Origin of the sequence: Collimonas sp. (assembly GCF_035566375.1) — a bacterium.
In the GTDB taxonomy this organism is placed as follows: Bacteria; Pseudomonadota; Gammaproteobacteria; order Burkholderiales; family Burkholderiaceae_D; genus Collimonas.
Genome location: NZ_DATMRK010000047.1, coordinates 57672 through 114333 on the forward strand (window position 1 = coordinate 57672; position 56662 = coordinate 114333).

Below are 56662 nucleotides of genomic sequence, written 5' to 3' on the forward strand. Positions count from 1 at the left end.
CCCCGCGCAATTCCCCCCAAACAGGCCAGCGGCATGTCGGCGAAACCGGCGCAAGGACAGCCGAATGCCGCTTATGGCCTTGATTGATTGCCGCTTGCCGGGGAAGCGGCCAGCCTAGAGATGATAGCTTTTCAGCCAGGCCTTGATGTTTTTGACATCTTCAAACGCCAGCAAATCGTTCTTGAGCGCAGCGATATGCTGCTGCATGCCCTTGATATCGCTTTTCAGGCGGCGCATCGCCAGCGCGGGCGACAACGCTTCCTGCGGCGCGAAATTGAAGCGTCTGCGGAAATCCGCCTCCAGTCCGGCAATCTCGGCGCGCAACTCGGCCGACTGCTCCGTCAGCACCTTGCTGTAGTGCTGCAGGCGCTGTTCCGACAAGGAATTGATACGGCTCTGGTCGATCTGCTCGATTTCCAGCTGCAGCTCCAGCAAGCCGAGCAGGTCTTGCTTGTCATAGGCGATATTCACCCTTTGCATCAGCGTCGTCTTGCGAGCCCGCTCCACAGGATCCTGCTCGCGGTCGGGATGCAGGGCGCTGGCCAGCTTGCGATAGACTTCGCGCACCGACTGACTGGCGTTTTGCAATTCTTCCTGCTGCTTGGCTTCCCTGGCCGCGGCCTTGGCCGATTTCCTGCCTTTGCCGGCGCGTTGGCGATCGCGGTCGACCGCCGCATCTTCGTCGGCATCCGCCTGCTGCGCGGAGTCTGCAGAGTCGTCCCGCTGCCCGTCCGCTGCATCGGCACCGCCGTGCATGCGATAGATCCGTTTCAAATCCGCGGCATCGCTATCGCCGACGATGGCGGCGCTGACCGAACAGATGATGTGGCTGATTTTCTCCTGATCGTGCCGGCTCAAGCCCTTTGCCGAATAAGCGTCGTCGAGCAGGCGCACCAGCTGCGCCACCAGTCCGTGGTAGCTGCGTATCAGAGGCTGGTACTGGCTGACATAGTGCTGCTGGTGCAGCGCGATCATTTCCTGCCAGGCCGCCAGCAGTTGGCGCTCGGCCTCCAGTTTCTTGATCAGCGCATTGAAGATTTTCTGGCCTGGCGACAGGCTGGCCTGTCCATGTTGTTCGACGATGTTGAGCGCCTTGGTTTCTGTTTTTTTCATCGCTTGCTTTACTGCGTGTCGGTGTGTGATTTTTCAGATGAAAAATGTGGCGTAGCGCGTGATTATAAGTTGCTGCCGGCGGCGCGCAGCAGAAAGCGGCCAAGGGGCGTATGATCTTGTCTCAGCAATAAGCATTCATCCGTATTCGACTGTGCCCCGCAGCACTCTTTTACAAATTTCCATGCCCTGTCCCACCACGCGGCGACTCCGCCGATAAACAATCATATGGCCATCCATTCCGCCTCCGCCCATTCGAGCGACCAGGTTTTGCCCTTCCGTGAGTCATTGCTTGCCATGCTAGGCATCGCCTTCGTGGTGATGCTGGTGGCGCTCGATTCGACCGTGGTCGGGACCGCGCTGCCGACCATCGTCGCGGAACTGAAAGGTTTCGAGCTTTACGCCTGGGTCGCCACTTCCTACCTGCTGACCTCGGTGATCACGGTGCCGATTTTCGGCCGCCTGGGCGATTTCTACGGCCGCAAACCCTTTGTGCTGGTCTCCATCATCCTGTTCACCGCCGCCTCCATCCTGTGCGGCATGTCCGGCAGCATGCTGTGGCTGGTGATCGCCCGCGGCCTGCAAGGCATAGGCGGCGGCATGCTGGTCGGCACTGCGTTTGCCTGCATCCCCGACCTGTTCCCGGGTGCCCACGTGCGCCTGCGCTGGCAAGTCATGATGAGCACCGCGTTCGGCATCGCCACCGCCGTCGGGCCATCGCTGGGCGGCTTCCTGACCCAGTACTGGGGCTGGCGCTGGGTGTTCTATGTCAACCTGCCGGTCGGCGTACTGTCGCTCTTCTTCGTGTATAAATACCTGCCGCATCTGCGCCACACCCACTCGGAGGCCAAGATCCGTCTCGACTGGCCGGGGGCTCTGCTGATCACCGCTTCGCTGGGCTGCCTGCAGCTGTTTGTGGAAATGCTGCCGCAGCACGGCTTGTCGCTTGGCATGCTGGGCTTGCTGGCGGCCAGCGTCGTCAGCTTTGTGGCGCTGTGGAAATGGGAACATCACACGCCGCAACCTATCCTGCCCTTCGATCTGCTGCTTGACCGCAAACTGTCGACTCTGTTCCTGTTGTCTGTGCTGAGCGGCTTCTCCATGTTTTCGCTGATGTTCTATGCGCCGCTGCTGTACCAGGGCGGCTTCGGCCTGTCGCCGCAGGAAGCCGGGCTGCTGATCACGCCGCTGGTGGCCTGCATCATGGTAGGCAGCATTGCCAACGGCCGCATCATCCCGCACCTTAAGAATCCCAACATCATGCTGTATCTCGGTTTCACCCTGCTGGCGCTGTCTTGCCTGGGCGTGGTGATTTCCAACCGCTGGACCTCGCACAGCGTAATCGTCGGCTTCATGCTGTGCGGCGGCCTGGGACTGGGTTTCATCCTGCCCAACCTGACCATCTTCATCCAGCAGGAAGCCGGCCGCGAACACCTCGGCATCGCTACCGCGTTGATGCAATCCTTGCGCATGATCGGCAGCATGCTGGGCACCGCCATCATCGGCACCCTGATCAATCGCATGTATGCCGGCAGCGTGCGGCAAGCGCTGGCGGAACAGAAAGCCGGCGACTGGTTCGCCAGTTTCGCCGACCCGCAAATCCTCATCAGCCATGAGACCCAGACTACCGTGCTGGCGCAGCTGGCCAGCGCCGGCCATCAGGGCCAGCTGTTGCTGGAAGCGGCGCGCGAGGCATTGATCGGTGCTATCCACATGGGCGTCGGACTGGCCGTGGTAGTCACCGGCATTGCCCTCTGGCTGGTGAGCAAGGTGCCGCCAATTACCTTGCACATCAAGCCCGCGGCAAGCGCAGTCGCCGAGTAGCGGATCAGCGCGGATCGGGACGGCAGCAAGCCCGCCCGGTCTGCGCATCTGATTTGACGCTGCCTCACAAAGCGTTACATATCACACCATCTGGAAGCACCTGTATCAATCCGGCGATGGCATCCTGAAGTCCTGGTCACTCACTTCACTCAGGACAATCATCATGAAAAAGCTCATTGCCTCACTGGTGCTTGGCACCATCCTCAGCACCTTGCTGAGCGGTTGTATCGTGGCGCCGATCGGCCCCGGCTATTACCACCCGCACTACTACCATCCATACGACCGCTATTAAGTAAGTAACAGTAAGCGGGCTTATGCAGGCAGGATTCGAGTTTCAGCTCGAATACTTCAGCTCGAATACATAGCCATACAAAAATAAACACGGGGCTTTTATGAAACTGATCCACAAACTCGTTCTTTCCATGCTGCTGGCGCCAGCGGTGCTGCCGCTTGCCGCGCAAGCCGACGAACCCGGTCATCACGGCGCCTATCTGCATGCGCTGGCGGATCTGCGCGTGGCGCGCTGGCTGATCGACCATCGTCCGGGCGACAACTGGGTCATGGGCCGCAGCGAGCAGATCGCCTTGGCCGAGATCGATGCCGCCAGCCGCGAGATCACCCAGCTCGGCCTGGACGTCGGCAAGGATGTCTATCGCGAGGAGCGGCCGGACGCCCGTCCGGATCGCCGCGGCCGCCTGCATGATGCGGTGGAGGCGCTGGAGCGCGCCCGCAATGACGTCAGCCAGCGTGAAGACGATCCGCGCGTGTTCGGACTGCAGCAGCACGCCATGCAACGCGTCGAGGCGGCCAAGCACGCTACCGAAGATGCAATACGCGACGCTGGTTATTGAGCATTGAAATTTTGAAATAAAAAAAGGGCAAGCCTCGCGCTTGCCCCTTTTCTTTTTACCGGCTGGACTACAGCTCGTACATATCCTTCTCGCCGTTCATCACCTGCTCGATCAGCTTGCGATTCATGGTCGGCGCCAACAGCTCGATGAAAGTATACACATAGCTGCGCAGATAAGCCCCCTGCTTGACCGCTGCCCGCGAGATATTGGTGCCAAACAGATGCCCAACCGAAATCGAGCGCAAACCGACATCGCGTTCCGCATCGAACGCCATGCCGGCAATAATCCCCACCCCCATGCCCAGCTCGACATAGGTCTTGATGACATCGGCGTCGATCGCCTCCAGCAACACATCCGGCTTCAGGTTACGCAGGGAAAATGCATGATCGATCTTGGTCCGGCCAGTGAACGCACTATCGTAGGTAATCAAGGGAAACGCAGCAATTTCTTCCAAAGTGATCGCCTTCGATTGCAGCAAGGGATGATCCGGCGGCACCACCACCACGTGCTCCCATTGATAACAAGGCAGAGTCACCAGCCCATCGGCATTGACGATGGCTTCGGTAGCCAAAGCCAGATCGGCCTGGTCGTTACGCACCATATCGGCGACCTGCTTAGGATTACCTTGCAATAAAGACAAGCGAACCTTGGGAAACTTCTGGGTAAAAGCCTGAACCACCTTAGGCAGTGCATAACGCGCCTGGGTATGCGTAGTGGCAATTGTGAAGCTGCCGCTGTCGTGCGCAGCGTATTCGTTGCCGATACGCTTGAGACCGTCGATTTCCTGCATGATCAGCTCGACCGACTTCAATACCGCTCGCCCAGGCTCTGTCAGTCCGCGGATCCGCTTGCCATGACGTGTAAAAATATCAACACCAAGCTCTTCCTCCAACTCGATGATCGCCTTGGAGACGCCCGGCTGCGACGTATACAATGCCTTGGCGGCCTCGGTCAGGTTGTAGTTCTGGCGCACCGCCTCGCGGACAAAACGGAACTGATGGAGATTCATGGATTTTCCTTGGGTTTTCTTTATAAGAATCTGTTCAGCACTACCGGGAAATTATCAAAACAATAAATCCCGCTGTATTATCAAATTACTAAAAAACAAAGACATATTGCAGCCTCTTGCCTAATCACTAGCAAGCGTATTTGCCGTATTTACATATATCAAATACGCATATAAGCAAATAAATAGTCTGTAGTTGGAGATAGATGTGAAGTTTATTACGATTCGAGGTGTTTCGTACGAGGTGATATGACTGTTTCTTATGTAGTGAGCGGTTTTGCCGTCGGATTATTAGTGGGATTGACTGGTGTCGGCGGCGGCTCGCTGATGACGCCGTTATTGACCCTGCTGTTCGGCATCCATCCCAGCGTTGCGGTTGGGACCGACCTGGCGTTTGCGTCAGTGACCAAGGTCGCCGGTACCGTCGCTCACCGCTCGCGCGGCACCGTGCGTTGGGATATCGTCAAATTGCTGTCGCTGGGCGCCCTGCCGGCCGCCATCGCCACCGCCTTGATCCTCAAATACCTGGGCGGCGTCAGCGCCGAAATCGGCCAGGTGATTCGCTATTCGATCGCCGTTTCGGTATTGCTGACGGTGATCGCCCTGCTGTTTAAAGGTAAACTCCAGCATTGGTTGAACGCCCATCCGGAAAAACATTTGCATGGCCGGCAACTGACCATAGCGACCATCTTTGCCGGACTGGTGCTGGGCGCCCTGGTCACCATATCGTCGATCGGCGCCGGCGCGGTTGGCGCCACTATCCTGGTGCTGCTGTATCCCCGCCTGTCGCCGGCGGAAGTTGCCGGCACCGACATCGCCTACGCCGTGCCGCTGACGGCGATTGCCGCTCTTGGTCACTGGTGGCTGGGCTCGATCGACTGGAATCTGCTGGGCGCGTTGCTGCTGGGCTCGGTGCCCGGCATCACCATCGGTTCGCTGGCGGCGCGTGCGGTTCCGGAAAAATTTTTACGCGCTCTGCTGGCGCTGACTCTGACCAGCGTTGCCGTAAAGCTGATTTATTAAGAGGTCGCACGGTAGCGGCCCGATACCTGTTTTGAAGCAAGGCGTGGCGAGCGAGTTGAGCAATCCAGAGTGACTCTGGCCACAACCCATAAGGAAGACGAAGATGTATCGCTACGATCAATACGATCACCAGATAGTCAAGGAACGGGTCGCACAATACCGCGATCAGGTAAGACGCCGCCTGTCGGATGAACTGACGGAAGAAGAATTCCTGCCGTTGCGCTTGCAAAACGGCTTGTACATGCAACGTCATGCCTACATGCTGCGCGTCGCCGTGCCTTACGGCATGCTGTCGTCGGCGCAGGTGCGCATGTTCGGCCACATCGCCCGCAAGTATGACCGCGGCTACGGCCACCTGACGACGCGCCAGAACATCCAGTTCAACTGGATCAACCTGGAACAGTCGCCGGACATCCTGGCTGAGCTGGCAACGGTCGAAATGCATGCGATCCAGACTTCCGGCAATTGCATCCGCAACACCACCTCGGACGAGCTGGCCGGGGTTGCCGCCGACGAAGTGATCGATCCGCGTCCCTATGCCGAAATCATCCGTGAATGGAGCACCTTCCATCCCGAGTTCGCCTTCCTGCCGCGCAAGTTCAAGATCGCCATCAGCGGCGCCGAACAAGATCGCGCCGCCACCGCCGTGCACGATATCGGCCTGCATGTGGTGAAAAATGCCGAAGGCGAAATCGGATTCCGCTTCCTGGTCGGCGGCGGCATGGGCCGCACCCCTATCATCGGCAGCGTGATCCGCGAATTCCTGCCGTGGCAGCATGCATTGACCTATCTCGAAGCGGTCCTGCGCGTCTACAACCAACACGGCCGCCGCGACAACAAGTACAAGGCGCGCATCAAGATCCTGGTGAAAGCGCTGGGCGCTGAAGAATTTGCACGGCAGGTGGAAGCCGAGTGGCTTGATATCAAGGACGGTCCGGCTACGCTGACGGTGGAAGAATTGCAACGGATAGCCCAGTATTTCACGCCGCCGCCATACGAAACACTGGCCGCCACCGACGCTGGATTCGAAGTGCAGAAAGCCGACAACAAGGCTTTCGCCAACTGGCTCAAACGCAACGTCAAGGCGCACAAGGTGAGCGGCTATGCTGCGGTCATCCTGTCGGTGAAAAAGACCGGCGTGCCGCCGGGCGACATTACTGCCGCCCAACTCGATTTCGTGGCCGACCTGGCCGATCAGTACAGCTTCGGCGAAGTGCGTGTGACACACGAACAAAACCTGGTGCTGGCCGACGTCAAGATCAGCGAGTTGTTTGCAGTGTGGCAAGCGGTCAAGGCGCAAGGATTGGCGACGCCGAATATCGGCCTGCTGACCGACATCATCTGCTGCCCTGGCGGCGATTTCTGCTCGCTAGCCAACGCCAAGTCGATCCCGATCGCGCAAGCCATCGCTGAAAAATTCGACAACCTCGATTTCCAGCACGATATCGGCGAGATCGAATTGAATATCTCGGGCTGCATCAACGCCTGCGGTCATCATCACGTCGGCAATATCGGCATCCTCGGCGTCGACAAGGACGGTTCGGAGTGGTACCAGGTTTCGATCGGCGGCTCACAAGGCAACAACACCAGCATCGGCAAGATCATCGGGCCGTCGTTCTCGTCGCAGCAGATGCCGGTTGTCATCGAGCGCCTGCTGCATGTCTATGTGCAGCAACGCCACGAAGAAGAATTGTTCATCGATACCGTGCAGCGTCTAGGCGTTGCGCCGTTCAAGGAATACGTTTACGCCAGCCCGATCCCGACGGGTCACACCCATGGAGAGGATGCCTGTGTCTAACATCATCAAGAATCGTACCGTCGTCACCGACGAATGGAGCGTACTGCGCCTGAACGAAGGCGAAAGCGCGGACAGCGTCAGCATCCCCGCCGGCCAAGTGATCGTGCCGTTCAGCGTCTGGCAAGCCCAGCGCGCGCAATTGCAAGACCGTGCAGAAATAGGCGTATGGCTGAGCAGCGATGCGCAGGCGGATGTAGTTAAGGACGATCTGGCGCATTTCGCACTGATCGCGGTGGACTTTCCTAAATTCACCGACGGCCGCGGTTATTCGATCGCCTACAACCTGCGCAGCCGTTTGGGCTACAAGGGCGAATTGCGCGCCATCGGCGACGTCTTGCGCGACCAGTTGTTTTACATGCAGCGGGTCGGCTTCGACGCCTTTGCGGTGCGTGCCGACAAGGATATCAACGACGCCCTCAAAGGCCTGACCGATTTCTCGGAAAAATACCAGACCTCGTGGGATGAGAAAACACCGCTGTTCCGTCGTGTACAACGTCAAGCCGTCACCCAGGATTAATCATGAGCAGCCCGACCTTATCTCTGCCAGATCTGATTACCGCCACCAAGGCGACACTGGAAAAAATCGCCGCCGAATATACGCCGGCGGTATTCGCTTCCAGCCTGGCGGCCGAAGACATGGTGCTGACCGACCTGATCCTGCGCAATAAATTGCAGGACCGGATTGCCATCTTCACGCTGGAAACCGGACGCTTGCATGCCGAAACGCTGGGCATGCTGGATCGCATCAAGGAAACCTACGGCTACGATGTCACGCCGTATCGGCCGCAGCCCGAGGCAGTGGCTGCCTATGTCGAACAAAACGGCTTGAATGCGTTTTACGACAGCATCGAGATGCGTAAGGAATGCTGCCGTATCCGCAAGATCGAACCGTTGAATCGCGCTCTCGCCGGCAACAAAGCGTGGATCACCGGCCAGCGCCGGGCGCAGTCGCAGACACGTGCTGAATTGCATGTGCAGGAACAGGATGAAGCGCATGGCATGGCCAAATTCAATCCGCTGGCCGACTGGTCGGAGGACGATGTCTGGCAATACATCCGTGGCAACAATGTGCCGTATAACCCGTTGCATGACAAAGGTTATCCATCGATTGGCTGCGAGCCATGCACGCGCGCCATCCAGCCGGGTGAAGACGTACGCGCTGGCCGTTGGTGGTGGGAAAATCCAGATTCGAAAGAATGCGGCTTGCATGTGGTCGACGGTAAATTGATCCGCATCAAAGCCATCGCGGCGGAACCGCAGCCGAACGCTTGAATCATTGCATCGTAAGATAAAAGATTAGAAAAAGAGCCGATATGAACACAGCTGTTGAAAAATTTTTCCTGGATAAGGCCGCCAACCGTCATCTGGACTGGCTGGAATCGGAAGCGATCCACATCATGCGCGAAGTGGCTGCCGAATGCAGCAACCCGGCGCTGCTGTTCTCCGGCGGCAAGGATTCCGTGGTGCTGCTGCGCATTGCAGAAAAAGCTTTCCGCCCGGGCAAATTCCCTTTCCCGCTGGTGCATATCGATACCGGCCATAATTTCGAAGAAGTCATCACTTTCCGCGATAAGCGCGTGGCTGAATTGGGCGAACGCCTGATCGTCGGTTCGGTCGAGGATTCGATCAAGCGCGGCACGGTGCGGCTGCGCAATCCGCAGACCGATTCGCGCAATGCCGCGCAGGCGGTGACCCTGCTGGAAACCATCGCAGAACACAAATTCGACGCCTGCATCGGCGGCGCCCGTCGCGACGAAGAAAAAGCACGCGCCAAGGAACGTATCTTTTCGTTCCGCGACGAGTTCGGCCAATGGAATCCGAAAGCACAGCGCCCGGAACTCTGGGACCTGTACAACACGCGCGTTCATCCAGGTGAAAACATGCGGGTATTCCCGATTTCCAACTGGACTGAGCTGGATGTCTGGCAATACATCGCCCGTGAAAAACTGGAACTGCCGCCGATTTATTTCGCCCATCAACGCCAGGTGATCCCGCGCAACGGCCTGCTGGTGCCGCTGACCGACCTGACGCCAGCGAAAGAAGGCGAAACCGTGGAACTGCGCGAAGTGCGCTTCCGCACCGTCGGCGATATTTCCTGCACCTGCCCGGTGGCGTCTGATGCGGCGACCGTCGAAGCCATCATCGCCGAAACTGCTGTGACCCAGATCACCGAGCGCGGCGCGACCCGGATGGATGACCAGACCTCGGAAGCATCGATGGAAAAACGCAAAAAAGAAGGATATTTCTAATGAACGCCGTTGTGAATACAGTTGTTGATACAGTTGCCGCCGGCAATGTGCCGCTGGAGCGCGGCCTGGAACGAGGCTTACTACGCTTCATTACCGCCGGTTCGGTAGACGACGGCAAAAGCACGCTGATCGGCCGCCTGCTGTTTGACAGCAAGGGCATTTTTGCCGATCAGCTGGACGCCATCTCGCGCGCCAAACACAAGCGCACGGTGGGCGACACCATCGACCTGTCGCTGCTGACCGATGGCCTGGAAGCCGAACGCGAGCAAGGCATCACGATCGATGTCGCGTACCGCTATTTCGCCACGCCGAAACGCAAATTCATCATCGCCGACACTCCGGGCCACGAGCAATACACACGGAATATGGTGACCGGCGCCTCGACCGCGGATGCAGTCATCATCCTGATCGACGTCTCCAAAGTGAAGCTCGGTGACGACGGCAGCGTTGAGCTGCTGACCCAGACCAAGCGCCATTCGACGATTGCCCACCTGCTGCAAATCGAACACGTGATCGTCGCCGTCAACAAAATGGACCTGGTGAATTACGATCAGACTGTGTACGACCGCATCGTCACCGCCTACCAGCAATTTGCCAAGCAACTGGGCTTGCGCGACGTCCATCCTATCCCGCTGTCGGCACTGGCTGGCGACAACGTAGTGGTGGCGGGCGACAACATGCCGTGGAATAAGGGCCCGACCCTGATCGAGCTGCTGGAATCGCTCAGCGTCTACGACGAATCGCATGACGAACCCTTCCGTTTCCCGGTGCAATTGGTAGCGCGCCACAACGGCCACGAAGCGAATGATTTCCGTGGCTACATGGGCCGCATCGAAGCCGGTAAAGTCCACAAGGGCGACAAGCTGACGGTGCAGCCTAGCGGCCAGAGTGCTACCGTCAAGGACATCCTGGTGCTCGAAGGCTCGTTGCCGTCGGCTGTGGTCGGGCAATCGGTCACTTTGCTGCTGGACGAACATCTGGATATCTCGCGCGGCGATATGCTGACTTCGGTTGAACGCGCTCCGGCTTTGCTGAAAACTGTCAGCGCCGATCTTTGCTGGCTGTCGGAAGACGCGCTCGACCCGCGTCGCAAATACTGGATGAAACACAGTACCAAACAAGTCGCCGCACGCGTCACCAAAGTGGATACGCTGCTCGATATCAACACCCAGGAACGGCGTCCGGCCGAGTCGCTCAAGCTGAATGATATCGCCCGCGTATCGCTCAATCTGCAGCAAGCCATCGCCGCCGATTCCTACGATGCGATCCGCGCTACCGGCGCCTTCATCCTGATTGACGAAGTTACGCACCAGACCGTCGCCGCCGGCATGATTCGGCTATAACCCGGGTTCGACTGACAGCACTAGATTGGATAGGCAAGCCATGCAAGCTACTCACTCCGGCAGTAAACCATCAAACGCCTGCGGCAAGGTCTATCTGATCGGCGCCGGCCCCGGCGCGGCCGATCTGATTACCGTGCGCGGCGCCAGATTGCTGGCGCAAGCCGACGTCGTCTTGCATGACGCGCTAGTCACCGAAGAGATGCTGGCGCTGTGCCCGCAAGCCTTGAAAATCGCCGTCGGCAAACGTTGCGGCAAGCTGTCCACAGCACAGCAGTTCATCAACAAGCAGATGGTCGACAATGCGCGCAAATACGCCGTGGTTGTGCGTCTGAAAGGCGGTGACCCGATGCTGTTCGGCCGCGCCGACGAAGAACTGCGGGCGCTGGAACAGCATGGCATCGAAGCCGAAGTGGTGCCCGGCATCAGCGCTGCGCTGGCGGCGGCGGCAACTTCCCAGCAGCCGTTGACCAAACGCGGCGTGGCGCGCAGCGTTGCTTTCTTTACCTCAAGCACCGCTCCGGGTGAATCGGATCAGGTGAATATTCCATCCTGCGACACGCTGGTGCAATACATGGGCGGCCGCGAAGCAGCGGCTACCGCGCAGCGCCTGTTGGCACAAGGCCGCGCCGCCTCGACGCCGGTGGTGGTGGTGGAAAACTGCAGCCGCGATAATCAGCGCATCCAGCGCTTGCGGCTGGATCAGCTTGAGTCAGGCTTGCAGCAGTGCGAAGGCCCGGTGCTGGTGATGATCGGCGAGGCATTAGCCAGCCGTGCACATCAGCCACTTGAGATCGCCGAGCAGCACGCTAGCCAGAACGTTGCTTGATTCTTTATCGGTTGTCGACGATACGGGCTTAGCGCACGAGCGGCTTGACGGGCGCCGGCGAGGCCAGCGCTTTTTGCAGAACCTGGCCGGATTGATCCGAACGCTCTTCAGGCGATAAAACATTGATCCAGCTGACCAAGCCGACGGCAACCACGGTCAATACCAGAAATACTGCAACTCTCTTATTCAAAAATTCCCATTTCATTTCTTACTCCTTACCTGCGACATCGGCTCGGCTATGCATCCTCTGATGCGGTAAAGCCGAACAAAATCGCATTCAAATAACAAGCCATTCTGTCGCCACAGGAAACGGCGACAGGAACAGCCTTTAAGCCACTATTACGATTACAAGATCACGCTCAACGGCCGCTGAAGCTACGCGTAGCGAGGACACCGTACACACCAACCTGGCGATCGTTCTGGCCGGCGTCACGTTTAGTGTCATGCTTAGTGTCGCGCTTAACATTCTTTGAGTTCGTTTTGCCGGAAAGCGCCGATGCCTGGCTTGGCGTCCAGCCAAAAGTCCAGTTACCTGTACCGCCGTTGCTGCGATTGTTACGATTGCCGGGCGCCATGCCCAGTAGTGTTTTGATGGTCATCATTTCACCTTTTCATGTGATGCTTCGCTCGCCACTTTGCGAGGAGCAGGTTCAACATGTAAAGCATTGGCACGGACGACTGCGACGAAGAGATTCCGCCAGTCGATTGCAAGCTGTCCAGCCTGGCCAATCGACACGGGAAAGTGAGGATGGCTAGAGCGGGTCAGACAAATGCAGGCACACAACTGCTTTACTATTTTTCGATACTGATTTTCTGGTCCGATAACTCGGACAACTGGAACAGTCCATTTCACTAACTCCTGGTTATGCCGGCAACGCCGTAGCGGCGTGCGCGGGACGAGATGCTGGTTTGGCCTGGACAGCCCGCGCCGAACGCTGGGGAATACTTTCCCAACGTACGCTGCGGACGCTGATTTCCTGGGCCAGACGCGTTACCAATTGCACCAGTCCGCCACGTTCCCGCACCGAACACATCACTTCAACCGTTATGCTAGTCAGATGCGCTTGCACCGCTGGTTCATTGCCCTGAAAAGTCACGTTATAGGCGGACAATAGCCGACGCATCAACTCCTCCAGCTTGGCCACTTCCGAAGTACGGCAGGTGGTCACGATGCGATAAGGCAAATCTGCCGCATGACTCTCATTGGATGCGGCGCTACGATGCTTGTTAAAAAATGCGTACAGTTTATTGAATGGCATGGCGATTTCCTTCCAATTTCCGTTAACCGGGATTGCCAGACGCATTGCTACAACTGGTGTACGGCCTATTCAGATTCTTGAGGCGAACACACAGCAGATCGCAATCCGCCCAACGGCAGCGCGAAAAACGGTCTTACGAAAAACGGATGGGAGTATCGCTACGGCACTGTGTAAAACAATTTGCCGCGATGATTTTGCAACGACGATTTTGCAATCGATACTACAGCTCGCATAATGCACAAGCTGTAGCGGAGGGAGGTCTGCTAAAGATTATGCGCTATGTGCCGGGCTGAGGACCCATCCACGTTTACTACTAGAACAACTGTCCAAGATATGGACCTCCATGTGATGCAATGCCGGGGATTATATTTCCTGCTAGCTATTCTGTCAAGTAAAAAAGCTTTACATTCACCAAAAAATATGTATTGCCGAACCCGCCTGATCACATCGCGATGGCAAGCGGCCAAATCCAGCGCCATCAGCGCCATCAATAAGAACCGTTTTTCATCACGCGCAATGTGTGCAACAGCGATCCGTGCCGACAATCCAGCACCTGCAGACGCCGCTCCAGATCCTCATGATCCAGGGCCGCTGCAAGATAAACCTGCTCCGCGTCCAGCGCGCCAATGCGACTTGCCAGCGCCACCTTTTGCAGCCAGGCGGAGGGAACAAAAGCCCGCAATCTAATATTAGAAAATATGTTGGAAAACATCATGCCAAGCTCCAATTGGTTAGCATACAGACTATTTTCATCGGGTATATTCCCGATGCAATGAATGTAGAATAGGCGGTTCCAGGCTTTCCTTAAAGCCACATTATCTATTTGAAATATAAGTTTTTTTAACATGAAAACACGCTTGCCACCGCTTAAGCCGCTACGCGTATTCGAAGCCGTGGTGCGTACCGGCAGTCTGACGCTGGCGGCTGCCGAACTGCACCTGACGCACAGTGCAGTGAGCCAGCAAATCAAATTGCTGGAACAGCATTTCGATCAGACCTTGTTTGTCAGAGGACAGCGCGGGGTCGAGCCGACTGCGGCGGCGCGGATATTTTTTGCCGACGTCAAAGCCGGACTGGATCGCATCTCATTGGCCGCAGAACAGCTGCTCAATACCGGCCAGATACGCATCATCCGCGTCAGTTGCACACCGTCGATGGCGATGCGCTGGCTGATTCCTCGGCTGTCGTCGTTTCAGATAGAGAATCCGCGCGTCGAGATTCGCGTCACCACCTCGACGGTTGCGGTCGACGCCATCAAGGAGCCGTTCGACGTACTGATACGACGCAGCCCCATGCATCGCGCCGAGTACGAATGCATACGTTTTCTGGACGATGTACTGACGCCGGTGGCGTCGCCGCGTTACCTGCAGCAACATCAATTCAGCAGCCCGGCCGATCTGCTGCAGGCATCCTTGCTGCATCTGTCGAGCCGCTCGGAAACATGGACCCGCTGGTTTGGCGAAGCCGGCGTGCCGATCAAAGGCCAGTTGCCCGGCCAGATCTACGAACATTTCTTTTTAAGTTTGCAGGCAGCGCTCACCGATCTTGGGGTTGCCATGGGTTCGCTAGCTTTGATCGAAGACGATCTGGCACATGGCGCCTTGCTGCCGCTATTTCCCGATTTGCGTTTGCAGGATAAAGGATTTCACCTGCTGTTCCGGCCCAGTCAACAAGACCCGGTGCTGGCCAACTTTATCGCCTGGCTGCAAGCCAAAGGCAAGCAGACATCCGCAAGCATTAGGGGAGAGGATTCGGGGAAGGCACAGTAGATATACAGTATTCGGCGATGGAGTTCAGCACATCCGGCTGCTCGCCAACCGCCTGCGCCACCGTGATCGTCAGATGCGGATGTTGTTGCTGAGCCTGCGCGATCAATCCCGGCAAATCACGCCGTACGTGGCCGCCCTGCCCTAGAAATACCGGCACCACGCTTACCTCGCTCACGCCGGCGGCAGCCAGTTGCTGCAGCAGTTGCGGCAGATCCGGTTGCATCAACTCCAGGAAAGCTAGTTTGACCAGCAACTGCGGCCGCTGCCGCTGGATCAACTGTTGCAAAGACTCGAACGGCGCAGCCCAGTTTGGATCGCGTGCGCCGTGGGCAAACAGGATAAGCGCTTGCTGCGATACCGGCTGAGGCTGAGGTTGAGATTCAGACATAGACGACCCGATCTAAACAAGGCGTGATGTGACGCTAATGCCGCTCAATCTTCCACAAGGCGCCAATGGCGATCAGCAGGAAGATGGTGCTCGGCAAGGCCGCGGTGAAAAAAGGCGGCCAGGTATTGAGCAGGCCAAGATGCGAAAACAGCGTGTTGACCAATTGAAAGCTGACACCGATCATGATACCGGTAAATATCTTCAGGCTGACGCCGCCGGTACGGAAATGCAGATAGGCAAACGGCAGGGCCAGCGCCATCATTACGAATACCGACAAGGGGTAAACCAGCTTTTTCCAGAACGCGATATCGTAGCGCTCGGTATGCTGGTTGTTCTCCGCCAGATGCTGGGAATAAGCCCATAAATTGTATGCCGACATATGATCCGGATCGGCAAACAGGACCGACAGGATATCCGGTGTAATTTCCGAAACCAGGTCTTTGCTTGGGAATTTCTTGGTGGCGATCGAGCCGGTGATGTCTGCCGTAGAAGCGCCGTTGACGAAATCGGTCTGCACCACATCATCCATACGCCAGATATGCTTGCCCTGATAATCGGCATGGCTGGCCAGAATCATGGCCGACATATGCATGTTGCGATCGAATTCGTAAAGTTTGACGCCCACCAGTTGCCCGTTCGGGCGGATTTCGCCGATATTGATAAAGCGCGAACCGACGATATCGCCGCTGGCGCCGTCGGCCCCGGCCCGTATCACATCCTTGCTCCATAAACCGGTCTTGAATTTTTGCGAAATCGACGCTCCCTTGGCTTGCAATTTCACCTTCTCGGCAAACTCGGCGCTTTTGGGGGCAACCAATTCTCCGATCAATACGGTGGCCACCACAAACAGCAAACCGATCTTGAACAGGATCTTGGCAGTCATCATGGTCGACATGCTGGAGACCCGCATGATGGTAAATTCGGAACGCGCAGCGAATTGCGACAAGGTGTAAATCGTACCGATCAGGGCCGCGATCGGCATCAGTTCATAAGCGTAGCTCGGCAAACCCAGCAAGACAAAAAAGAAGGCATGCTGCAATTTATAGCCGCCGTGACCGACCGACGGCAACTCGGTCGTCAAGTCAAAGAAGGCGAACAGCGCCAGAAACGCCGCCAGCGTGAACAAGACAGAGCGCACGATCTCGGAAGTGAAATAACGTTGCAAGACCTTCATGTTGCCGCCGTTCGTTTAATTTTTATCAGGCGCGCATGCTTGACAGCGGACCACATGACCAGCGGGTGGTAGCGGCTATTCACGTTCAGACGCCACAAGAACAGCAAGCCGATGATGATCAGCACCACCAGATGCATAGGCCACCAGGCCAGCCCGAACGAGGTCCGGCCCTGCACCACCGACGCTTGAAAAATACTGACCACATTGCTATAGGTGATATACAGCAAAAGCGCTATCACCAGGCTGCCCGAGCGCCCTACCCGCGGATTGACAAAACCCAGCGGTATCGCCAGCAACATCAGGATCAGCGCCATCAACGGCAGCGACAGGCGCCACAGCAACTCGCCCATATTGAAACCGTTGCGGTCTTTTAATAAATCGGCGGTAGGCAAGGCGCGCGCCGATTTATCGCCACTCACCGCTTGCGAATTACTTGCCACCAGCACCCCGTAACGTTCGAATTCCATCACCCGGAATTCGTTCTGGCTGGACAGCACGTCATAACGCCGCCCTTGCGACAAAATCAGGAATTTATCGCCATTCTTGTCCAGCTCGACGTTGCCTTCCTTGGCCACTACGATGCTGTTCTTGCCATCTTGCTGGGTATTCACGAAGACATTTTTGACTTTGCTGCTATCGCCGGAAAGTCCTTCCACAAAGAAGATCCGGTTAGCCGCCGCCGACTCTTGAAACTTGCCAGGCGAAACCCTGGAGATGTCTTCACGCTTTTCAAAGCGTTCGCGGTATTGCGCGCTCTGGCTGTTGGCCCACGGCGTCGCCACAAAACTCAGGATGGCGGTCAGCACAATGATGGGCAGGCCGAACCACAGCACCGGCTGAATCCAGCGCACCAGGCTCTGGCCGGAGGCAAACCAGACCACCATTTCCGAGTCCTGGTAACTGCGCGTGACCACCAGCAGCACTGAGATATAGCCGGTCAGGATCAACAGGATCGGCATGTAATTCAGGGATTGAAAACCGATCAGCGCGACCACGTCCTGGGACGCAATCTGTCCTCCGGCTGCTTGTCCCAGAATCTTGATCAGCATCACCGTGATGATAATTGTGAAGAGCGTAGTAAAAACTGCACCGGCGGTGCTAATTAATTCGCGTCGTAGTGCGCGCTGAAAGATCATTGGGGAATATAATTGCGGATCAAAAAAAGGAGTAAGTGATGGACTTTAGCATAAAAACCAATGACGCAAAAACCTCAATTGCCTCTCTGAAAGCCGGCTGTATCGCAGTCGGGATCTATGAAAACAAGAAACTCTCGCCACAAGCGCAAGCTCTTGACAAATCTGGTGAAATCACTGCTGCACTAAAGTCCGGAGATATTTCCGGGAAACCAGGCTCCACCCTGCTGTTGCGTAAAGTTGCAGGCGTCGCCGCTGAGCGCGTCCTGTTGATCGGCCTCGGCCCGGATGGCGAGCTGAACGACAAGGTTATGTCGATGGCGGCTCTGTGCGTGGCACGCGTGCTGTCGACTCTGGGCGGCAACGACGCCTTGCTGGCGCTGCCGTTTGACGGCGTAGTTAAGCAAACCCCTGAACGCGATCTGGCATGGGCGATCCGTAGCAGCATCCTGGTGCTGCGCGAAAACAGCTATCGCTCGGACACTCTGAAAAGTAAAAAAGAAACAACATTATCTGGCATCAAGAAAGTTGCATTCCTGGTCGCTGCCGCAAAGGCCGCTGTTGCCAAGGAAGCCGTGGCAGAAGGCCAGGCGCTGGCCAACGGCATCGATCTGACCAAGGAACTGGGCAACCTGCCGGGCAATGTCTGCACCCCGACTTACCTCGCCAACACCGCCAAGAAACTGGCCAAGGAATTCAAGCTGACGGTCGAAGTACTCGACCGCAAACAGCTGGAAGCCTTGAAGATGGGCAGTTTCCTGTCAGTCGCGCGCGGCGGCGGCGAAGCGCCGAAGTTCATCATCATCAAGCATCTGGGCGGCAAAGCCAAAGATGCGCCGACGGTATTGGTCGGCAAGGGCATCACCTTTGACACTGGCGGCATCTCGCTCAAGGGCGGCTCCGGCATGGATGAAATGAAGTACGACATGTGCGGCGCCGGTTCGGTGCTCGGCACCATCCGCGCCATCGCTGAACTGAAGCTGAAGCTGAACGTGATCGGCGTCATTCCGGCCACCGAGAACATGCCGTCCGGTACCGCCACCAAACCTGGCGACATCGTCACTTCGATGTCGGGCCAGACCATCGAGGTCTTGAACACCGACGCCGAAGGCCGCCTGGTGCTGTGCGATGCGTTGACTTACGTCGAGCGCTTCAAACCAGCTGCGGTGGTCGATATCGCGACACTGACCGGTGCTTGCGTCACTTCGCTCGGTCACCACAACTCGGGACTGTTCACCCGTCACGACAGCGCGCATGATGCGCTGGCGAACGAGTTGCTCAGCGCCGGCAAGGCGACCGGCGACACCGCCTGGCGCATGCCTATCGAAGATGCCTATCAGGAGCAGTTGAAGTCGAACTTTGCCGACATGGCGAACATCGGCGGCCCGGCCGGCGGCAGCATTACCGCAGCCTGTTTCCTGGAGCGCTACACCAAGAAATACACTTGGGCTCATCTGGATATCGCCGGTACTGCATGGAAGAGTGGCGCAGCTAAGGGCGCGACCGGACGGCCGGTGGCTTTGCTGACTACCTTCCTGATGAATCGCGCTGCTGCGGCCAAGTAATCAGCAGCTAGCATGGAAAACGGGGTGTCGGCATTACTGCCGACACCCCGTTTTTATTTCCGCATCTGCGAAACTCAGGCTTAGCCCAGCGTAGCAATCACCGGCGCATGGTCCGACGGTTGCTCCCATTTGCGCGGCACCCTGTCGATCACACAAGCGCTGCACTGCGCTGCCAACGGCGGCGACAACAGGATATGGTCGATCCGCATGCCGCGGTTCAGGCGGAACCCCATCTGCCGGTAATCCCACCAGCTGAACAATTTCTCCGGCTGCTCAAACATACGGAATGCATCGGTCAGCTCCAGCCCTTGCAAGCGCGCGAACGCGGCGCGCTCGGGCGGCGACACCAGGTTCTGCCCTACCCATGCGGCAGGATCATGGACATCGCGGTCTTCCGGCGCAATATTGTAGTCGCCCATCAAAGCCAGCTTCGGATGTTGCTTGCACTCGTCCTGCAGCCAGTCGTGCAAGGCGTCCAGCCACTTCAGCTTGTATTGATATTTCTCAGAATCGGGCGACTGGCCATTAGGAATATAGGCGCAGACAATCCGCATGCCGTCGATGGTGGCGGCGATAATCCGTTGTTGCAGGTCTTCGTATAACGGGTTGTTCTTGACCACATCGGTGATCGGATGGCGTGACAGGATGGCCACGCCGTTATAGGTCTTCTGGCCGCTGAACACCACGTGATATCCGGCCGCCTCGATTTCCGCTGCGGGGAATTTATCGTCGGTCAGCTTGGTTTCCTGCAGGGCCAATACATCCACCGGATTATCAGCCAGCCATTGCAGCACTTGCGGCAGGCGGACCTTGAGTGAGTTGACGTTCCAGGTTGCTATTTTCTGCATATTTAATTTCTTCAAAATATTAGGGGGCTACGCATATCCCGCACTTTACTACAAGCTGCGGCTGCATCCCCAGCCGGTATCGGAAGCACTCGCCACCATCTCGGCCTATGTCAACTTTATTTGCTTCCGAGGAATCCCCGGAATCCGGTAATATTCCCATATCAATTCGGCATCAACCATTTCTAATGCTGTTGCTGTCCATACGCAATCCGGCTTATATCCTGCTTATCCGAGCTCACTTAGCAGGACTCACTTATCAAGGGATTACATGCGAGTTAACCGATTACCTGCCGGACTCTCCCTCTGCCTGCTGGGCCTGCTCAGCCTGTTGTTGACGGCATGCTGCCGCACAGATCAAACCAGTTGCGCGACTACTACGCCGATTACCCAGGCAGGCAGCAGCGACGGCAGCGGCAACAACGCGCGCTTCAACCAGCCCAGCGCTATCGCGATTGACGCCGGCGGCAATCTGTTCGTGACCGACACGGCTAACAACACCCTCCGTAAAATCACTGCCGACGGTGTCGTCAGCACCCTGGCTGGTAGCGCCGGTAATGACGGCAGCGCAGATGGCAGCGGACAGCAAGCGCGGTTCAGCCATCCCGGCGGCATCGTTATCGATGTGGCCGGCAACCTGTATCTGGCCGATACTCTCAACCATACAATCCGCAAGGTGAGCTCTGCCGGGCTTGTCTCGACTCTGGCCGGGAGCGCCGGACAAGCCGGCCAGGACGACGGCACGGCGGGAAATGCCCGCTTCAATCAACCCTGGGGAATTACGCGCGACTCCGCCGGCAATCTGTACGTGACCGATACCGGTAACCATACCGTGCGCAAGATCACAGCTGCGGGCGTGGTGACAACATTGGCGGGAGCAGCAGGTAATCCGGGAGATACGGACGGTAACGGAAGCCATGCGCAATTCAATTTTCCGCGTGGTATCGCAATCGACAGCGCAGCAAATCTGTACATCGCAGATACCAATAACAATACGATTCGCAAGCTGAGTGCCAGCGGCGACGTAATTACCTTGGCAGGAACAGCGGGCGCCGCCGGCAGCAATGACGGCAGCGGGCAACGCGCCCGCTTTAATCAACCGTACGGCATTGTGATCGATAGCGCCGGCAATATCCACGTGAGCGACACCAGCAATCAGCTGATTCGCAATCTGTCCCAAACCAGCGTGGTCAGCACCCTGGCGGGCGCGGCCGGAATGGCGGGTAACACCGATGGCGGCGGCAATAATGCGCGATTCGACCAGCCGATGGGGATCGCTAGCGATACGGCGAACAATATATTTGTTGCCGATAGCGGCAACAATCTGATTCGTAAAGTGACGCCCGCTGGACAGGTCAGCACCTTATTAAGAAGCAGCGACTCCTCGTCCTGCTTATGTCTTTTTAAATTTTAAGCACGTCCACCGGGCCAGATTTACAGGAATTGCAAATCTGGCATGATCCTTCTCTCAAACGTCTCCTCTCGCATCAAATTACAACAAGTCAGTTGACATCTCCCAGATCCAATCTGTAGTATGCATATACATAGATGTATGTGCACAAAAAAAAGGAAAGCAAATGGAAAGCCAATGCAGCTGCTCGACGCTGCGACAGCTTACGCGCAAGATGACCAATATCTACGATCACTATCTTGCCGCTGACGAACTCACCATCAGCCAGTATTCCTTGCTGGCCAGGATCGGCAAATACGGCCCGATCGGCGTGATTCCGCTGGCGCACAGCATGGGCATGGATCGCAGCACCATGAGCCGCACGCTCAAGCCCTTGATCAGCGCCGGCTGGATTCAGACCGTCGATCTGCCGCTGGAAATGCTGACCGACAAACGTTCGTTCGGGGTCAGCCTGACTAGCGACGGACAACTCAAGTGGAAGCAGTCCAAGCCGAACTGGCGCAAAGCACAAGACGTAATCAATACGATATTGGGTGATCAGACCCATCATGCCTTGATGAGCCTGGTCGATGACGCAAACGCGAAATTTGAACAAAACGAAAATGCCATCTTATGAACCAGACCATACAAGCAATCATGTCGCGCACACGTTTCAGCTACGTGTGGATCATCGTCGGCGTCACTTTCCTGGTGCTGCTGAGCGCCGCCGGCATCCGCGCCACGCCATCGGTGATGATCCTGCCGCTAGAGCATGAATTCGGCTGGAGCGTCACCACCATCTCTTTCGTCATCTCGGTCAACATCGCCCTATATGGTTTGATCGGGCCGTTCTCGGCGGCTGCCATGCAGCGCTACGGCATCCGGCCGATGGTGCTCGGGGCGCTGGTGCTGCTGGCGGTCGGCACTTTCCTCAGCACTTTCATGACGATGCCTTGGCACATGGTGCTGGCCTGGGGCATTCTGGTAGGAGCCGGTAGCGGCGTCGCCGCCAACACACTGGCGGCCACCATCGTCAGCCGCTGGTTCGAAACCCGGCGCGGCCTGGCGATGGGCCTGCTGACTGCCAGCTCGGCCACCGGCCAGATGGTGTTCCTGCCGCTGATGGCGTATATGGTCGAGCATTTCGGCTGGCGTTCGGTGGCCATCCTGGTGGCCAGCGTCGCCGCCTTGGCGATCCCTCTGGTGGCGATCTTCTTGCCGGAACGGCCACAAGATATCGGCATGAAACGCTACGGCCAGTTTGAAGATCTGCCGCCGGAAGCCGCCGGCAAATCTAAAAATCCCTTGACGATAGCGTTCGAAGCTTTAGGCAAGGCCGTAAAAATCCGCGATTTCTGGCTGTTGTTCTTCAGCTTTTTCATTTGCGGCATGAGCACCAACGGCTACATCGGTTCGCATTTCATCGCCATGTGCGGCGACTATGGCATTTCAGCAGTCGGCGGCGCCAGCATTCTCGCCACCATGGGCCTGCTCGATCTGTTTGGCACCACCATGTCGGGCTGGCTGTCGGATCGTTTCAATGCCCGCGTGCTGTTGTTCTGGTATTACGGTTTGCGCGGCATAGCGCTGATTTTCCTGCCGCATGCATTCGGCCTCAGCTATTTCGGCTTGCCGGTCTTTGCCCTGTTTTATGGACTCGACTGGATTGCCACCGTGCCGCCAACCGTGCGCCTGGCCAACGATGTATTCGGCCGGCTGGCTGCGCCTATCGTGTTTGGCTGGATCGTCGCCGGCCATCAACTAGGCGCCGCCAGCGCCACCATGCTGGCCGGTTCGCTGCGTAACAGCCTGGGCAGTTATACCCTGTCGTCGATGCTGATGGGCGCGGCTTGCATCGTGGCTGCGGTGATGGTGTTGCGGATCAAAGGCCATCACGTTGGTGGCGACCTGATACCTGCCGCACCAGCAATGAATCGTTGATAGCACGGCTTCTTTCCTTCGTAAGCGGGGGAAAGAAGCGGAACGCTGCTTGTACCGCCTGCCGCGCCCTGCCAAAGGGTCTGAAAAAATTACAATACCGAGTGCTTTCCCGCAATGCGAAAGCCAATTTGTAACTCACCTCGCTGTCACCCCTCAATTGCTACAAATCGATGCAAATCAATACGGTCTGTTACCGGCTAGCGGAATCGTGCACGCTAGAATTCGTATAAATCATATCGACATAAATATTTTTGTACTTGGTAACGTTACTCAAGCAAAAAATAGAGGTTCCTTTGGCTAACCGCTTCAACAATCTGACGATCGCCCGCGACACCAATCTGCAGAGCGGATATCGGGCGAGAGAATTGCACACGCAACTCTTCGCCATTACTCAGGCCGATCGTGAAAAACTCAACGGCCATGCCGCCAAGGTGGTATGGCTCACTGGCTTACCCGGATCAGGAAAATCAACTATCGCCAATGCCTTAGAGCTGAAGTTGCATGCGATGGGTAGACACTCCTACATCCTCGACGGCGACAATGTTCGCAAAGGCTTAAACAAAGACCTGGGATTCTGCAAAAGCGGTCGTGCGGAGAATATACGCCGTACATCCGAGGTCGCCAAAATGATGATGGACGCAGGGCTAATCGTGATAACCGCGTTCATTTCGCCGTTTCATAAGGAACGGGAAATAGCCAGGGAACTCATTGGCGCTGCGAATTTTATTGAGGTCTATATCAACACGCCATTAGACGTGTGCGAACAGAGAGACCCAAAAGGTTTATACAAAAAAGCCAGGTCAGGTCAACTTCACAACATGACCGGCATTGACAGTCTCTATGAATCTCCCGAAAACCCAAATGCAGTTATCGACTGCAGTTTCATCGCAGTTGAAACAGGGGTTCAGATGATCCTGAACTTGCTCGATTCATCATCGATATGAATAACCCTCATTTAACCCAAGGGAATGTGGATCGTCCCGTAATTATTCATTACCATATCTTCAAAAACGCAGGTACCAGCGTCGATATGGCCCTGCAACAGTATTTCCACAGCCAATGGACAAGTTACGAGGGCAGTCACGCGCATGATCTGAGAACCAGCGCGGACCTGCACGAATTCTTGAAAAAAAATCCAACGATAAAAGCGCTATCCAGCCACCTGGCGCGGCCTCCGCTTCCACATCGCAATGCGCTGCCGATAGTTTTTTTGAGAAATCCGCTTTTACGAGCTCGGTCGGTATACGAATTTACTCGCAAAGACCCGTTGCAACCGTTCAGGGAAGCAACTTCCGGCACTTTCGCAGACTATTTGGACTGGGCTTTATCTGGCGCACCGGGTGGTGTGGTGATTCGAAACTATCAGGTCGTTCACTTGTCTTCGGCCTCCTTTACCGATCAAGGCATACTTGCGGCACAGGCAACGGAAGCGAATTTTCTGGAAGCGCGCACACTATTGGAAAGTTGGCCGGTAATTGGCGTAGTCGAGAAATACGCGCAATCACTCCAAGTAATTGAACACGCGTATCGCGCAATTTTCCCTCAGTTAATGCTACGTCCGGAACATGCGAATCGTTCAGACACGTTCAGCCAAGAAGAAACCATCAGAAGCGAAATCGGCGAGCGCTTGTACCAGGAGTTCAACCGGCAGAACCAGCTCGACAATCAACTGTATCGATACGCGACCGGGAGGCTAGCCGATTTACGCGAGGTCTACAAAGCCGGTGAAGCTTGCGAAGTTGCCTAGCCGGGAAACCCGTCGTCCTCTGAGCCAGTCTGCACGACTGTCACGATGTCAGCAGCCACCTGCCGCGAATTCATGATGATGGTATGGATGGTCGGCAGCAATTGCACCGGTATTGTGCCCAGTTGTACTTCTTTCACCGACAGGACGCCGTCGTTCGGTTCATCGCCAAACGGCGTCCAGCTGCCGCGCGGGCCTTTGGTGCCGGCATACACGCGCAAGGGAATCTGCGGGATTGGCAAGCTATCCATGAAATCCTGGCGCGCCAGCAACTGACCCATTTCACCTGTAATCAGGCGGAACAAACGCCACTGCGCCAGTTTGATGGCATAGCTGGAGGCCTTGGTCGGTGGCGCCAGGAACACGCCAAGTTCCGGCGCCCGCGCCAAGTGCGGTAATACCGCCCGCGTCAATACGCAGCCCAACGAATGGCCGATGATGATGAAGCGTTGCTCGCCGACCCTGGCCGTGATGAATTTACGCAGGCGTTCGACACAAGGCAACCAGCGTTCAAACGCAGCCGAATAGGCAAACAGATGGGTGCTGATCCCCGCCGCGCGCAAGCGTTTGGCGAGCAGCAGCATAGACAGCGGCGTGCGCCCCATGCCATGCACCAGGATGGCATGTACCTTCGCACTCTCGGGCCGCTGATCGCTCATGACGCTGCCTAGTCTTTTTTCTGCAGCTGCTTTTCAAACGCGACGTCGAGCTTGCTGATGCGCTTTGGCTTTTGCGGGCCATAGGCATTCACGAACTTGACGAAAGCATCCAGCTCAAGCGCCTCGCTGAGCCGGATCGGTGCTTCAAAGCCGGCGTTCTGCGTCAGGTAAAACAGCTCCTCGGCGGTCCTGACCATCGAATACCGCACATCGGTGCTACGGGCATTGAGACGTTCGACTGCCGCAGTGGCTCGGGTTGATCTCATTGCGTTCTCCTGATATTTCTCATCTGTTCCAATATTATTTAAAGTTCACGCTGGCTGGCGAAACGGCGCTGCCGCCCGTCCAGCGGGTCGACAAAGGCAATTTCCCGCGCCAGCAACTTCAAGGGCGCCGACAGATCGTCGCCTTTGCAGGGATACACATCGGGGTAAAAGGTATCGTTGATAATCGCTATCCCCAATGCTGCCAAATGTACGCGCAGTTGGTGTTTTTTGCCGGTCAGCGGGCGCAGCCGGTAGAGGCTGCATGTCTCGCGCCGCTCGATCAGCTCGATGCGGGTCTCCGAATTCGGTTCGCCGGCCACTTCCTGCATGCGGAAAAACGGCGTGCCGTCCACCATGCGGCTGCGGTACACCAGGGGCAGCACCAGATCCGGCCTGGTCGGCGCCAGCGCCTCGTAGGTCTTGTCGACCAGCCGTTGCTGGAATAGCGATTGATACGCGCCGCGGCTGGCCAGGTCGTGGGAGAAAATCACCACTCCGGCAGTTTCCCGGTCGAGTCGATGAATTGGCGTCAAATGCGCCAGGCCGGTTTTTTTCTTTAGCCGGACCAGCAGGGTTTCGTGCAAAAACCGCCCGGTCGGGATCACTGGCAGGAAATGCGGTTTGTCGGCCACCAGTATCCGCTCGTCCTGATACAGGATAGAAGCTTCAAATGGGATCGGCGTCTCGGCTTCCAGCTCGCGATAATAGAAAATGCAAGTACCGCGCTGGTAAGGACTATCCGGTGTCAGGCGCAAGCCGTTGCCGTCGACCACGTGGCCGCGCGCCATGCGCGCCACCCAGTCAGCGCGCGCTACAGCCGGGAAACGGTGCTCCAGGAACTCCAGCAAATTTGGCCATGCGCCCGCCGGCAGCCATAGATAACTTGGTGCAACGCCATCGACAATCGGCAGCGGCGGCGACTGTGCCATCACAACACCCGTTGCCAATACCCGACATCGATCCAGCGATCGAATTTCCTGCCGACCTGGGCGAAGTGTGCTACTTTTTCATAGCCCATCTTTTCGTGCAAGGCGACGCTGGCCGCGTTCGGCAAGGCGATGCCACCGATCACGACGTGCACCGGCAGTTTCTTCAGTTCTTCGATCAAGGCGCGATACAGCGCGCTGCCGAACCCCTTGCCTGCCGCTGCCTCAGACAGATATACCGAACTCTCGACCGCATGCTGGTAAGCTGCGCGCGCACGCCATTTAGTGACGTAGGCATAACCTACGATCTGCTCGTTCTCGACACATACCAGCCAGGGAAAATTGGCCGTGATATCGATGATGCGATGGCCCATCTGTTCGGGCGTCACCGGCTCGGTTTCGAAACTGATGAAGGTGTCGCGGATATAGGGATTGTAGATGTCGCAGATGGCGGCTGCATCGGCGATGGTTGCCGGGCGAATGATGTGGGTCATGGCGAAAGGTCAGGTTACACGGGCGAATGCACAATCATACCGTGCAATCGCCTGTGCTTGGCGGCGCCAGCCAAATTAGCCGCATGCAACTAGCCATGTGCACTTAGCCATATGACCACCCTTGTCCGATACCGGATCAGCCAAGCAAGGCATCCTTGATCTGCTGCAAGGAAGACGGATCTTCGATGGTGGTCAGATCGCCTGGATCGCGCCCTTCGCAAATGGCCTGGATCGAACGGCGCAGCAATTTTCCGGACCGGGTTTTCGGCAACAAACCCACCACATACACCCGCGCCGGCCGGCCGACGCTGCCGATCTGCTGCTCGACCACACGCATGATCTCCGCCTCCAGCGCAGCTCGCCCCTGCGCCGTATTGTCCGCCACTTTGGGAATCACGAAAGCCACCGCCACCTGCCCTTTCAGCTTATCTTCGACGCCGACCACAGCTACCTCCGATACATTCGGATGGCTGGAAATACTCTCTTCTATTTCGCGCGTGCCCAGCCGATGACCGGCGACATTGATGACATCGTCAGTGCGCCCGAGAATAAAATAGTAACCGTCGTCATCGCGGATACCCCAGTCGAAGGTCGAATAAACCGGGCGTCCGGAATCGGGCAAATGCGTGGCCCAGTAAGTATCGACACAACGCTGGTCGTCGCCATAGATGGTTTGCATGCACCCCGGCGGCAATGGCCATTCGATCACCACCACGCCTTTTTCATTGGCGCCGCATAACTCACCGCTGGCCTCGTTCAGCAACTGCACTTTGTAGCCGTACATCGGCACGCCGGGGCTGCCTAGCTTGCTCGGCTTGTTCTCGATGTTCTTGGCGATGGTCATGATCGGCCAGCCGGATTCGGTTTGCCAATAGTTGTCGACGATAGGCACGCCGAGCGCCGACGAAATCCAGCTCGATGTAGTTTCATCCAATGGCTCGCCGGCCAGATATAGCGCCTGCAAGGACGACAGATCGTATTTCTGCATCAGCTCCGGCGGCTGTTTTTTCAGGACCCGGATCGCAGTCGGCGCGGAGAACATGCGCGTCACCTGGTACTTCTCGACGATGCTCCACCAGACGCCGCCATCCGGCCTGATCGGCAGGCCTTCGTACAACACCGTCGCCATGCCTGCAATCAAAGGTCCATAGACGATGTAGGAGTGTCCGACCACCCAGCCGATGTCGGAAGTACAGAAAAATGTCCCGCCCGGCTTGCTGCAAAAGATGGCGTCCATCGAGGTCGCCAGCGCCACCGCGTAACCGCCGACATCGCGCTGCACGCCCTTGGGCTTGCCGGTGGTGCCGGAGGTGTACAAGATATAGGACGCCTCGTTCGACTCCAGCCAGACTACCGGCACCTTGGCGTCGATATGACGCTGGCGTTGCTCGGCATAGTCGACATCCCGGCCCGCCACCAACTCCATCGCAGCCAAACCGCGATTAACCAGCAGCACATGCGCCGGCTTGTGCTGCGCCAGCTTGATCGCCTCATCCAGCAAACCCTTGTAGGGCAGTATCTTACCGCCGCGTGAACCGGCGTCGGCGGAGACGATCAGCTTGGGTGTCGCATCGTCGATCCGGCTCGCCAGGCTGTTTGATGCAAAGCCGCCGAACACCACCGAATGGATGGCGCCGATGCGGGCGCACGCCAGCATGGCAAAGGTCGCCTCGGCGATCATCGGCATGTAGATCAAGACCCGGTCGCCACGCCCCACGCCTAGCGACTGCATGATGGCGGCAGTGCGATTGACTTCGGCCTGCAGCTCGCGGAAGGAATAGGTTTTTTCGGTATTGGTTTCGGTCGAAATCGCGATCAGGGCCGGCTGCTCGCCGCGCGTTGCGACCCAGCGGTCCACCGCGTTGTGACACAGGTTGGTAGTGCCGTCGACAAACCATCTGGCAAACGGCGGCCGGCTGTCGTCAAGTACTTGAGAAAACGGGTGATGCCAGTCGATCCGCCTGGCTTGCTCGGTCCAGAAGGTCGACGGATCGCTGATCGAGCGTTGGTAAAACGTGGCGAAACTCATGCTGTCTCCTTGCTTCTTATAAAGAACCACAGGGCGCAAAGGTACACATGCTTCTGTGGCATGTTTCCGGCACCTATCGCAATTGCGCCCCGTCAAGGCGGGGCGCAATTTTTATCAGATCACATACAAATCAACATACTCGTTGACTGCCATCTCTTCCAGCTTTTTCTGATCCAGCGAGACATCCAGGATTTTCTGCTGCTGCTTGACCGATAACTGGCGCGCCAGGTTGATCTTGAACTTGGCTTCCAGCAACGGGATGCCGTCTTTGCGGCGGCGCGCGTGGCCGATCGGATATTCGACCACGATTTCCTTGAGCTTCTTGCCGTCCTTGAATTCAACTGTCATGGCATTCGCAATCGAGCGCTTCTTCGGATCGTGGTAATCCTTGGTGAACGCCTTGTCTTCGACGCAAACGATCTTGTCGCGCAGGACATCGATACGCTTGTCGGAAGCCACCTTGTCTTCATAATCGCCAGCGGTCAGGCGGCCGAAAATCAGCGGCACGGCAACCATGTACTGGATGCAGTGATCGCGGTCGGCCGGATTGTTCAGCGGCCCCTTCTTGTCGATGATGCGGATGCAGGCTTCGTGGGTGCGGATCGTGATCTTCTTGATGTCATCCACCGACTTGCCGGCCTTGGCCAATTCTGCGTGCAAGGTCATGGCGGCTTCGACTGCGGTTTGCGAATGGAATTCGGCCGGGAAGGAAATCTTGAACAGCACGTTTTCCATCACATACGATTCGTACTTGCGCTGGAACTTGAACGGCTGGCCTTTGAACAGCACATCGTAAAAACCCCAGGTCTTGGCGGTCAGCACCGATGGGTAACCCATTTCGCCGCTCTTGGCGATCAAGGCCAGGCGCACCGCGCGCGAAGTAGCGTCGCCGGCAGCCCAGGATTTGCGCGAACCGGTGTTCGGTGCATGACGATAGGTACGCAAGGACTGGCCGTCGACCCATGCCAGCGATACCGCATTCAGAATTTCTTCGCGGGTCAGGCCCATCATTTCTGCTACCACCGCGGTCGACGCCACCTTGACCAGCACCACGTGGTCCAGGCCCACCTTGTTAAAGGAATTTTCGAGCGCGATGCAGCCTTGGATTTCGTGCGCCTTGATCATCGCGGTCAGTACGTCTTTCATCTTCAACGGCTTTTTGCCGGCGGCGATGGCGTTGCGTGAAAGCCAGTCGGCGGTGGCCAGGATGCCGCCCAGATTGTCGGACGGATGACCCCATTCGGCGGCCAGCCAGGTGTCGTTGAAATCCAGCCAGCGGATCATGGCGCCGATGTTGAACGCAGCCTGGATCGGATCGAGCTGGAATTGCGTGCCTGGCACTTTAGCGCCGTTTGGCACCACGGTGCCCGGCACAATCGGTCCCATCAGTTTTTTACAGGCCGGATACTCCAACGCTTCCAGGCCGCAGCCCAAGGTATCGATCAGACAGTTGCGCGCGGTGTCGTAGGCAAGCTTGGAGGTGATCTTGTATTTGGTCACGTAGTCGACGATATCGACCAGCACTTTGTCGTATTTTGGGCGGACGTTGGAGATGTGAGCGGACATTGTTTTCCTTGATAGATATAGATTGAAGCGTAATTATTAAAATTATTGAAATTAAAGATTGAAGCAAAAAAACATCTAAAAATTGCATCTGCTAAGCGGAGCTCAAAGTGCAAGCTCCGCGTTATTCGGCAACACTGTCATCGACTTACCGCACGCCTCACATTCAAGGAATCAGCCCAGCTTGCATTCGTTCGCCAGCTGTTGCCCCAGCTTGGAATTTAGCAGCATCGACTTGGCTGGAATCTGAATCCACACCAGGCCGCTAGCTTTATCTTCCAGGCGCACCGCGCCGGTGGTGGTGCTGACCGTTGTCATCGGATAGCTACGGCCTTTCCAGGTCAATTTGACCTCGCCGTTGCCGGCGCTGGCGAGATCAACCCGGTTGCTCAATTCGCAATGAAAATTGCCGGTGAGCAGAGTCGCCGCTGGTGCCGGCGCCAGATTCAAGAGATTCGGCGAACTGGCTTGCGGCTTGCTCTCTTCCAGCGGCACGCTGGAGCCGCAAGCTGCCAGCAAGGCGGTCAGTGTCAAAGCAGCAGCAGTACGGTAGAAATTCGATGCGCAATTCGTTGCGCAGTTCAATGCATTAGCAATCATGTTGTCCCGGCCCTAAGGCGTTAAATAAGCGGTGGATGAGTCCCATTGCTGGCTAAAAAAACAACTCCGGTAACAATGGGACAATCTATTGGCTCGCTCAAGCGCCGGTATTGCGTGTTGCGGCGTGTTGCATACAGGCGCTATTTGCGTTTGCCAATCGGGACAAATTTTAAATCTTCTGGGCCGACATAATTCGCCGATGGACGAATAATCTTGTTGTCTATCCGTTGTTCGATAATGTGCGCGGCCCAGCCGGAGGTGCGGGCAATCACGAACAGCGGTGTAAACATGGCGGTCGGTACGCCCATCATGTGATATGAGACGGCGGAGAACCAATCCAGGTTAGGAAACATTTTCTTGATGTCCCACATCACCGTTTCCAGCCGTTCGGCAATATCGAACATCTTCAGGGAGCCGGCATCCTTGGATAAGTTACGCGCGACTTCCTTGATCACCTTGTTGCGCGGATCGGAGATGGTGTACACCGGGTGGCCGAAGCCGATCACCACTTCCTTGTTTTCGACGCGCTTCTTGATATCGGCTTCAGCTTCATCCGGATTGTCATAACGCTTCTGGATTTCGAAGGCGACTTCATTGGCGCCGCCGTGCTTCGGGCCGCGCAAAGCGCCGATAGCGCCGGTGACCGCCGAGTACATATCGGAGCCGGTGCCGGCAATTACACGGCCGGTGAAAGTCGATGCATTGAATTCATGTTCGGCATAGAGAATCAGCGAGGTATGCATCGCTTTTTCCCACAACGCGCAAGGTTTTTCACCGTGCAGCAAATGCAGGAAATGGCCGCCTATCGATTCGTCGTCGGTTTCCACTTCGATGCGCTTGCCGTTGTGGCTATAGTGATACCAGTACAGCAGCACCGAACCGAGCGAAGCCATCAAGCGGTCGGCGATGTCGCGCGCGCCGGGCGTATTGTGATCGTCTTTTTCCGGCAGGATGCAACCCAGCGCCGAGACCCCGGTGCGCATCACATCCATTGGATGCGATGCGGCCGGCAACCATTCGAGCGCGGCCTTGACGTTGGCGGGCAAGCCGCGCAGTGCCTTGAGCTTGGTCTTGTAGGCTTTCAGTTCAGCGCTGGTCGGCAGTTTGCCGTGTACCAGCAAATGGGCGATTTCTTCAAACTCGCAACTGTCGGCGATATCCAGGATGTCGTAGCCGCGATAGTGCAGATCATTGCCGGTCTTGCCGACGGTGCACAGTGCGGTGTTGCCGGCGGTGACGCCGGACAGGGCCACCGATTTTTTCGGCTTGAAGGCGGCTACTACTGGCTGTTGTTCACTCATGTATATCTCCTATTCGATTTATTTGATCAGGATTCAAATACTGAATCTCACTTATGCATCGCTTATTTATCGCTTACTTCGCCTTTTGCTGCGCAAACAAGGCATCCAGCTTTTGCTCGAACTCGTGATAGTTGATGCGTTCATACAGTTCGGCGCGGGTTTGCATGGTGTCGATCACGTTCTTCTGGGTGCCGTCGCGGCGCAGTGCGGTGTAGACGTTTTCGGCAGCCTTGTTCATGGCGCGGAAAGCCGACAACGGATACAACACCAAACCGACATCGGCCGATTTCAGCTCATCCACCGTAAACAGCGGCGTCGCGCCGAATTCGGTGATATTCGCCAGCACCGGCACCTTGACCGCCGCCGCGAATGTTTTATACATATCGAGCTGGGTGATCGCTTCCGGGAAAATCATGTCGGCGCCGGCTTCCACGCAAGCTACCGCACGTTCCATCGCCGCCTCCAGGCCTTCCACCGCCAGCGCATCGGTGCGCGCCATGATGACGAAATTGTCGTCGGTGCGGGCATCGACCGCAGCCTTGATCCGATCCACCATTTCCTGCTTGCTGACGATTTCCTTGTTGGGACGATGGCCGCAACGTTTGGCGCCCACCTGGTCTTCGATATGCATGGCGGCAGCGCCGAACTTGATCATGGCTTTGACGGTGCGGGCGACATTGAACGCGGAGGAACCGAAGCCGGTGTCGACATCCACCAGCAGGGGCAGATCGCAGACATCGGTGATGCGCCGGACATCGGTCAGGACGTCGTCCAGATTGGAAATGCCCAGATCCGGCAAACCCAGCGAGCCGGCCGCAACGCCGCCGCCGGATAAATAAATCGCCTTGAAACCGGCGCGCTTGGCCAGCAAGGCATGATTGGCGTTGATCGCACCTACCACCTGCAACGGCGATTCTTCGCGAACGGCTTGTCTGAATGCGGCGCCTGCGGAATATTGCGTCATATCGTCACCTTGTCTTGAATTCAACGGTTTAGCGGTTTCATGGAAAAACCAATACAGCAATATTGCAAGCGTCATGCCATCGCTGCCGCAGCCACCCGGAATTCCCCTGTCTTTCACTCGATCATGGCAACTATTTATTTGAAATCAGGCACTTGCGCTTGCGCCGCAACACCATCGGGATGATTGCGCGATGGTTGCATTGTGGTCCTCGATGTTCCATACTGCGTTTCAAATACCTTATTTGAAACAATCATGAAACATCAATGAAACATCGATAACATATGGCCCGCCCCTTGCCCTCCCTCCCGCCCTCTCCGTCCAACGGCCGCGACAATAACGACCTGCCGGTCATCTGGACCGTCTCGGTATCGCGTTTGTTCGATCTGTTCCGCGACATCACGCTGGAATTTGATCATCAAGCCAATATCGCACCTATCCAATTAGGTTTCGAAGACGCCGTCCAGCACATCCGCGAACGGCTGGCGACCGAACGCTGCGACGCCGTGATCGCCGCCGGTTCCAACGGCGCATATCTGAAAAGCCGCTTGTCGGTGCCGGTCATCATCGCCAAAGCCAGCGGCTTCGATGTGATGCAGGCGCTGGCGCGGGCGCGCAAGATCACGCCGCATGTCGGCGTCATCACCTATCAGGCGTCGATGCCGGCGCTGGCAGAGTTTCAAGCGTCGTTCGACCTCAACATCGAGCAACGCAGCTACGCTACCGAAGAAGACGCCCGGGCCCAGATCAACGACTTGAAAGCGAGCGGCATCAAGGCCATCGTAGGCGCCGGCCTGATCACCGACCTGGCCGAGGAAGCCGGGCTGGCCGGTATCTTTGTGTATTCCGCCGCCTCGATCCGGCAAGCATTCAACGATGCGCTTGAACTGGCGCGCTTGACTCAGCTCCAGCTGGAATCGACGCGCGGCCGTGGTTATCCGGTCATCGACACATTACGGGCCAAACACGGCATCAATGATTTGCGTGGCAGTTCGGACGCGATGGAAGCGATACGCAGATCGGTGACGCTGTTTGCGCGTTCGCCGGCGACCGTCTTGATTCATGGCGAAACCGGCAGCGGCAAAGAACTGGCGGCACAAGCGATCCACCGCGAACATCCGGTAGCGCAAGGCACCGCCGGCGGCAAAAGCAACCGTCCTTTTGTTGCAGTGAACTGCGGCGCGATTGCTGAATCGCTGCTGGAGTCCGAGCTGTTCGGTTACGAAGAAGGCGCTTTCACTGGATCGCGCCGCGGCGGCCGTGCCGGCTTGTTTGAGGCCGCCCACCGCGGCACGCTGTTCCTCGATGAAATCGGCGAAATGCCGCTGGCGCTGCAAACCCGTTTGTTGCGTGTGCTGGAAGAACGTGAAGTGGTCAGGGTAGGCTCGACCCGCCCGATCGCCGTCGATGTCCGCATCATCAGCGCCACCCATTGCGACCTCGAACAACGGGTGCGCGACGGCAGTTTTCGCGCCGACCTGTTTTATCGCATCAGTGTCTTGCGCCTGAATCTGCCGCCGCTACGCGCGCGACCGGAGGATCTGGTAGCGCTGGCGGAATGGTGTTTGAAGCATGCGCTGGCGTCGCTGGAAGTGCGGCCGCACGCCAATCTGCACGCCGAGGTAGTGGCTTGCGCGGCCTTGCTGGAAAGTTATGCATGGCCCGGCAATGTGCGCGAACTGCGCAATCTGATGGAGCGGGTTGCCTTGTTCCTGGCGGCAGAACCATTGCGCTCGCTGACGCCGGCTTTCCTGTTGACGGTAGCGCCGGAGCTAGCGAGCGCCGGGGCCGACGCCGACGTGGCGACACCGGCAGCAGCGCCGCCGCTCACTGAATCGGCGGTGCAAGCATTGGCAAGATTTGATGGAAATCGTGCGGCAGCGGCCCAATACCTGGGAATCAGCCGCACTACTTTATGGCGTAAATTGAGAGAGCTGCAGGAGCGATGAATTTGGCTACGAATTCAGCAACGAATCGGCCAACCTCACTCCGCAATCAATCGTCCTTGGCGCCGGCTATGCCTAATTCCTGAATCTTGCGCGTGATGGTATTGCGGCCGATGCCGAGACGTACCGCCGCATCGTTCTTGCGGCCATGCGTATGACGCAACGCCATCTTGATCAAGGCCGATTCAAATTGCCGCCCCAGCACATCCATCACATCCGCATCGCCATTACTGAGCATCTGCGCCGCTTCAGCCTCCAGCAAAGCAATCCAGCTTTGCTTGTCGCCGCTGCTGGCGGCTTGAACTGCTGCCGGCTGCGATGTTTCAGGATATTGCGCGGCGGCGGCAACCGGTGCTGAAAGATGCGGATCAAACGCTACCGGCCGGTTGGCCGGGCTTTCCAGCTGCATGCTTTGGTCCCGGCCCTCGACCAGATCCTGCGGCAGATCCTTGATCTCGACGGTCTGCCCTGGCGCCATCACAGTAATCCAGTTGCACAGGTTTTCCAGCTGACGGACATTGCCCGGCAATTCCAGGCCGCTCATGAAACGCATGGCGTTGTCAGAGACGCGTTTGCTTTCAACCCCTAGCTGCTTGGCGCTTTGGCTAAGGAAGTAGCGAGTCAGGATAGGGATGTCTTCGCGCCGCTCGCGCAAGCTCGGCAAGCGCAGCCTGATCACATTCAGACGGTGATACAAGTCTTCCCGGAACAGGCCTTCTCGTACCCGCGTTTCAAGATTCTGGTGGGTGGCGGCGATCACGCGGACGTTGGCTTTCAAGGACTGGTGGCCGCCAACCCGATAGAAATGGCCGTCAGATAACACGCGCAACAGACGCGTCTGCAGATCAAACGGCATGTCGCCGATTTCATCCAGGAACAAAGTGCCGCCTTCGGCTTGTTCAAAGCGGCCGCGGCGTGATGCCTGGGCGCCGGTGAACGCGCCGCGCTCATGCCCGAACAATTCCGATTCCAGCAAATCTTTCGGAATCGCTGCGGTATTGAGAGCGATGAACGGTTGCGATGCGCGCGGGCTGTGCTTGTGCAAGGCACGCGCGACCAGTTCCTTACCGGTCCCCGATTCGCCGGTAATGAGCACCGTCACGTTCGATTGCGACAAGCGGCCGATGGCGCGAAACACATCTTGCATGGCCGGCGCTTGTCCGAGGATTTCCGGGGTCTCGGCAGAGGCTTGCTCGACATTCGCTTCGCGCAAGCTTTCTTCCAGCGCGCGCCGTATCAGTTCGACAGCCTTGTCGACATCGAACGGCTTGGCCAGGTATTCGAAAGCGCCGCCTTGAAACGCCGCAACGGCAGAATCAAGATCGGAAAATGCGGTGATGATGATCACCGGCACGCCGGGAAACTTGGCTTTGACGGTTTGCAGCAACTCCAGCCCTGATGCGCCGGGCATACGGATATCGGAGACCAGCACCTGCGGCGTGCTCGATTGCAGCGCTTCGATTGCATCGCGTGCATTGGAGAAGCTCTTGGTGCTCAGGTTTTCGCGGGCCAGCGCTTTTTCAAGCACCCATCGAATCGATTCGTCGTCGTCAACAATCCAGATTGGTTTCATGTATTTTCTGCTGCACGCAGTCAGTTAAGCTGTTGTCATCATAATGACGCCACAGGTTTCAAGGTAGTGGTATCAGAATTCTGAAATCTGTGTATCCCGGCCGACTTTCGCACTCGATGACGCCCATGTGTTGTTGCACAAAAGTTTGCGCCAGCGTCAGGCCCAAACCGCTGCCGCCATCGCGTCCCGATACCAGCGGATAGAAAATGCGTTCTTGAATCTCGACCGGAATGCCAGGTCCATTGTCGATGATATGCAAGTCTAGTGCCAGCCGGTAACGCACCTTGGCCAGCGTCACTTGCCGCACTATCCGGCTCTGGAAAATCAGCTCGGCGTCGCCCGCTTTGATGCGCTCTTGCAACGCTTGTGCCGCATTGTGGGCAATATTCAGAATTGCCTGGATCAGTTGCTCCTTGTCGCCGCGAAACTGCGGGATCGACAAATCGTAATCGCGCTTGATGCTCAAGCCGCTCGGGAATTCGGCTACGATCAGGCTGCGCACCCGCTCGCACACCTCATGGATATTGACGTCGCCGACGATCTGCGCCAGCCGGTGCGGCGCCAGCAGGCGATCCACCAGAGTCTGCAGGCGATCGGCTTCTTTGATGATGACTTGCGTGTATTCGCGCAATTCCTTGACGTGGCGCTCCGGCAGTTCGAGCTCCAGCAGTTGAGCAGCGCCGCGGATGCCGCCCAGGGGATTCTTGATTTCGTGCGCCAGGTTGCGGATCAGCTCTTTGTTGACCTGGCTCTGGTCGAGCAGGCGTTCCTCGCGCTCCAGCTTGAGTTGCTGCACGTTTTCGCGCAACTCGATCAGTACCGGCATCTCAGGATTGTCGAGCGCGGTGACGATGGTGTCGACCCACAATGGTTCGCGCCCCATGCGCTCCAGGATCAGGTCCTGGCGCGAATCGTCGAACTGATGTTGCAGCGCTTGCTGAAAAATCGCCATCAGTTGCTCCGGATTGAGGAACAGGTCCGACAGGGTTTGCTGCAACAGCAAGCGACAGGAACTCTCCAGCAGATTTTCGGCAGCGGCGTTGGCAAACACCAGGCGTCCGTGCTGATCCAGCACCAGTACCGCGGACGCCAGCAGATCGAGGCTGGCGAGTGCGTTTCGTTCGGTAGTTTTTATTGGCATCCGGACATCCTCATTAAAAAATCCGATCCTGACGGCCACGGCTGCCGGTCAGCGCTGGCATTGAGCAGCGCGACGCATGATGTGGCTGCGCCGGCGTCAGGAGAAGTCTGTGCGTGATTGAAATGGTGCATTTTCCGAGCATAACAAGCTTTGTAAGCGATGTCGGTGGGCAATATGCAGGAACGCCACATTATGGTGCGTCCGGCCTGACTCTATCTTAAACCTGATGGGCAAAAATAAAGGCCGCAGTCGCGGCCTTATACATTAAGCAAAGTTGATACCATGCCCGGGATTACTTGAGATTCGAGAGTTCCCGGTTGAGTGCATCGATATTTTTTTCGCTGCGAGAAATATCATCTTTCATGGACGCTACCCGCTCCTGGTACTTGGCGTAATTACGTTCGTTGCCTTGCCGCTCGGGCGTACCGTCGTTGTAGTCTTTCTTGAGATCGGCCAGGCGCTGCTGCTCGTTCTTCAATTCATCCTGCAAGATCTGGCGGCGATCGTTGTCGCGCGCTTTTTGCGTACCGTTATCCACTTTTGGGAAATCCGGCGGGGTCGGGCCTGCCGGTTTGCTGGCGCTAGCCGCGCCACCACCACTCGGCTTGCTGCCTGAGGTGACGGTCAGCGGCGGCAGACTGACGCGTTTGCAGCCCTTGGTATCGCCAGTGTTCTTGTATTCCTTGACGCCGTTCTGGTCTACACACAGAAAAACCTCGCTTTGGGCGTAAGCAGTGCCGGCAACCATACCGACTGCCGCGAATAACAGAAATCCCGGTAAAAGACGCTTCATAGATTTTCTTCGCAATGACAATTCAATCGAGCCGCTAGTTTATGTCAAGAAACAAGCAATGACAAACCATCCCGCGCAATATAGTTTGCAACGCACAGATGGCGAAAACAAGTATGCCAAAAAGACAAAAGGACAGGGAGATCCCTGTCCTTTATCTTGAAGTCCGGTCTTGCGCAGTGCAAGACCGATCACTCAAACTTTCGAACCGACTTATACCGAATAGTACATATCGAATTCGATCGGGTGAGTCGTCATGCGGTAGCGTTGAACTTCTTGCATTTTCAGATCCAGATAGGCATCGATCATGCTGTCGCTGAATACGCCGCCACGGGTCAGGAACTCGCGATCCTTGTCGAGCGCTTCCAGTGCTTCTTCCAGCGAAGCGCAAACGGTAGGAATCAGTTTGTCTTCTTCCGGCGGCAGATGGTACAGATCTTTCGATGCTGCTTCGCCCGGATGGATCTTGTTTTGCACGCCGTCCAGGCCTGCCATCAGCAACGCTGCGAAGCACAGGTATGGGTTAGCCAGTGGATCCGGGAAACGGGTTTCGATACGACGGCCCTTTGGATTAGCTACGTGTGGAATGCGGATCGAAGCCGAGCGGTTGCGTGCCGAATACGCCAGCTTGACCGGTGCTTCGTAGCCAGGAACCAGACGCTTGTAGGAGTTGGTGCCTGGGTTGGTGATCGCGTTCAGTGCTTTAGCATGCTTGATGATGCCGCCGATGTAGAACAGCGCGAATTCGGACAGGCCGGCATAGCCGTCGCCAGCGAACAGGTTCTTGCCGTCTTTCCATACTGATTGATGCACGTGCATGCCGGAACCGTTGTCGCCAACGATAGGCTTAGGCATGAAAGTGGCTGTCTTGCCGTAGGTGTGGGCAACGTTCCAGACCACGTATTTCAGGTTCTGGGTCCAGTCGGCGCGCTCAACCAGAGTCGAGAACTTGGTGCCGATTTCATTTTGACCGGCGCCGGCCACTTCGTGGTGATGCACTTCAACCGGGATGCCGAGCGATTCCAGGATCAGGCACATTTCCGAACGCATGTCTTGGAAGCTGTCGACCGGTGGCACTGGGAAATAGCCGCCCTTGACGGTTGGACGATGGCCGGTGTTGCCGCCTTCGAGCTTGGCGCCGGTGCTCCAGGATGCTTCTTCGGAACCGATCTTGACGAAGCAGCCCGACATGTCGGCGCCCCAACGGACGTCGTCGAAAATAAAGAATTCTGGTTCCGGACCGAAATAGGCGGTATCGCCCAGGCCGGAAGATTTCAGATAGGCTTCTGCGCGCTTGGCGATGGAGCGTGGATCACGGTCGTAACCCTTGCCATCGGATGGCTCGATCACGTCGCATTGCATGAACAATGTAGTTTCTTCCATGAACGGATCGATGTTCGCGGTGTTTGGATCCGGCATCAACAACATGTCGGAAGCTTCAATACCCTTCCAACCAGCAATAGAAGAACCGTCAAATGCATGACCCGACTCAAATTTATCGATATCGAAATGAGAGACAGGGACAGTTACGTGCTGTTCCTTGCCTTTGGTGTCAGCGAAGCGAAAATCAACGAATTTGACTTCGTTGTCTTTTGCCATTTTCAAGACTTCTGCGGCCGTCATTGCCATGTGAATCTCCTAAATATGAAAGGTACTGCAATTTTTAAATTGTGCGACCTGCTCAGGATCTGTTGCACGCAGAATTCGGCGTCGCAGTAACATCATGGACAGGTAGTGAGCAAACTATGACCGAACAGCAATTCAGTACGACCAGAACTCAGTGCAGGATGATAGCAGAATCCATGCCACCGTCCTTTCTTCAAAATATGCTTATTCGGCCTTGTAATTAGCTTGCCTTGAAGGCTGCGTTACCTTTTTACATTGTTAGACTTACCATTACGGCAAACCGAAATCACCATATCGGTGCAATGAAAAATACAGGCACCATTTTCGTGCATTCGTTTCAGAAAGATAAAAACTCGCACCATATTGGTTCGCAAAAATATTAAGTAAATAGCCACATCGGAAAACCACGACTTTCTAGGAGAAACACCATGACCACCAATAGCGAAATCCTGACCACTGCCAGACAACGTGGTCAAAATGATCACCTGCCCTACGCTGGCGCCGTTACCCCGAGCGAGGCATTTTCTTTATTGGAGGCGGATGCCGCCACGATTCTGGTAGATGTCCGCACCAACGCCGAACGCGATTGGGTCGGCCGGGTGGCGATTCGCGAAGCGCAGCATGCTGCTGTGCAATGGTCGCAATATCCAGGCGGCGTGCCGAATCCCGATTTCCTGGCGCAACTGGCGCAGATTGCAGAAAAAGGAACACCATTGCTGTTTCTGTGCCGTTCCGGCGTGCGCTCGCAACACGCAGCCAGGTTGGCCACCGAAAACGGTTACGGCAATTGTTTCAACATTCTGGAAGGCTTCGAAGGCGACAAGGACAACAATGGCCATCGCAAGAACGTCAACGGTTGGTGCAAGGCTGGTTTGCCTTGGCTAGGGGCTTGAGGCAGTCTTTTAATTTGTGGGCGTGAATCCGGTGTAGCTAGCGTAGCGCCGGATTCATCTTCTTTGCAAGGCAAGTATCCGGTTCTCGTACTTCTGTTCTTCAAATTCATGCCAGGTGATACCAACGTCGACGAAACCATAGCTGTTATAGAAGGCCAGCGCCCGTACATTGCCGGCCCAGGCCGTGAGCCAGAGCCTGGCGCCGACTGTTTCGATCGCGTGATCCAGCAATGCGCGGCCGATGCCGCGGCCATGAAAATGTTCCTGTACGTACAGCGTATCGACCTCAACCCCGCCATAGTTTTCTTCCGCACAGCGCGAATCCAGATCGAGCAGGATGTAGCCGAGCAGATTGTCGCCATCCACGTCAACCAACAGCCGGTAATCGGAATCGGCGATGAGGCTTTGGAAATAGGCTGGCGTAAAAGTCGACAGCGCCTCGCGCGCCAGGTCATCACTGACGCCTTCCGTGGCATAGGTATGCAGCCAGACCTGGATCGACAGCGCGGTAAGGCTCATGCAATCGGCTTCTACTGCTTTGCGAATCACATTGCCTCCGTCATGCAAGTCCAAGCGATGCAATCGCGACGCGCGCCGCCGCCAGGTCCCAGGCAGCCTGGCCGACGGTTTTATAGACCGGCAATAGCGCCTGCTGGACAAAACCGTGCGCCAGCACATCAGGCAATTCACGCACTTTGCTCCAGTCGATCTGCGCTTGCAGCAAATCGCCGGCTTCATGTTTGGCGCCCGCCAGGCAGTCGACCACCACAGTGCGGCTGTGCAACAACTCAGCCGGAAATTCCACCATATCCGGTTTGAAAGCACCGACGCCGATTGCCAGCGTAGTTGCCGCGATATTGGCCGGAATCACAGCGCTGCGCGAGGTGGTCAAGGCAATCAGCACATCGGTGTGCGGCAAATCGGCGGCCAGCGCTGCAGCGGCCAGAGGCTTGATCACAATCTGCGGATGACGCAGTTGCAAGGCCTCGCAAAACGCCTGCGTCTTTTGCAGATCGCGGGCGGCTACCCAAAATTCATTGACGCCGAAATATTCGACCAAACCATCGGCATGGGCGATGGCCTGGACTCCGGTGCCGATCAATAGCGCAGATTTTGGCTTGACTGGCAGCAGCGCTTCGATACCAAGCAGAGTTACCGCAGCAGTCCGCCTTGCAGTAACGGTCGGACCATGCAACAGCGCCAGGCGGCGGCCGCTGGCCGCGTCGAACACCACCACTTCGCCCTGGATCGCCGGCAATTGATATTGCGCGTTATTGGCATGCACGGTGATCAGCTTGGTCATGCCGATATCGGCAGCCACGGCGGGCATGCACAGCAGCACGCTGGCCTTGTCTATTTCGACCGCCATGCGCTCGGGCGCGTTGATCTTGCCTTCGCGCAGTTGCTGTGCGACCTTTACCAGTGCCGGCACCAGTGCGGTATACGGCAAGGCGGCTGCGGTGCTTTCGGCGTCGAGAATTTGCATGTCGTTTTCGTAACTGGAAATGGATCAGCGCAAGAAAAAACCTTGCGGGAACGGGTCGCTGTCTTCCAGCACCCACTGATTGAAACCCATGATGTGGGCGTTGCCGGTCACTTCGGTGTGAACCGCGTCGAACTCGCCGACCTTGGTGGTCCCGGTCACCCGTACCCGGAAACAACTGCCGACAATGCTTTCATTCACCAGTACCTGATTCAGGGCCAGCTTCTGGCGCAGGAATAATTGCGCGGCGCGGCCCGAGGTGCCGGTGCCGGTCGGCGAACGGTCTACTTCACGGTCGGCAAAGATGCAGACGTTGGCTTGATCTGCGTTGGCGTCATTCGGCGCGCCGTCGATGATGGTGCCGTACAAGGTATCCAGGCCAGGCTCGAGCGGATGCTGGATTTTCACTTTGTCTTTGACCGCCTGCTTGGTTTCCGCGCCCAGCTGTATCAGGCTGCGCACCTGCTCCGGCTTGATCTTGAGCCCGGCCTGGTCGGCATTCATGTAGTAATAAAAAGCGCCGCCGAAAACGATGTCGCCAGTCACCTTGCCGAAACCCGGCGTCTCGACTTCGACATCGCGCTGATAGATAAAGGCTGGCACATTGCGGAAAGTAACGGCGCCGGCGCGCTTGCCATCCCATTCGACCTGGGCTTCGATGAAGCCGGCAGGCGTGTCGAAACCGATGCGCGTCAACGGCATGGTGCGCTCTACATGATTGAGCTCCACCAGCACTTTGCCGAGCGCGATGATACCGTGGCCGCACATATCGCTATAACCTTCGTTGTGAATGAAGATCACGCCGAAATCGGCTGCCGGGGTGACCGGCGGCAGCAGATATGCACCATACATGTCGGCATGGCCGCGCGGTTCGTTCATCAGGAACTGACGCAGGTCGTCGCGCTGCTCTTTGAGCCAGCTGCGGCGCTCAAGAATGGTCTTGCCCGGCACCGGCGGCAAACCGGAAATCACGATACGCAGCGGCTCGCCGCCGGTATGTGCATCTACGGTATGTATTGTGCGTGTGTAACTTAGCATGGGGATTTTGTATGAGGGAGCCAGGAGTATTATCAACCTGCATTTTGATGGCCGGCGGCAAGCGCACAGCGCCTCCCGCCTGATTTACTTCTATGACGCGTTATCGGCCTTGCCGGCCGATAACGCTGCTTCTAAGCCTGCTACTAAGTCTTGTTCTTAGTCTTAGTAGCTCGTCACTGCTTCCGGCGCACCGCCCTTGAAGCGGAACACCGTTACCGGCGATTGCTTCAGATCGTGCTTGGCGTCAAACTCATAAGAACCGGCAACGCCTTTGTAATGGATTTTTTCCAGCGCTGGCATGTATGTTTTTGGCTCTACCGAGTTGGCCTCTTTCATCGCTTGGGCGATCAGCATCATGCCGTCGTAGAACGATGCCGCATAGGTTTCGGCAGGACGATTGAAACGCTTTTGATAATCCGCCGCGAAAGCTTTGCCGGACGCCAGCTTGTCCAGCATGGCGCCGCCTTGCGTGCAATACACCTTATCGGTAACCGCATCGCCGCCGAGACGACCCATCTCCGGTGCGCAAATGCCGTCGCCGCCCAGCAGCAAGGTATCCAAGCCAAGCTGTTTCATCTGGCGTGTCATCGGGCCGCCCTGTGGTGAATAGCCGCCGTAGAAAATCGCATCAGGTTTTTTTGACTTGATGTTGGTCAGGATGCCGTTGAAGTCGGTTGCCTTGTCATTGGTAAACTCGGTACCGACAACTTGCATGCCGTTGGCTTTTGCAACCTTGGCGAATTCCTCTGCCAGGCCTTGGCCGTAGGCGGTGCGGTCATCGATAATCGCAACCTTCTTGACCTTCAATTCCTTGGCTGCGTACAGCGCCATCTTGCCGCCCAGTTGGCTATCGCTGGCAGCTACCCGGAACACATAGGGAAAGCCTTGCGTAGTTACTTTTGGATTGGACGCTACGGTGCCCATCACGATGCCGGCATCGTTGTAGATGCGCGAAGCAGGGATCGTGACGCCGGAGTTGTATGGACCGACAATCGCCTTGACGCCCATGTCGACCAGCTTTTGCGCCACGGTGACGCCTGATTTAGGATCGGCCTGGTCATCTTCCATCACGGCTTCAAACTTGATCTTTTTGCCGCCAATCACCATACCCTTGGCATTTAACGCGTCAATTGCCATCGTCAAGCCGCCTTGGTTGTCTTTACCTGCGGATGCCTGGGCGCCTGTCAGCGGGCTGCTAAAACCGATCTTTACAACTTGTGTCTCCTGCGCCATTGCGAGCGCTGGGAATGCAGCCAACATAACCATCATAAGTTTGGTCCGTGCGTACATGGCTTTTCCTTTCGTCTGTCTTTAATAGTAGTGTTTTTTTAATATCGGCACCCATCGTCGGGCGTGCGTACCGGGACGTCTCTTGCAGATCGAATCCTAGCAGGGACACCGCCACATTAAATTCTCTTATGCGGCGGCTTCCCCGTAGATTCGTTGGCAAAATGGCGTGTTCCTACTTGCATTTTAGTTACTATCCAGCGCAGAGGGAAATTAATTAGTTGGGCGTCGCAAAGGTGCGCTACCAACCGGACCGCCAACTGCCGTCAGTGGCAATCGGGCACGTTCTGGTCCAGGTAGACCTCAAAAGCGACATTGGCGATCCATTTTTTCCGATTGCCGGCCCAGTAAGCGCTACGGTCCCATGTCTTGCTCAGCTGTTGCAGATAGGCGCCCAGTTCGATGTCTGCCGGCCTTATCACAAAGCTCAGCGTGGCCGCAGGCCGATTCAGCGGCAAACTGGCTGAAAACTTCTTCCATTCAGGTAAATCAAGCATGCCGTTCAAGACCGCATCGTCCTGCACGGCGGCGTCGCAAGCGCCTGTCCTGAGCGCCAGCAATACGTCGGCCGGGGCTTTATAAACTTTTTCAACAGCGCCATAGCTGGCGGCCACGGCGCCGACATAAGCTCCACCTTGCGCCACGCAAATGCTACGGCCGCGCAATTGCGGCAAACGTTTGATATCAGTATCGCTACGCATGATCAGCTTGGGGTGCGCCAGATACCTGGTCGGCAGCAGTCTTGCATGAGAACCGAATGTCCCGGCATCGGCCTGTGTCAGATTCAGCAGCAACAGATCAACCTTGCCTTGCGCCAGCAATTGCTGCCGATTCTGTGGCGTCACTTTTACCGTAAGCAGCTTGACGCCCAAGCCTTGCGCCAGATCCTCGGCAACCGGGTTGGCGAAACCTTCGGCAGTGCGATATTTTGCGCCAGCAACATGTGTGGGAATGATATAGCTGACGCCGACCACCAATTGGCCGCGTTGCTTGATCTGTTGCAAACCGGCCGCTATCGCATTGATCTGCAGCGTGCACGCAAACAGCAATAGCGCAGATCGGAGGAGGAATAAGGCAAGCTTCATCGTCATGAGTCAGACGCCAGGACCATCAGACGTACTGATAGCGCAACACCCTATGCTTCAGGTTTTCCAGAATCAGCTGATCGATCAGCGCCGCCAGAATCGCAATGGCGAGGATGTTGGTCATCACACCGACCATGTCGGCGGTCTCCCCAGCGTAAGCCAATGTCCGTCCCAATCCCTTACCGAAACCAATCAGCATTTCCGCCGAAATCAGGGCCCGCCAGGCATTGCCAAACGCTAGTTGGGCGCCGGTAATCAGTTCCGGCATGACGGCTGGCAGATACACTCGCTTCAACATATCCCAACGCGCGGCGCCCATCACCCGCGCCGCCGAGACGTGCACTTGCTGCACGCTTTCGGTGGCGTTCATGACACTTAATGCGGCTGGAAAAAAAGCCGCCAGCGCCACCACCACCATGATCGGCAAATTACCGAAACCCATCAATATCAGGAACAGCGGTACCCAGGCAATCGACGGGATCGATTGCAGGATGATGATGGCTGACTTCAGCACTTCTCGGAAGAAAAACAGGATCGCGCCGATCAGGCCAAAGCCAATCCCGAACAGCATCGCCGCCGCATAACCGCCGCCAAGCCGGGTCAGGCTGCCCCACAAGGCGGTGCGGAATTCCGGCGTCAGCGCTTCTTGCCACAAACGTCCCAGCACCGGCAGCACGCCCGGCATCAGGAAATCAGGTAACGACCAGGCCGCGACTTGCCACAGTAAGAAAATCAGCAAGATAGCCAGCAGCATGGCAAGTTTTTTGCGGTAACCGAGCAACCGGCTTTGAGTACTCATAGATAAATCAAAACAATCCGTATTTATTAGAAAAAGCTAGTTGCTGAATGATCAGAGCTTGCGGTCCTTTTGCCAGTCCAAGTCAATGATCGCATTCACATTGAACGGCTTACCGTCGCGCGTTTTCAGAGAGCCCTGTTGTTGCAAGATATTTGCCAGCTCCTGCATGCGCGCCAGTTCCTTGGCGGTCAGCACAGCGCTGAAAGTCTGGCTCTTGATGGCGTCACGGATCACGGTTTCACGCGGCAGATCACCTTGTTTCAAAGTTTTCAAGGTCGGATCGGCGATGAAATAGCCGGCGATCAGTTTCGACGCCGCAGCCGGATTTTTTTGCAACAGATCGATTGCTTCACGCTGCGCATCCAGCGATTTCCAGACTGCCTCGCGGCGCTTCGCCAGCGTCGCGCCGGAAGTGATCACCACCATGCAGGGGAAAGGCCAGACTTCGCCGACCTCGTAGATTTGCTTGACCGGGGCCACCAGTTTCGCAATGCTGGCTTGCGGTTCGAACAGGAAAGCGGCATCGACGCGCTTGCCCACCAGCGATTGCACCGCCACTTGCGGACTGACGCCGAGAATATTGACATCGTCGGCTTTCAAACCGGCATTCTTGAGCGTCACGCCTTTGAGCACGGTGTCAGCAGTGCTGCCTTCGGCCTGTGAGGCCAGGGTGTGTCCCTTCAATCCTGCCACATCCTTGATGCCGCTATCCTCACGCACCACGATAGCGTGATAGCCATGCTGGGCGCCGGCCACCACCTTGAGGTCAGCGCCTTTGGAAGCCCAGGCCGCGGCATTGGTAAAACCCAGCACGCCGCTATCGAGCTGGCCGCCGACGATGGCCTTGATCAGATCGGTGCCCGATTTGAATTCGACCAGTTCCACCTCCAAGCCATGCTTCTTGTAAAACCCGCCCTCAAAAGCAGCAATCGCCTGTGCATCGTCCATGACCCGCAAATAGCCGACCTTGAATTTCTCGGCAGCACCAGCCTGCCCCGCCAGCAACAGCAGTAGCGCAGGAAGTAGCAATAGCGGTGTTAGTTTGGTGTTGGCGAAGTTGACGCAGTTGACGAAGTTAAATTTCATGCAGCGATTCCCTCAAGTTTTTTTGCGAATGCATCCTGCTCTGCGTGAATCCCGAGCAAGCAAAGAATTTCCCGGCGGATGGCGGAAAACTCGGATAGATCATGGGTTTTCTCGTGATGGTTCAAATTGAACTCGCGCAGCACCTTGGCTGGGCGCGGGCTGAATACCAGAATCCGGTCAGCCAGGAACAAAGCCTCGTCGACATCGTGCGTGACTAGCAATACAGTCGGGCGCTCTTCGCGGATCAGCTGGCGCAGGGAATCCTGCAAGGTCATCCGCGTCAGCGCATCGAGTGCGCCAAACGGCTCATCGAGCAACAGCACTTTCGGCTTCGTGATGAAGGCCCGCGCCAGCGCCGCCCGCTGCCGCATGCCGCCGGAAACCTGGTGTGGATAATAAGCCTCGAATCCTTGCAAGCTGACTTTTGACAGCCAGTCGCGCGCTTGCTGACGAGCGCTGGTCTTGCCGACTTTTTGCAGCTCCAGCGCCAGCGCCACATTCGCTTCCAGCGTCAGCCACGGATACAACGCATTTTCCTGGAACATCAGCATGCGTTCAGGATGTGGGCCTTTGATCGCCTGGCCATCGGCCAACAACGCACCGCTGCTGGGAGCGCCAAGGCCCGCCGCCAGATGCAATAAGGTCGATTTACCGCAACCGGAAGGACCGACCAGGGCGACCAGCTCGCCTTCTTCGATTTCGCGGCTGAAATCGGCGATCACCGGCAAGCCGGAGAATTGCTTGTTGATGTGCTGAAAAGATAACTTCATGGGGAGATGGCGGCCTTTGCGTCGTAAAGCAACGCTGCGCCTCAGTTGGCAAGCGTATATAAAGTGGTTTTTTTATTAGTTTTTCACTTTATCGATCAACTTTCCGCCTTACAACAACTTATAACTTCTATGCTTATGCGAAAAACAAATATAGAAGCCTGTTATAGGGTTATCAATGCGTTATCAACGAGTTATCCATGATCTTCATCCCATTCATCCGCGACCATCGTCAGCAAAGCCGTTGCCACATCGGGATAACGCAAGCGCACGCCCAATTCCAGCTTGATGCGCTGGTTCTGCAAACGACGTGACTCCGACATAAAAGACAGCAACATGGGCGACACCACTTGTTCCAGCTCGGAGCGCGGCAGCCGGGGCGGCAGCGGCAGGCCGAAAGCCTGGGCCACCAAGTCAAAGTATTCCGCCATCTTCAATTGCGAATCGTCGCTCGCATGATAGATGCGCAGTGGCGACACCTTGAAGATTGCCGCCACAATAATCCGCGCCAGGTCGTCAGCATGAATATGGTTGGTATAGACATCGTCTGCGCCGATCAGGGCCGGCGTCCCTTGCCGCAAACGCGCCAGCGGCAGCCGTTCGGCGGCGTAAATCCCTGGCACCCGCAAAATCGCCAGGCGCCCGCCACGGCGCCGGGCCCAGGCCCGCAGCACCTGCTCGGCATCGACGCGGCGTCTGGCGCGACCGTTGTGCGGCGCCAGGACTTGGGTTTCATCTATCAGCGCACCGCCGCAATCGCCGTAGACGCCGGTGGTACTAATGTAAACAAGAGTGGCCCGCTCGGGTAAAATGGCGGCCAGGTTGCGGCTGCGCTGGTCTTTTTCTCCCGCGGAGTGTGGTGGCGCCAGATGGACAACAATCTGTGCCAGGCGCGCCAATCGCGCCAATGTTGCCGGTTGATCAAGATCAGCTACCAAGGGAATCGCCCCGGCGGCGCGTAATTCGGCACATCGGGCTGGCTGGCTGGTGACCGCGAACACGCGAAACCGGTGTTTCAGCAACGCCAGCAAGCGTAATCCCACGTCACCGCAGCCTAGAATCAAGAGACGCGGCTTGCCAAGCTTGTCGCCATGGTTTTGTTTTATATTTTTCATTACAGGATTGTATGAGTTTTCAGATAACCGTTCAGCCTAGCGGCCACCAATTCAGCTGCGACGAAGGCGAGACCATTCTCAGCGCTGCCATACGTGCCGGCGTCGGCCTGCCTTACGGCTGCAAAAACGGCGCTTGCAGTTCATGCAAGGGCAAGTTGCTGGACGGCGAGATCAGCCACGGCGCCCATCAGGAAAAAGCCCTGCCGGTCAAAGAAGAACAACTGGGCTTCGCCCTGTTCTGCTGCGCCACGCCGCATTCGGACGTCACGATTGAGGCGCGCGAAGTGGCCGGTGTCGGCGAGTTCCCGGTGCGCAAGATGCCGACCCGCGTCGCCAAGATCGACAAAGTCGCCGATGACGTGATTATTTTATCGCTGCAATTGCCTGCCAGCGAGCGCCTGCAGTTTTTAGCCGGCCAATACGTCGAATTTCTGTTGCGCGACGGTAAACGGCGCAGCTACAGCATGGCCAATGCGCCGTACAAGGACGATTTCCTGACACTGCATATCCGCCACATGCCAGGCGGCTTGTTTACCGATCAGGTATTCACCACTTTGAAAGAACGCGACATCTTGCGCCTGGAAGGGCCGCTCGGTACTTTCTTCCTGCGTGAGGATTCGGACAAACCGATGGTGCTGCTGGCCTCGGGTACCGGCTTCGCGCCGATCAAGGCTTTGGTCGAACAATGCGCGCATACGGAATCGCAACGGCCGATCACCTTGTATTGGGGCGGACGGCGGCCGCAGGATTTGTACATGATGGCGCTGTGCGAGGAATGGGCAGACACGCTGCCGAATTTCAAGTTCGTGCCGGTGATTTCGAATGCGCAGCCGGAAGATGAATGGCAAGGCCGTAGCGGCTTCGTGCATCAGGCGGTGATCGATGACTTGCCGGATCTGTCCGCTTACCAGGTCTATGCCTGCGGTGCGCCGATCGTGGTGGAATCGGCGCAGCGCGATTTCGTCGCCCTGTGCAAACTGCCGGCCGACGAGTTTTATGCGGATTCGTTTACTTCGGAAGCCGACCTGGCGCTGTAACAGCAAAGTTTGCGGGGGCAGCCAAGTCCCCCACAAACTTCATTTACTTCTTGCCGATTTTGCTGTCGCCAAAAACGCCGTTATCCAACTTGATCTGCTGCTGTTCCATGAAGCGGATACGATTTTGCAGATCGCGCGATTCTCGCTTTGCGGCCTGCGCATTTTCACTCAATAATTGCGCACGGCCGCGTGCTTGCTCTTGTTGAGCGCTAACAATTTTTTCTTGCTGCTGCCGGATCGCCGCATCATTTTGCAAGACCAGCAAACGTGTTTGCCCGGCCGCGATCTGCCGCTCGGTAAATTGCATGTCTGCTTCAAGCTTGATGCGGCGATTCTCTACCTTCGCCAGCTTCTCGCTTTGCCTGACGAAACTCTGATAGATCCGGCCTGCTTGCGTATCTGAGGCTGTTTTTACCACGCGCCAGAATTTCTTCCCTTGAAATAACGCGACGTAATAATTACGCTCATCCTTTTGAAACAACAAACTGGCGCCATAGCTGCCGTTATAAGTGGTGCGCAGCTCGCTGACGCTTTGGTCTTGCATCATCTGCCGTAATTCGCCGAAAGTACTATTAGTACTGTCATTGACGCCTGCCAGCCGATCAGCGTCGGTTTTCGCGACAGGTAATGAAGCCGCTGCCGGCGCAGGATTGTCGCCTGAAACCTGAGCCCATGCATAGCCCGACACACTGGCGATGAGCACCGCTAATCCAACACCATACACAACGTTCCGTACATTTACTCTCATCCACCAACCTCTTTTGTATTCATCAATTTTGCTGAGTCAATTTTTGCCGATCGCCACATTGCCGATTTTCTGCTAGCCGCTGTTCGACGATGCCGCATCACTATCAAATATGTCATTCATCAAGCGCACATGACGTCTGAAAGTCACCTCTGGGATGACAACCCGTGGTTGCACCTGATTTTGCATTTCCGCATTTTCTTTCGGCGCTGAAGACAGGGCTGCAGAGTCGGTATCAACATGGTGTTCGACACGCTTGCTCTGAGGCAGAGTCGCAGGAACAGCACGAACATAATTGACTGCCGGGCTTACACGTGGCGCAACTGCGCGTGGCGACGGACGCGGCCGTGACGGCGACGGCGACGGCGGCTTATTATTCTCCTCTGCGCTGGCCACGGGAGCGCTAACTGCCTGAGCAACAACCACGTCGCTAGCACTTTCTGTTGGCCGCGTGATCTCGCGCGGTTTAGTCACGACGATATCGGCCTCGTTTGGCGTCCAGAATTGATAGCCCTGAAACGCCAATACTCCTGCCACCAACGCCACCGGCACCACTAAAGGGATCCGACGCGTTTGCGGCTGGACAAAATCCAGTTGCGGGCTGGTATTTGCCGAGCTCATATTGTTGAGCCATAGGCGAAAATCACTCATGACAGCTCCTTTTTCCACCACGAGGGTGGCGCATCCAGCCAAAAACAAATAGTTTGACGAGCGGAACTCCCCATTGGACGACGCCACGCCTGAATGTTCCATTCGCCATATTGACCAGACTGCCCAGGCAAATCGTGCTGTACTTTGAATCCCCAGGTAGTGTTTTCATTGTCAAAAGCATTGATCGAAGATGAAACATCATCTTCACCCCAGGTTTTTACGCTGGCTGCACCTTGCATGCCGATGGGCTCGATGCGTGTTGTCTTGACGCCAGCATCACTGACAGCCAAGCCAGTCGAACGGCGCCAGCTGTCGCTATCCACCAGCCACGGATGCGCTGCGTCCAGCCAGCGTACATTGGGTGCATGATCTGGCGTCTGGAACAGGTCGCCTGGGAATGGTGTCACGGCTAACACGAGGCTGGCGTTGGCCACGAATCCCTCCGCTTTTGCCAACACCGCTGCAGCCGCGACATTATCGGTCAATGCGGTATCGGGTAATGTCGGCATACCGCAAACACCCTGCCACATCCCCTGTTTTCTGAACAGACATTCGACGGAGTCTTGCTGCGGTAAACTCAGCACGCAATCATCTTCCAGCACATTCCAGTGAGACTGCGCGGCTGCGGTCAGCAACGACATGCAAGAGACCAGACGCAACTTGTGCTTATCCGCCAAAGCCAGCAGGCCTTCGAGGAGGACCGCATCGGTTGCTGCCGCCAGTCTGGGTTGTCCGAACCCAGCCGTATCCACTACTATTTTCCTGGAACAGTTGTCGCCGCCAAACTGCTCATAAAATTCGGCGCTGGCGTAGCCCTGCCAATCCGAAGTCTTGGTCAGAGCCGCTCGCCACGGTAAAACCATGTGCCGCACGTAAGGATAGCCAAGCAGTACCGTCAGCTTGTCGGCCATTTTCAAGCGGCCGCGCGGCGCGCGCTTGAAAATATCTGCGGCAGCGGACAGCGGGTCAAGTCCCTTGGCGGAATTTATCGCAGACTGTCCACTCCACACATTATGGTGAGCGGCAAATGCCGACCGAGAAATCCAGGTAACAGCGTTCTCTTGCACCAGCAGAAGGTGATGCATCACCCGCGGCCGGGATACTTTCATTGATTTAAGAGCGCGCGACGACACAATCTGCCTCCTCAAGCGTAGCCTCGACGGGAATGCATTGTGGTTCTGCTGTTGCCGGCCATTGCTGCATTGTTTCCATAGAATGACTTACGAAACTGAGTGGTGCGCTTTCACGCGTGATGGCGATTTCGCCTCTATTTTTCTCTACACGGCAGGCGTTCCGAGACTGACATCGTCAGATGAAAAAAACATCATGGTGGGAGATATCAGATTAACAGACTTAGTTTCCACACAACAATATTTTGATCGTGCAAAAATAGCAGTGACAATTAAATAACTACCTAATCTCCGCCCTATCCTGCAATCCACGAAATTATGTTGATGTTCCCCCTCAAATAACATGGGAAATTTCTGATATATGATGCCGTCGTGCGTTATATGGACCGATATGCCGCCAAACGTCGGATTTTCGTCGCTGACATCGAATGTGGCGATGCAAGAACAATGTTTGACGCACCACACAAAAATGTCCTAATATTTGCGTCATGAACATGATCAAGACATTGTTGCGACGTCATAGCCCTTTACCCCAGCCAGGTAAGCCGTGCGCGTGACCGTCGATTGATCACGAAGCCACAGGCGCTGCCTGTGGTTTTTTTTTGCCCTCATTTGGAGTAACGATATGGAACACAGCGTGGAATTCAGTGAATACCCGGTCAACGACCTGATGTACATCACCAACCGCCCTCCTCTGGTGTTTACCGCGGGCGACGGCATGTGGATGACGGACCATACCGGCAAACGTTACCTGGATTATCTGCAAGGCTGGGCCGTCAATGCGCTGGGCCACTCGCCGCAGTGCATCCAGGATGCGTTACTGGCGCAGTCCAAGAAAATCATCAATCCTTCGCCAGCTTTTTACAACGCGCCCTCGATCGAACTGGCTGGCCTGCTGACCGCCAACTCCTGCTTCGACCGTGTATTTTTCACCAACAGCGGCGCCGAAGCCAACGAAGGCGCCATCAAGCTGGCGCGCAAATGGGGCAAGAAAAACCCTAACCAGGCGGGCCAGCATCGCTTTGAAATCATCACTTTCAATCACAGCTTCCACGGCCGCACGCTGGCCACCATGTCGGCCAGCGGCAAACCGGGCTGGGACACCATTTTTGCGCCACAGGTGCCGGGCTTTCCAAAAGCTGAACTGAACGATCTGGCCAGCGTCGAAAACCTGATCAACGACAAGACCGTAGCAGTCATGCTGGAGCCGGTTCAGGGCGAAAGCGGCGTGATCCCGGCGACCCGCGAATTCATGCAAGGCTTGCGCGAACTGACCAAGAAGCGCGGCATCTTGCTGATCGTCGACGAAGTGCAGTCCGGCATGGGCCGCACCGGCGAATTGTTCGCCTATCAATTGTCGGGCGTCGAGCCGGATATCATGACGCTCGGCAAAGGCATAGGCGGCGGCGTGCCGTTGGCGGCGTTGCTGGCGCGGGAAGAAATTGCCTGCTTCGAGGCTGGCGACCAGGGCGGTACTTACAACGGTAATCCATTGATGACTGCCGTCGGCGTGGCGGTGATCAAGACTTTGCTGGCGCCAGGTTTCCTGCAATCGGTAAAAGACAAGGGCACCTACCTGAGCCGCGAGTTGTTGCAACTGACTGAAAAACATGGGCTCGAAGGCGAACGCGGCGAAGGTTTGCTGCGGGCGCTGAAACTGGGCAGCGATATCGGTCCGCAAATCGTCGATATCGCGCGTGACCTGAATCCGGTCGGCTTGTTGCTGAATTCACCGCGCCCCAATCTGCTGCGGTTCATGCCGGCGCTGAACGTGACGACTGCAGAAATCGATCAGATGATTGCCATGTTGTCGGATGTATTGAGCCAGCTGAAGAAATAAAAATCGATAAAACCGGTAAAACTCACTTGGAACAGCTTAGTTAATGACGATAAAAAAACTCTTTATCTGTTGCCTGGCATTGTTGTTGGCAGCCTGCGGCGGGGTTGATTCGGTACGCCCTGGTTCCGCCGACAACACGCCGGTCAGCGACAAGGGCAACGACATCGTCATCTATTCGATGGGCCTGATCGATACCAATTACCGCTTCGGCGGCAAGAATCCGGAAGCGGGGCTCGATTGCAGCGGCATGGTCAGTTATGTGTACAGACAGGCCGCCGGCGTCAAGGTCAGCGGCAGTGCGGCGGACATCGCCCGCCAGGGCAGAGTCATTTCGAAGGCCGAGCTGCGGCCCGGCGACCTGGTTTTTTTCAATACCATGCATCGGGCTTTTTCCCATGTCGGCATCTACATTGGCGACGGCCGCTTCATCAATGCGCCGTCGACCAACGGCAAGGTGCGCATAGACAGTCTCGACAATCGCTACTACGCAACGCGTTTTGAGGCGGTGCGCCGGTATTTTGATTGATTGCGATTGATTTCGATTAATTGCGGCTGACCGAGTTTAAATAAAAACGCCGTTCCGGCTGATTCCG

General features: G+C 56.6%; 57 protein-coding genes. 22 read left to right on the forward strand and 35 right to left on the reverse strand.

What is annotated here, in order from left to right:
• Window positions 1-114 precede the first annotated feature (114 nt).
• Window positions 115-1113, reverse strand: coding sequence for a J domain-containing protein (locus VNZ60_RS15120; RefSeq protein WP_325660488.1), 999 nt, complete (start codon window positions 1111-1113; stop codon window positions 115-117).
• A 225-nt stretch (window positions 1114-1338) separates the two neighbouring features.
• On the opposite strand from VNZ60_RS15120, the gene VNZ60_RS15125 reads away from it, so the two are divergent.
• The 3 genes from VNZ60_RS15125 (at window position 1339) to VNZ60_RS15135 (ending at window position 3785) form a co-directional block, all read left to right on the forward strand.
• On the forward strand, window positions 1339-2934 hold the full coding sequence (locus VNZ60_RS15125) for an MFS transporter (protein WP_325660490.1): 1596 nt from the start codon (window positions 1339-1341) through the stop codon (window positions 2932-2934).
• 163 nt (window positions 2935-3097) lie between these two features.
• Complete coding sequence (locus VNZ60_RS15130) at window positions 3098-3226, forward strand: hypothetical protein (protein ID WP_268906984.1); 129 nt, start codon at window positions 3098-3100, stop codon at window positions 3224-3226.
• 100 nt (window positions 3227-3326) lie between these two features.
• Complete coding sequence (locus tag VNZ60_RS15135; RefSeq protein WP_325660494.1) at window positions 3327-3785, forward strand: hypothetical protein; 459 nt, start codon at window positions 3327-3329, stop codon at window positions 3783-3785.
• A 67-nt stretch (window positions 3786-3852) separates the two neighbouring features.
• Here VNZ60_RS15135 and VNZ60_RS15140 read toward each other — a convergent pair whose 3' ends face one another.
• Window positions 3853-4794, reverse strand: coding sequence for a CysB family HTH-type transcriptional regulator (locus VNZ60_RS15140; protein ID WP_325660496.1), 942 nt, complete (start codon window positions 4792-4794; stop codon window positions 3853-3855).
• 246 nt (window positions 4795-5040) lie between these two features.
• On the opposite strand from VNZ60_RS15140, the gene VNZ60_RS15145 reads away from it, so the two are divergent.
• The 7 genes from VNZ60_RS15145 to cobA all read left to right on the forward strand — a co-directional run bounded on the left by VNZ60_RS15145 (window position 5041) and on the right by cobA (window position 12030).
• Entirely contained in the window at window positions 5041-5814 is a 774-nt protein-coding gene (locus VNZ60_RS15145) for a sulfite exporter TauE/SafE family protein (RefSeq protein WP_325660498.1), read from the forward strand.
• 103 nt (window positions 5815-5917) lie between these two features.
• Entirely contained in the window at window positions 5918-7612 is a 1695-nt protein-coding gene (locus tag VNZ60_RS15150) for a nitrite/sulfite reductase (RefSeq protein ID WP_325660500.1), read from the forward strand.
• Window positions 7605-8129, forward strand: a complete 525-nt coding sequence (locus VNZ60_RS15155; RefSeq protein ID WP_325660501.1) for a DUF934 domain-containing protein — start codon at window positions 7605-7607, stop codon at window positions 8127-8129. The genes VNZ60_RS15150 and VNZ60_RS15155 overlap by 8 nt, the downstream gene beginning before the upstream one ends.
• A gap of 2 nt (window positions 8130-8131) precedes the next feature.
• Window positions 8132-8884: a phosphoadenylyl-sulfate reductase gene (locus VNZ60_RS15160; protein ID WP_325660503.1), complete on the forward strand. Its 753-nt coding sequence runs from the start codon at window positions 8132-8134 to the stop codon at window positions 8882-8884.
• A 41-nt stretch (window positions 8885-8925) separates the two neighbouring features.
• Window positions 8926-9861 (forward strand): sulfate adenylyltransferase subunit CysD, encoded by a 936-nt coding sequence (cysD, locus tag VNZ60_RS15165; protein WP_325660505.1) that lies wholly within the window; start codon window positions 8926-8928, stop codon window positions 9859-9861.
• Entirely contained in the window at window positions 9861-11204 is a 1344-nt protein-coding gene (locus VNZ60_RS15170) for a sulfate adenylyltransferase subunit 1 (protein WP_325660507.1), read from the forward strand. Before cysD ends, VNZ60_RS15170 begins: the two co-directional genes overlap by 1 nt.
• A gap of 40 nt (window positions 11205-11244) precedes the next feature.
• Window positions 11245-12030: a uroporphyrinogen-III C-methyltransferase gene (gene cobA / locus VNZ60_RS15175; RefSeq protein ID WP_325660509.1), complete on the forward strand. Its 786-nt coding sequence runs from the start codon at window positions 11245-11247 to the stop codon at window positions 12028-12030.
• A gap of 28 nt (window positions 12031-12058) precedes the next feature.
• Here the strand turns inward: cobA and VNZ60_RS15180 are convergent, their stop codons facing one another.
• The 4 genes from VNZ60_RS15180 to VNZ60_RS15195 all read right to left on the reverse strand — a co-directional run bounded on the left by VNZ60_RS15180 (window position 12059) and on the right by VNZ60_RS15195 (window position 14136).
• Window positions 12059-12235 (reverse strand): hypothetical protein, encoded by a 177-nt coding sequence (locus VNZ60_RS15180; RefSeq protein WP_325660511.1) that lies wholly within the window; start codon window positions 12233-12235, stop codon window positions 12059-12061.
• Between the two features lie 154 nt (window positions 12236-12389).
• Window positions 12390-12632, reverse strand: coding sequence for a hypothetical protein (locus VNZ60_RS15185; RefSeq protein WP_325660513.1), 243 nt, complete (start codon window positions 12630-12632; stop codon window positions 12390-12392).
• A gap of 261 nt (window positions 12633-12893) precedes the next feature.
• The gene (locus VNZ60_RS15190) at window positions 12894-13289 is read right to left on the reverse strand and encodes a hypothetical protein (protein WP_325660515.1); all 396 of its coding nucleotides are present in this window, start codon (window positions 13287-13289) and stop codon (window positions 12894-12896) included.
• 487 nt (window positions 13290-13776) lie between these two features.
• A complete protein-coding gene (locus VNZ60_RS15195; RefSeq protein WP_325660517.1) occupies window positions 13777-14136 on the reverse strand; it encodes a hypothetical protein in 360 nt (119 codons plus the stop codon).
• Here VNZ60_RS15195 and VNZ60_RS15200 point away from each other — a divergent pair.
• Window positions 14135-15058, forward strand: coding sequence for a LysR substrate-binding domain-containing protein (locus tag VNZ60_RS15200; protein ID WP_325660519.1), 924 nt, complete (start codon window positions 14135-14137; stop codon window positions 15056-15058). The genes VNZ60_RS15195 and VNZ60_RS15200 overlap by 2 nt on opposite strands.
• On the opposite strand, the gene VNZ60_RS15205 is transcribed toward VNZ60_RS15200, so the two are convergent.
• The 3 genes from VNZ60_RS15205 to lptF are packed head-to-tail and all read right to left on the reverse strand — an operon-like array spanning window position 15027 to window position 17756.
• Window positions 15027-15446 (reverse strand): sirohydrochlorin chelatase, encoded by a 420-nt coding sequence (locus tag VNZ60_RS15205; RefSeq protein ID WP_325660520.1) that lies wholly within the window; start codon window positions 15444-15446, stop codon window positions 15027-15029. The two genes, VNZ60_RS15200 and VNZ60_RS15205, sit on opposite strands and share 32 nt — an antisense overlap.
• 34 nt (window positions 15447-15480) lie before the next feature.
• The gene (gene lptG / locus VNZ60_RS15210) at window positions 15481-16620 is read right to left on the reverse strand and encodes an LPS export ABC transporter permease LptG (RefSeq protein ID WP_325660522.1); all 1140 of its coding nucleotides are present in this window, start codon (window positions 16618-16620) and stop codon (window positions 15481-15483) included.
• Window positions 16617-17756 carry an LPS export ABC transporter permease LptF gene (gene lptF / locus VNZ60_RS15215; protein ID WP_325660524.1) on the reverse strand — a complete coding sequence of 380 codons (1140 nt, stop codon included), beginning with the start codon at window positions 17754-17756 and terminating at the stop codon, window positions 16617-16619. Before lptF ends, lptG begins: the two co-directional genes overlap by 4 nt.
• A 38-nt stretch (window positions 17757-17794) precedes the next feature.
• Here lptF and VNZ60_RS15220 point away from each other — a divergent pair, with 38 nt between their 5' ends.
• Window positions 17795-19318 (forward strand): leucyl aminopeptidase, encoded by a 1524-nt coding sequence (locus tag VNZ60_RS15220; RefSeq protein ID WP_325660526.1) that lies wholly within the window; start codon window positions 17795-17797, stop codon window positions 19316-19318.
• A gap of 80 nt (window positions 19319-19398) precedes the next feature.
• Here VNZ60_RS15220 and xth read toward each other — a convergent pair whose 3' ends face one another.
• Complete coding sequence (xth, locus tag VNZ60_RS15225) at window positions 19399-20166, reverse strand: exodeoxyribonuclease III (RefSeq protein ID WP_325660528.1); 768 nt, start codon at window positions 20164-20166, stop codon at window positions 19399-19401.
• Window positions 20167-20434: 268 nt separating this feature from the next.
• Here xth and VNZ60_RS15230 point away from each other — a divergent pair, with 268 nt between their 5' ends.
• From VNZ60_RS15230 to VNZ60_RS15250, 5 genes are all read left to right on the forward strand, one after another.
• Entirely contained in the window at window positions 20435-21577 is a 1143-nt protein-coding gene (locus tag VNZ60_RS15230; protein ID WP_325660530.1) for an NHL repeat-containing protein, read from the forward strand.
• A gap of 163 nt (window positions 21578-21740) precedes the next feature.
• A complete protein-coding gene (locus tag VNZ60_RS15235; protein WP_325660532.1) occupies window positions 21741-22190 on the forward strand; it encodes a MarR family winged helix-turn-helix transcriptional regulator in 450 nt (149 codons plus the stop codon).
• The gene (locus VNZ60_RS15240; RefSeq protein WP_325660534.1) at window positions 22187-23494 is read left to right on the forward strand and encodes an MFS transporter; all 1308 of its coding nucleotides are present in this window, start codon (window positions 22187-22189) and stop codon (window positions 23492-23494) included. Before VNZ60_RS15235 ends, VNZ60_RS15240 begins: the two co-directional genes overlap by 4 nt.
• Before the next feature lie 293 nt (window positions 23495-23787).
• A complete protein-coding gene (gene cysC / locus VNZ60_RS15245; protein ID WP_414648853.1) occupies window positions 23788-24438 on the forward strand; it encodes an adenylyl-sulfate kinase in 651 nt (216 codons plus the stop codon).
• Window positions 24435-25241 carry a hypothetical protein gene (locus VNZ60_RS15250; RefSeq protein ID WP_325660536.1) on the forward strand — a complete coding sequence of 269 codons (807 nt, stop codon included), beginning with the start codon at window positions 24435-24437 and terminating at the stop codon, window positions 25239-25241. Before cysC ends, VNZ60_RS15250 begins: the two co-directional genes overlap by 4 nt.
• Here VNZ60_RS15250 and VNZ60_RS15255 read toward each other — a convergent pair.
• From VNZ60_RS15255 to prpB, 9 genes are all read right to left on the reverse strand, one after another.
• Window positions 25238-25897 (reverse strand): esterase/lipase family protein, encoded by a 660-nt coding sequence (locus tag VNZ60_RS15255; protein ID WP_325660537.1) that lies wholly within the window; start codon window positions 25895-25897, stop codon window positions 25238-25240. The genes VNZ60_RS15250 and VNZ60_RS15255 overlap by 4 nt on opposite strands.
• 8 nt (window positions 25898-25905) lie before the next feature.
• Window positions 25906-26163, reverse strand: coding sequence for a hypothetical protein (locus tag VNZ60_RS15260; protein ID WP_325660539.1), 258 nt, complete (start codon window positions 26161-26163; stop codon window positions 25906-25908).
• A 38-nt stretch (window positions 26164-26201) separates the two neighbouring features.
• Entirely contained in the window at window positions 26202-27092 is an 891-nt protein-coding gene (locus tag VNZ60_RS15265) for a pseudouridine synthase (protein ID WP_325660541.1), read from the reverse strand.
• Window positions 27092-27583, reverse strand: a complete 492-nt coding sequence (locus tag VNZ60_RS15270; RefSeq protein WP_325660543.1) for an arsinothricin resistance N-acetyltransferase ArsN1 family B — start codon at window positions 27581-27583, stop codon at window positions 27092-27094. The genes VNZ60_RS15265 and VNZ60_RS15270 overlap by 1 nt, the downstream gene beginning before the upstream one ends.
• A gap of 136 nt (window positions 27584-27719) precedes the next feature.
• Window positions 27720-29612, reverse strand: a complete 1893-nt coding sequence (locus VNZ60_RS15275) for a propionate--CoA ligase (RefSeq protein WP_325660544.1) — start codon at window positions 29610-29612, stop codon at window positions 27720-27722.
• Window positions 29613-29726: 114 nt separating this feature from the next.
• Window positions 29727-31178, reverse strand: a complete 1452-nt coding sequence (locus VNZ60_RS15280; protein ID WP_325660546.1) for a bifunctional 2-methylcitrate dehydratase/aconitate hydratase — start codon at window positions 31176-31178, stop codon at window positions 29727-29729.
• Between the two features lie 171 nt (window positions 31179-31349).
• Window positions 31350-31775, reverse strand: a complete 426-nt coding sequence (locus VNZ60_RS15285; RefSeq protein ID WP_325660548.1) for a hypothetical protein — start codon at window positions 31773-31775, stop codon at window positions 31350-31352.
• 140 nt (window positions 31776-31915) lie between these two features.
• Window positions 31916-33076, reverse strand: a complete 1161-nt coding sequence (gene prpC / locus VNZ60_RS15290) for a bifunctional 2-methylcitrate synthase/citrate synthase (protein ID WP_325660550.1) — start codon at window positions 33074-33076, stop codon at window positions 31916-31918.
• A 73-nt stretch (window positions 33077-33149) separates the two neighbouring features.
• Complete coding sequence (gene prpB, locus VNZ60_RS15295) at window positions 33150-34040, reverse strand: methylisocitrate lyase (RefSeq protein WP_325660552.1); 891 nt, start codon at window positions 34038-34040, stop codon at window positions 33150-33152.
• 281 nt (window positions 34041-34321) lie between these two features.
• On the opposite strand from prpB, the gene prpR reads away from it, so the two are divergent.
• Entirely contained in the window at window positions 34322-35986 is a 1665-nt protein-coding gene (gene prpR, locus VNZ60_RS15300; protein ID WP_325660554.1) for a propionate catabolism operon regulatory protein PrpR, read from the forward strand.
• Between the two features lie 46 nt (window positions 35987-36032).
• Here prpR and ntrC read toward each other — a convergent pair whose 3' ends face one another.
• The 4 genes from ntrC to glnA form a co-directional block, all read right to left on the reverse strand.
• Window positions 36033-37556: a nitrogen regulation protein NR(I) gene (ntrC, locus tag VNZ60_RS15305; RefSeq protein ID WP_325660556.1), complete on the reverse strand. Its 1524-nt coding sequence runs from the start codon at window positions 37554-37556 to the stop codon at window positions 36033-36035.
• 58 nt (window positions 37557-37614) lie between these two features.
• On the reverse strand, window positions 37615-38697 hold the full coding sequence (gene glnL / locus VNZ60_RS15310) for a nitrogen regulation protein NR(II) (RefSeq protein WP_325660558.1): 1083 nt from the start codon (window positions 38695-38697) through the stop codon (window positions 37615-37617).
• A 292-nt stretch (window positions 38698-38989) separates the two neighbouring features.
• Window positions 38990-39490, reverse strand: a complete 501-nt coding sequence (locus VNZ60_RS15315) for a DUF4124 domain-containing protein (RefSeq protein ID WP_325660560.1) — start codon at window positions 39488-39490, stop codon at window positions 38990-38992.
• Window positions 39491-39700: 210 nt separating this feature from the next.
• Window positions 39701-41116 carry a type I glutamate--ammonia ligase gene (gene glnA, locus VNZ60_RS15320; RefSeq protein ID WP_092353756.1) on the reverse strand — a complete coding sequence of 472 codons (1416 nt, stop codon included), beginning with the start codon at window positions 41114-41116 and terminating at the stop codon, window positions 39701-39703.
• A 425-nt stretch (window positions 41117-41541) separates the two neighbouring features.
• On the opposite strand from glnA, the gene VNZ60_RS15325 reads away from it, so the two are divergent.
• Complete coding sequence (locus VNZ60_RS15325) at window positions 41542-42006, forward strand: rhodanese-like domain-containing protein (protein ID WP_325660565.1); 465 nt, start codon at window positions 41542-41544, stop codon at window positions 42004-42006.
• A 54-nt stretch (window positions 42007-42060) separates the two neighbouring features.
• Here the strand turns inward: VNZ60_RS15325 and VNZ60_RS15330 are convergent, their stop codons facing one another.
• From VNZ60_RS15330 to VNZ60_RS15370, 9 genes are all read right to left on the reverse strand, one after another.
• A complete protein-coding gene (locus VNZ60_RS15330; RefSeq protein ID WP_325660567.1) occupies window positions 42061-42525 on the reverse strand; it encodes a GNAT family N-acetyltransferase in 465 nt (154 codons plus the stop codon).
• 40 nt (window positions 42526-42565) lie between these two features.
• The gene (locus tag VNZ60_RS15335; protein WP_325660569.1) at window positions 42566-43492 is read right to left on the reverse strand and encodes a delta(1)-pyrroline-2-carboxylate reductase family protein; all 927 of its coding nucleotides are present in this window, start codon (window positions 43490-43492) and stop codon (window positions 42566-42568) included.
• 24 nt (window positions 43493-43516) lie between these two features.
• A complete protein-coding gene (gene lhpH, locus VNZ60_RS15340; protein WP_325660571.1) occupies window positions 43517-44527 on the reverse strand; it encodes a trans-3-hydroxy-L-proline dehydratase in 1011 nt (336 codons plus the stop codon).
• Window positions 44528-44689: 162 nt separating this feature from the next.
• Window positions 44690-45817, reverse strand: a complete 1128-nt coding sequence (locus VNZ60_RS15345; RefSeq protein ID WP_414648854.1) for a branched-chain amino acid ABC transporter substrate-binding protein — start codon at window positions 45815-45817, stop codon at window positions 44690-44692.
• Window positions 45818-46080: 263 nt separating this feature from the next.
• Window positions 46081-46905: a type 2 periplasmic-binding domain-containing protein gene (locus VNZ60_RS15350; protein ID WP_325660575.1), complete on the reverse strand. Its 825-nt coding sequence runs from the start codon at window positions 46903-46905 to the stop codon at window positions 46081-46083.
• Window positions 46906-46924: 19 nt separating this feature from the next.
• The gene (locus VNZ60_RS15355) at window positions 46925-47698 is read right to left on the reverse strand and encodes an ABC transporter permease (RefSeq protein WP_325660577.1); all 774 of its coding nucleotides are present in this window, start codon (window positions 47696-47698) and stop codon (window positions 46925-46927) included.
• A 51-nt stretch (window positions 47699-47749) separates the two neighbouring features.
• Window positions 47750-48784: an ABC transporter substrate-binding protein gene (locus VNZ60_RS15360; protein WP_325660578.1), complete on the reverse strand. Its 1035-nt coding sequence runs from the start codon at window positions 48782-48784 to the stop codon at window positions 47750-47752.
• Window positions 48781-49554: an ABC transporter ATP-binding protein gene (locus VNZ60_RS15365; RefSeq protein ID WP_325660580.1), complete on the reverse strand. Its 774-nt coding sequence runs from the start codon at window positions 49552-49554 to the stop codon at window positions 48781-48783. The genes VNZ60_RS15360 and VNZ60_RS15365 overlap by 4 nt, the downstream gene beginning before the upstream one ends.
• Before the next feature lie 191 nt (window positions 49555-49745).
• Window positions 49746-50666: an SDR family oxidoreductase gene (locus VNZ60_RS15370; protein WP_325660582.1), complete on the reverse strand. Its 921-nt coding sequence runs from the start codon at window positions 50664-50666 to the stop codon at window positions 49746-49748.
• Window positions 50667-50677: 11 nt separating this feature from the next.
• On the opposite strand from VNZ60_RS15370, the gene VNZ60_RS15375 reads away from it, so the two are divergent.
• Window positions 50678-51703: a CDP-6-deoxy-delta-3,4-glucoseen reductase gene (locus VNZ60_RS15375; RefSeq protein WP_325660584.1), complete on the forward strand. Its 1026-nt coding sequence runs from the start codon at window positions 50678-50680 to the stop codon at window positions 51701-51703.
• A 43-nt stretch (window positions 51704-51746) separates the two neighbouring features.
• On the opposite strand, the gene VNZ60_RS15380 is transcribed toward VNZ60_RS15375, so the two are convergent.
• From VNZ60_RS15380 to VNZ60_RS15390, 3 genes are all read right to left on the reverse strand, one after another.
• On the reverse strand, window positions 51747-52406 hold the full coding sequence (locus VNZ60_RS15380) for a DUF2968 domain-containing protein (RefSeq protein ID WP_325660585.1): 660 nt from the start codon (window positions 52404-52406) through the stop codon (window positions 51747-51749).
• A 117-nt stretch (window positions 52407-52523) separates the two neighbouring features.
• The gene (locus tag VNZ60_RS15385) at window positions 52524-53099 is read right to left on the reverse strand and encodes a hypothetical protein (protein ID WP_325660587.1); all 576 of its coding nucleotides are present in this window, start codon (window positions 53097-53099) and stop codon (window positions 52524-52526) included.
• Window positions 53096-54232, reverse strand: a complete 1137-nt coding sequence (locus VNZ60_RS15390; protein ID WP_325660588.1) for a hypothetical protein — start codon at window positions 54230-54232, stop codon at window positions 53096-53098. The genes VNZ60_RS15385 and VNZ60_RS15390 overlap by 4 nt, the downstream gene beginning before the upstream one ends.
• Window positions 54233-54866: 634 nt before the next feature.
• On the opposite strand from VNZ60_RS15390, the gene VNZ60_RS15395 reads away from it, so the two are divergent.
• Window positions 54867-56069 carry an acetylornithine transaminase gene (locus VNZ60_RS15395; RefSeq protein WP_325660848.1) on the forward strand — a complete coding sequence of 401 codons (1203 nt, stop codon included), beginning with the start codon at window positions 54867-54869 and terminating at the stop codon, window positions 56067-56069.
• 43 nt (window positions 56070-56112) lie between these two features.
• Entirely contained in the window at window positions 56113-56595 is a 483-nt protein-coding gene (locus tag VNZ60_RS15400; RefSeq protein WP_325660590.1) for a C40 family peptidase, read from the forward strand.
• The last annotated feature ends 67 nt before the right edge of the window (window positions 56596-56662 follow it).

Coding starts and splice junctions, on each gene's coding strand:
- VNZ60_RS15170 (WP_325660507.1), top strand. CDS start 9,861: ATGAACGCCGTTGTGAATACAGTTGTTGATACAGTTGCCGCCGGCAAT.
- VNZ60_RS15135 (WP_325660494.1), top strand. CDS start 3,327: ATGAAACTGATCCACAAACTCGTTCTTTCCATGCTGCTGGCGCCAGCG.
- VNZ60_RS15195 (WP_325660517.1), bottom strand. CDS start 14,136: ATGTTAAAAAAACTTATATTTCAAATAGATAATGTGGCTTTAAGGAAA.
- VNZ60_RS15125 (WP_325660490.1), top strand. CDS start 1,339: ATGGCCATCCATTCCGCCTCCGCCCATTCGAGCGACCAGGTTTTGCCC.
- VNZ60_RS15130 (WP_268906984.1), top strand. CDS start 3,098: ATGAAAAAGCTCATTGCCTCACTGGTGCTTGGCACCATCCTCAGCACC.
- VNZ60_RS15150 (WP_325660500.1), top strand. CDS start 5,918: ATGTATCGCTACGATCAATACGATCACCAGATAGTCAAGGAACGGGTC.
- VNZ60_RS15200 (WP_325660519.1), top strand. CDS start 14,135: ATGAAAACACGCTTGCCACCGCTTAAGCCGCTACGCGTATTCGAAGCC.
- lhpH (WP_325660571.1), bottom strand. CDS start 44,527: ATGCTAAGTTACACACGCACAATACATACCGTAGATGCACATACCGGC.
- prpC (WP_325660550.1), bottom strand. CDS start 33,076: ATGAGTGAACAACAGCCAGTAGTAGCCGCCTTCAAGCCGAAAAAATCG.
- lptG (WP_325660522.1), bottom strand. CDS start 16,620: ATGAAGGTCTTGCAACGTTATTTCACTTCCGAGATCGTGCGCTCTGTC.
- VNZ60_RS15360 (WP_325660578.1), bottom strand. CDS start 48,784: ATGAAATTTAACTTCGTCAACTGCGTCAACTTCGCCAACACCAAACTA.
- VNZ60_RS15330 (WP_325660567.1), bottom strand. CDS start 42,525: ATGAGCCTTACCGCGCTGTCGATCCAGGTCTGGCTGCATACCTATGCC.
- VNZ60_RS15180 (WP_325660511.1), bottom strand. CDS start 12,235: ATGAAATGGGAATTTTTGAATAAGAGAGTTGCAGTATTTCTGGTATTG.
- VNZ60_RS15265 (WP_325660541.1), bottom strand. CDS start 27,092: ATGGCACAGTCGCCGCCGCTGCCGATTGTCGATGGCGTTGCACCAAGT.
- VNZ60_RS15375 (WP_325660584.1), top strand. CDS start 50,678: ATGAGTTTTCAGATAACCGTTCAGCCTAGCGGCCACCAATTCAGCTGC.
- VNZ60_RS15270 (WP_325660543.1), bottom strand. CDS start 27,583: ATGACCCACATCATTCGCCCGGCAACCATCGCCGATGCAGCCGCCATC.
- VNZ60_RS15240 (WP_325660534.1), top strand. CDS start 22,187: ATGAACCAGACCATACAAGCAATCATGTCGCGCACACGTTTCAGCTAC.
- VNZ60_RS15230 (WP_325660530.1), top strand. CDS start 20,435: ATGCGAGTTAACCGATTACCTGCCGGACTCTCCCTCTGCCTGCTGGGC.
- VNZ60_RS15350 (WP_325660575.1), bottom strand. CDS start 46,905: ATGACGATGAAGCTTGCCTTATTCCTCCTCCGATCTGCGCTATTGCTG.
- VNZ60_RS15280 (WP_325660546.1), bottom strand. CDS start 31,178: ATGTCCGCTCACATCTCCAACGTCCGCCCAAAATACGACAAAGTGCTG.
- glnL (WP_325660558.1), bottom strand. CDS start 38,697: ATGCCAATAAAAACTACCGAACGAAACGCACTCGCCAGCCTCGATCTG.
- VNZ60_RS15205 (WP_325660520.1), bottom strand. CDS start 15,446: ATGTCTGAATCTCAACCTCAGCCTCAGCCGGTATCGCAGCAAGCGCTT.
- VNZ60_RS15185 (WP_325660513.1), bottom strand. CDS start 12,632: ATGATGACCATCAAAACACTACTGGGCATGGCGCCCGGCAATCGTAAC.
- xth (WP_325660528.1), bottom strand. CDS start 20,166: ATGCAGAAAATAGCAACCTGGAACGTCAACTCACTCAAGGTCCGCCTG.
- VNZ60_RS15385 (WP_325660587.1), bottom strand. CDS start 53,099: ATGAGTGATTTTCGCCTATGGCTCAACAATATGAGCTCGGCAAATACC.
- VNZ60_RS15120 (WP_325660488.1), bottom strand. CDS start 1,113: ATGAAAAAAACAGAAACCAAGGCGCTCAACATCGTCGAACAACATGGA.
- VNZ60_RS15190 (WP_325660515.1), bottom strand. CDS start 13,289: ATGCCATTCAATAAACTGTACGCATTTTTTAACAAGCATCGTAGCGCC.
- VNZ60_RS15275 (WP_325660544.1), bottom strand. CDS start 29,612: ATGAGTTTCGCCACGTTTTACCAACGCTCGATCAGCGATCCGTCGACC.
- VNZ60_RS15250 (WP_325660536.1), top strand. CDS start 24,435: ATGAATAACCCTCATTTAACCCAAGGGAATGTGGATCGTCCCGTAATT.
- cysD (WP_325660505.1), top strand. CDS start 8,926: ATGAACACAGCTGTTGAAAAATTTTTCCTGGATAAGGCCGCCAACCGT.
- VNZ60_RS15345 (WP_414648854.1), bottom strand. CDS start 45,817: ATGTACGCACGGACCAAACTTATGATGGTTATGTTGGCTGCATTCCCA.
- VNZ60_RS15235 (WP_325660532.1), top strand. CDS start 21,741: ATGGAAAGCCAATGCAGCTGCTCGACGCTGCGACAGCTTACGCGCAAG.
- VNZ60_RS15285 (WP_325660548.1), bottom strand. CDS start 31,775: ATGATTGCTAATGCATTGAACTGCGCAACGAATTGCGCATCGAATTTC.
- VNZ60_RS15255 (WP_325660537.1), bottom strand. CDS start 25,897: ATGAGCGATCAGCGGCCCGAGAGTGCGAAGGTACATGCCATCCTGGTG.
- VNZ60_RS15160 (WP_325660503.1), top strand. CDS start 8,132: ATGAGCAGCCCGACCTTATCTCTGCCAGATCTGATTACCGCCACCAAG.
- prpB (WP_325660552.1), bottom strand. CDS start 34,040: ATGACGCAATATTCCGCAGGCGCCGCATTCAGACAAGCCGTTCGCGAA.
- VNZ60_RS15365 (WP_325660580.1), bottom strand. CDS start 49,554: ATGAAGTTATCTTTTCAGCACATCAACAAGCAATTCTCCGGCTTGCCG.
- VNZ60_RS15325 (WP_325660565.1), top strand. CDS start 41,542: ATGACCACCAATAGCGAAATCCTGACCACTGCCAGACAACGTGGTCAA.
- lptF (WP_325660524.1), bottom strand. CDS start 17,756: ATGATCTTTCAGCGCGCACTACGACGCGAATTAATTAGCACCGCCGGT.
- ntrC (WP_325660556.1), bottom strand. CDS start 37,556: ATGAAACCAATCTGGATTGTTGACGACGACGAATCGATTCGATGGGTG.
- VNZ60_RS15335 (WP_325660569.1), bottom strand. CDS start 43,492: ATGCAAATTCTCGACGCCGAAAGCACCGCAGCCGCCTTGCCGTATACC.
- VNZ60_RS15260 (WP_325660539.1), bottom strand. CDS start 26,163: ATGAGATCAACCCGAGCCACTGCGGCAGTCGAACGTCTCAATGCCCGT.
- cobA (WP_325660509.1), top strand. CDS start 11,245: ATGCAAGCTACTCACTCCGGCAGTAAACCATCAAACGCCTGCGGCAAG.
- VNZ60_RS15370 (WP_325660582.1), bottom strand. CDS start 50,666: ATGAAAAATATAAAACAAAACCATGGCGACAAGCTTGGCAAGCCGCGT.
- prpR (WP_325660554.1), top strand. CDS start 34,322: ATGGCCCGCCCCTTGCCCTCCCTCCCGCCCTCTCCGTCCAACGGCCGC.
- VNZ60_RS15220 (WP_325660526.1), top strand. CDS start 17,795: ATGGACTTTAGCATAAAAACCAATGACGCAAAAACCTCAATTGCCTCT.
- VNZ60_RS15315 (WP_325660560.1), bottom strand. CDS start 39,490: ATGAAGCGTCTTTTACCGGGATTTCTGTTATTCGCGGCAGTCGGTATG.
- VNZ60_RS15400 (WP_325660590.1), top strand. CDS start 56,113: ATGACGATAAAAAAACTCTTTATCTGTTGCCTGGCATTGTTGTTGGCA.
- glnA (WP_092353756.1), bottom strand. CDS start 41,116: ATGGCAATGACGGCCGCAGAAGTCTTGAAAATGGCAAAAGACAACGAA.
- VNZ60_RS15140 (WP_325660496.1), bottom strand. CDS start 4,794: ATGAATCTCCATCAGTTCCGTTTTGTCCGCGAGGCGGTGCGCCAGAAC.
- VNZ60_RS15355 (WP_325660577.1), bottom strand. CDS start 47,698: ATGAGTACTCAAAGCCGGTTGCTCGGTTACCGCAAAAAACTTGCCATG.
- VNZ60_RS15145 (WP_325660498.1), top strand. CDS start 5,041: ATGACTGTTTCTTATGTAGTGAGCGGTTTTGCCGTCGGATTATTAGTG.